Annotated in this window: 39 protein-coding genes and 2 pseudogenes; 36 read left to right on the forward strand and 5 right to left on the reverse strand. The window is 28.7% G+C overall.

Going from position 1 to position 46,501, the window contains the following annotated elements:
* From J7M87_RS06455 to J7M87_RS06550, 20 genes and pseudogenes are all read left to right on the forward strand, one after another.
* Nucleotides 1–120, forward strand: a pseudogene (locus J7M87_RS06455) (mannose-6-phosphate isomerase); the annotation flags it as partial.
* A 435-nt stretch (nt 121–555) separates the two neighbouring features.
* The gene (locus J7M87_RS06460) at nt 556–903 is read left to right on the forward strand and encodes a hypothetical protein (RefSeq protein ID WP_291649824.1); all 348 of its coding nucleotides are present in this window, start codon (nt 556–558) and stop codon (nt 901–903) included.
* Between the two features lie 59 nt (nt 904–962).
* Nucleotides 963–2,048, forward strand: coding sequence for an ABC transporter permease (locus tag J7M87_RS06465; RefSeq protein ID WP_291649826.1), 1,086 nt, complete (start codon nt 963–965; stop codon nt 2,046–2,048).
* An 8-nt stretch (nt 2,049–2,056) separates the two neighbouring features.
* Nucleotides 2,057–3,259, forward strand: coding sequence for an ABC transporter permease (locus J7M87_RS06470; RefSeq protein WP_291649829.1), 1,203 nt, complete (start codon nt 2,057–2,059; stop codon nt 3,257–3,259).
* Complete coding sequence (locus J7M87_RS06475) at nt 3,256–3,924, forward strand: ABC transporter ATP-binding protein (protein ID WP_291649831.1); 669 nt, start codon at nt 3,256–3,258, stop codon at nt 3,922–3,924. Before J7M87_RS06470 ends, J7M87_RS06475 begins: the two co-directional genes overlap by 4 nt.
* 272 nt (nt 3,925–4,196) lie before the next feature.
* Nucleotides 4,197–4,589: a hypothetical protein gene (locus J7M87_RS06480; protein WP_291649834.1), complete on the forward strand. Its 393-nt coding sequence runs from the start codon at nt 4,197–4,199 to the stop codon at nt 4,587–4,589.
* 181 nt (nt 4,590–4,770) lie between these two features.
* Nucleotides 4,771–5,385: a PH domain-containing protein gene (locus tag J7M87_RS06485; protein WP_291649836.1), complete on the forward strand. Its 615-nt coding sequence runs from the start codon at nt 4,771–4,773 to the stop codon at nt 5,383–5,385.
* 243 nt (nt 5,386–5,628) lie between these two features.
* On the forward strand, nt 5,629–6,702 hold the full coding sequence (ytvI, locus tag J7M87_RS06490) for a sporulation integral membrane protein YtvI (protein ID WP_291649838.1): 1,074 nt from the start codon (nt 5,629–5,631) through the stop codon (nt 6,700–6,702).
* A gap of 180 nt (nt 6,703–6,882) precedes the next feature.
* A complete protein-coding gene (locus tag J7M87_RS06495; protein WP_291649840.1) occupies nt 6,883–7,338 on the forward strand; it encodes an NUDIX domain-containing protein in 456 nt (151 codons plus the stop codon).
* 118 nt (nt 7,339–7,456) lie between these two features.
* Nucleotides 7,457–8,050: a zinc dependent phospholipase C family protein gene (locus J7M87_RS06500; RefSeq protein WP_291649841.1), complete on the forward strand. Its 594-nt coding sequence runs from the start codon at nt 7,457–7,459 to the stop codon at nt 8,048–8,050.
* A 209-nt stretch (nt 8,051–8,259) separates the two neighbouring features.
* Complete coding sequence (locus tag J7M87_RS06505; protein ID WP_291649843.1) at nt 8,260–8,619, forward strand: metalloregulator ArsR/SmtB family transcription factor; 360 nt, start codon at nt 8,260–8,262, stop codon at nt 8,617–8,619.
* 16 nt (nt 8,620–8,635) lie between these two features.
* Entirely contained in the window at nt 8,636–10,915 is a 2,280-nt protein-coding gene (locus tag J7M87_RS06510) for a heavy metal translocating P-type ATPase (protein ID WP_291649845.1), read from the forward strand.
* Between the two features lie 465 nt (nt 10,916–11,380).
* The gene (locus J7M87_RS06515; protein WP_291649847.1) at nt 11,381–12,022 is read left to right on the forward strand and encodes a redox-sensing transcriptional repressor Rex; all 642 of its coding nucleotides are present in this window, start codon (nt 11,381–11,383) and stop codon (nt 12,020–12,022) included.
* A gap of 254 nt (nt 12,023–12,276) precedes the next feature.
* Complete coding sequence (locus tag J7M87_RS06520; protein ID WP_291649849.1) at nt 12,277–13,059, forward strand: short-chain-enoyl-CoA hydratase; 783 nt, start codon at nt 12,277–12,279, stop codon at nt 13,057–13,059.
* Between the two features lie 89 nt (nt 13,060–13,148).
* On the forward strand, nt 13,149–14,288 hold the full coding sequence (locus J7M87_RS06525; protein ID WP_291649851.1) for an acyl-CoA dehydrogenase: 1,140 nt from the start codon (nt 13,149–13,151) through the stop codon (nt 14,286–14,288).
* A gap of 16 nt (nt 14,289–14,304) precedes the next feature.
* Nucleotides 14,305–15,084 (forward strand): electron transfer flavoprotein subunit beta/FixA family protein, encoded by a 780-nt coding sequence (locus tag J7M87_RS06530; RefSeq protein ID WP_291649853.1) that lies wholly within the window; start codon nt 14,305–14,307, stop codon nt 15,082–15,084.
* A gap of 21 nt (nt 15,085–15,105) precedes the next feature.
* A complete protein-coding gene (locus tag J7M87_RS06535; RefSeq protein ID WP_291649855.1) occupies nt 15,106–16,110 on the forward strand; it encodes an electron transfer flavoprotein subunit alpha/FixB family protein in 1,005 nt (334 codons plus the stop codon).
* Between the two features lie 271 nt (nt 16,111–16,381).
* Entirely contained in the window at nt 16,382–17,224 is an 843-nt protein-coding gene (locus J7M87_RS06540) for a 3-hydroxybutyryl-CoA dehydrogenase (protein ID WP_291649857.1), read from the forward strand.
* 266 nt (nt 17,225–17,490) lie between these two features.
* On the forward strand, nt 17,491–18,432 hold the full coding sequence (locus tag J7M87_RS06545) for a DNA glycosylase (RefSeq protein WP_291649859.1): 942 nt from the start codon (nt 17,491–17,493) through the stop codon (nt 18,430–18,432).
* A 170-nt stretch (nt 18,433–18,602) separates the two neighbouring features.
* Nucleotides 18,603–19,556: a BadF/BadG/BcrA/BcrD ATPase family protein gene (locus tag J7M87_RS06550; protein ID WP_291649862.1), complete on the forward strand. Its 954-nt coding sequence runs from the start codon at nt 18,603–18,605 to the stop codon at nt 19,554–19,556.
* 185 nt (nt 19,557–19,741) lie between these two features.
* Here the strand turns inward: J7M87_RS06550 and J7M87_RS06555 are convergent, their stop codons facing one another.
* From J7M87_RS06555 to agaV, 3 genes are read right to left on the reverse strand one after another with little or no spacing between them, the layout of a single operon-like run.
* Entirely contained in the window at nt 19,742–20,587 is an 846-nt protein-coding gene (locus J7M87_RS06555; protein WP_291649863.1) for a PTS system mannose/fructose/sorbose family transporter subunit IID, read from the reverse strand.
* Nucleotides 20,577–21,389, reverse strand: a complete 813-nt coding sequence (locus tag J7M87_RS06560; RefSeq protein ID WP_142419094.1) for a PTS sugar transporter subunit IIC — start codon at nt 21,387–21,389, stop codon at nt 20,577–20,579. Before J7M87_RS06560 ends, J7M87_RS06555 begins: the two co-directional genes overlap by 11 nt.
* Nucleotides 21,390–21,407: 18 nt before the next feature.
* Complete coding sequence (agaV, locus tag J7M87_RS06565; RefSeq protein WP_291649865.1) at nt 21,408–21,884, reverse strand: PTS N-acetylgalactosamine transporter subunit IIB; 477 nt, start codon at nt 21,882–21,884, stop codon at nt 21,408–21,410.
* A 374-nt stretch (nt 21,885–22,258) separates the two neighbouring features.
* On the opposite strand from agaV, the gene J7M87_RS06570 reads away from it, so the two are divergent.
* Nucleotides 22,259–23,428 (forward strand): helix-turn-helix transcriptional regulator, encoded by a 1,170-nt coding sequence (locus tag J7M87_RS06570; RefSeq protein WP_142419092.1) that lies wholly within the window; start codon nt 22,259–22,261, stop codon nt 23,426–23,428.
* A gap of 31 nt (nt 23,429–23,459) precedes the next feature.
* Here J7M87_RS06570 and yajC read toward each other — a convergent pair whose 3' ends face one another.
* The gene (yajC, locus tag J7M87_RS06575; RefSeq protein ID WP_291649868.1) at nt 23,460–23,738 is read right to left on the reverse strand and encodes a preprotein translocase subunit YajC; all 279 of its coding nucleotides are present in this window, start codon (nt 23,736–23,738) and stop codon (nt 23,460–23,462) included.
* A gap of 1 nt (nt 23,739) precedes the next feature.
* Entirely contained in the window at nt 23,740–24,171 is a 432-nt protein-coding gene (locus J7M87_RS06580) for a PTS sugar transporter subunit IIA (protein WP_291649870.1), read from the reverse strand.
* Nucleotides 24,172–24,371: 200 nt separating this feature from the next.
* Here J7M87_RS06580 and nagA point away from each other — a divergent pair, with 200 nt between their 5' ends.
* From nagA to J7M87_RS06655, 15 genes and pseudogenes are all read left to right on the forward strand, one after another.
* Nucleotides 24,372–25,511: an N-acetylglucosamine-6-phosphate deacetylase gene (gene nagA, locus J7M87_RS06585; protein ID WP_291649872.1), complete on the forward strand. Its 1,140-nt coding sequence runs from the start codon at nt 24,372–24,374 to the stop codon at nt 25,509–25,511.
* A complete protein-coding gene (locus J7M87_RS06590) occupies nt 25,511–26,032 on the forward strand; it encodes a hypothetical protein (RefSeq protein ID WP_291649875.1) in 522 nt (173 codons plus the stop codon). The genes nagA and J7M87_RS06590 overlap by 1 nt, the downstream gene beginning before the upstream one ends.
* Nucleotides 26,033–26,573: 541 nt before the next feature.
* A complete protein-coding gene (locus J7M87_RS06595) occupies nt 26,574–33,422 on the forward strand; it encodes a discoidin domain-containing protein (protein WP_291649876.1) in 6,849 nt (2,282 codons plus the stop codon).
* 164 nt (nt 33,423–33,586) lie between these two features.
* Entirely contained in the window at nt 33,587–34,318 is a 732-nt protein-coding gene (locus J7M87_RS06600; RefSeq protein ID WP_291649878.1) for a GntR family transcriptional regulator, read from the forward strand.
* 64 nt (nt 34,319–34,382) lie between these two features.
* Entirely contained in the window at nt 34,383–35,546 is a 1,164-nt protein-coding gene (locus J7M87_RS06605) for an SIS domain-containing protein (protein WP_291649880.1), read from the forward strand.
* A gap of 40 nt (nt 35,547–35,586) precedes the next feature.
* Nucleotides 35,587–35,739, forward strand: coding sequence for a hypothetical protein (locus tag J7M87_RS06610; RefSeq protein WP_291649883.1), 153 nt, complete (start codon nt 35,587–35,589; stop codon nt 35,737–35,739).
* Nucleotides 35,740–35,754: 15 nt separating this feature from the next.
* Nucleotides 35,755–36,612 carry a tagatose bisphosphate family class II aldolase gene (locus J7M87_RS06615; protein WP_291649898.1) on the forward strand — a complete coding sequence of 286 codons (858 nt, stop codon included), beginning with the start codon at nt 35,755–35,757 and terminating at the stop codon, nt 36,610–36,612.
* 144 nt (nt 36,613–36,756) lie between these two features.
* Nucleotides 36,757–38,097 carry a class II D-tagatose-bisphosphate aldolase, non-catalytic subunit gene (locus J7M87_RS06620; protein WP_291649884.1) on the forward strand — a complete coding sequence of 447 codons (1,341 nt, stop codon included), beginning with the start codon at nt 36,757–36,759 and terminating at the stop codon, nt 38,095–38,097.
* 148 nt (nt 38,098–38,245) lie between these two features.
* A complete protein-coding gene (locus J7M87_RS06625) occupies nt 38,246–39,736 on the forward strand; it encodes a 4Fe-4S dicluster domain-containing protein (protein WP_291649886.1) in 1,491 nt (496 codons plus the stop codon).
* A gap of 228 nt (nt 39,737–39,964) precedes the next feature.
* On the forward strand, nt 39,965–41,254 hold the full coding sequence (locus tag J7M87_RS06630; RefSeq protein WP_291649888.1) for an O-antigen ligase family protein: 1,290 nt from the start codon (nt 39,965–39,967) through the stop codon (nt 41,252–41,254).
* 223 nt (nt 41,255–41,477) lie between these two features.
* Nucleotides 41,478–41,762: a co-chaperone GroES gene (gene groES, locus J7M87_RS06635; protein ID WP_291649890.1), complete on the forward strand. Its 285-nt coding sequence runs from the start codon at nt 41,478–41,480 to the stop codon at nt 41,760–41,762.
* A gap of 14 nt (nt 41,763–41,776) precedes the next feature.
* The gene (groL, locus tag J7M87_RS06640) at nt 41,777–43,402 is read left to right on the forward strand and encodes a chaperonin GroEL (RefSeq protein ID WP_291649893.1); all 1,626 of its coding nucleotides are present in this window, start codon (nt 41,777–41,779) and stop codon (nt 43,400–43,402) included.
* 217 nt (nt 43,403–43,619) lie between these two features.
* The gene (locus tag J7M87_RS06645) at nt 43,620–44,030 is read left to right on the forward strand and encodes a type II secretion system protein (protein WP_291649894.1); all 411 of its coding nucleotides are present in this window, start codon (nt 43,620–43,622) and stop codon (nt 44,028–44,030) included.
* 313 nt (nt 44,031–44,343) lie between these two features.
* The gene (locus J7M87_RS06650) at nt 44,344–45,093 is read left to right on the forward strand and encodes an A24 family peptidase (RefSeq protein WP_291649896.1); all 750 of its coding nucleotides are present in this window, start codon (nt 44,344–44,346) and stop codon (nt 45,091–45,093) included.
* Between the two features lie 144 nt (nt 45,094–45,237).
* A pseudogene (locus J7M87_RS06655) lies at nt 45,238–46,386 on the forward strand (ATPase, T2SS/T4P/T4SS family); the annotation flags it as partial.
* Nucleotides 46,387–46,501: the final 115 nt, after the last annotated feature.

The following is a 46,501-nucleotide window of genomic DNA, read 5'->3' on the forward strand; positions in this document are numbered from 1 at the left end:
GATTTAGTTATAGTAGATGCTGGAGATGTTATTCTTATAATGGACAAGAGTAAGGATCAAGAAATAAAGCATTTATTAAATGATCTGACTAATAAACCTGAATATGAAGACTACATTTAGAGTGAAAGAGTTAAGAAGAAGATTTTATATAAAATTTACTAATTAATTATTCACTATGAATTAAAAAATAGGGAAGATTCCACTTCCCTATTTTTGTATTTTTAATGTCATTTAGATATGTATGATTATAAAGACATTTGAAATCAATAATAAATATGAAATAGGAAAGTAGTTTAGTCTTCTAGTAGCAACAATTTGAGCATATTGATGAAGATGAAAGAAATCTATTCATTTTACGTAGAAAGAGATTAATATTAAAAAATTACATAATATTAAAAAGTTAATAAAATAAGTACTAATATTTTACAAAAAAAGAGTTGTTTTACAAAAAGAACAGTAATATACTTTAACAGTAAGTCGACTACAAATAATAGAACGGAATAATAGAATGGGAGAGATAATAATTATGAGAAAGAATAAAAAAAGATAATTGCATTGACATTGGCTGCATTATGTATTTCATTAGTAACTGTTTTTGCAGCAACAGATAATAAAACTGATGGAAATGGAAATACAATATATGGATCTTTATATGGAGATACCAAACAAGGACAAGCTAAGACTGAATATGCTGGGTCTAATGATTCTTCATATGTATATATAGAAGGTATTTCATCAAATGGATATGTAATAAATGGATTAGTAGGCGAAGCAACAGGTGGAGTTACAGCATATAAAAGCATTACAGTTGGAACTAATGGAACACCTTATACTTGGCATAGTGCTCATGGATGCAAACATTTAAGCGGAACTAGTAAATTTGCACTTTGGATAACAGCATAAAATTGATAATATAAAGGGAATAAGTATATTCCATTTATATTTATAGGAGGAGAATTTACTTGAGGTATATAATTAAAAATATTTTAAGCAACAAATTAAGTAATATGTTTTTTATAATAATTAATTTTATAGTTTTATTATCAATTATATTAACTGGATCTCTAATTAGAGAAACTTTACAATTGAATAATGATTTAAATAAGAGAATTAATAATGGAACTCAAATAGAATTAGATTTTTCTAGTAGTATGAAGATAGATGATATGAATAATATTGTTAAAAACTTATTTTCTGACGAATTGTATGAAGCGGGTAAAATTGGTGCTATGATAGGCGAAAAAAGGGCGTTTATTATAGGGATAAATAAAGTGAATTCTAAAATTTTGAAATTATCCTCTGGAAGATATTTATCTCAAGAAGAAATATTAAATGGAGAGAATAAAGTCTTGATAGGGAAGTTTTTTGATGAATATACTTTTAATAAAAATGGTAGAAAGCTAATAAACATATTTGACAAAGAATATGAAGTAGTTGGGGTGCTAGGTTATAAGATTGGGAATTCATTTTATGATGATAGTATATATATGCCATTTACTTCACTTCCTAGTGATATTAAGAATTCAGAGGCAAATGCGATGTATATATATGGAAGTAAAGAACTTGAATTGAGAAATGTTAACAATAAAGACATTGAAAGTGTAAATAATATAAGTGGATATAATGAAATAAATATATCTAAAAGTTTAATATTTTCTAATATAGAGTATTATAAAGGTTTAATTATAAAAATAACTACTATGTCAATTTGTGTACTTATAAACTTTTATTTACTTATGTCAATGATAATAAAAAGAAGAAGTAAAGAAATAAGTATAAAAAAAGCTATTGGATTCACTAACAAAATAATAATGAAAGAGATATTTTTAGAGATAACTTCTTTATCAGTAATATCATTATTTTTTTCAATATTATTTTATAAATATTATCAATTAAAACTTGTAAATCAAATAGGTTCTTCAGTTTATATATCTTTATCTGTAATTTTATTTGTATTTATAGTATTAATAATAAATTGTTTAATACTTTCAGGTTTGCAATTAAGAAACATAGATAAATGTAGCTTATCTCAAGTAATGCAGGAATAGGTGAGAATATGAAAAAATTATCAAAAGTAGCGAATAAGGTATTGTTAAAGTTATTTTTATTATTTCAATTAACAATATCATTAATATTTCTTATGCAGTATATATCAATGACTTTTAAGCAGCATGAATTAGAAAGTAAAACTAATAATATATTAGGAACTAAAAATATTATTAATATACAAATAATGCCCGAACCTCTTAGAAAGAAGACAATTGATGAAGAATCTATAAGTAATTTTTATAATGCTTTATACACTGATAATGATATTAAAATTTCTTCATTTAATACAGGAGAAATAAATATTTCTAACGATAGCGAAAAAATAAGTTCTGATTCTATAAATTCTTATAATTCAGATTTATATAATCCAGTATTATTTGTAGATGAGAATTATTCAAGTATATATAATTTTAAAATATCTGAAGGCACAATTCTAGATTTTAATGATATAGATAAAAATATAATACCTGTTTTAGTAGGTAGTTATTACAAAGAAAATTATAAATTAAACGATTTAATAAAGAGTGATGATAAGAACTATAAAATAGTAGGTTTTTTAGAGCCAGAACAGTACATTATTGGTGATTATCAAACATTATTTTTAAACCATTTATTTTTAGATAATTATATTATAATTCCAAAGGTTTTTGAAGACTATGATGAGTTAGTATTTAGAACTCAATATATAAGCAATTGTTTTATAAAATATTCAAATTCTTCTGATACAGAAAGGATTAAATTAAAAATAGAAGAATATGCAAGTAAATATAATATAGAATGCACAGTAAGTAGTTATTATGATAAAAAAGAAATATATCTGTCTTCTTTAGGAATTCCTAGGCCATATGAGATGTCTATATATATAACCATAATTATTTGTAGTATATTAGGAATTAGTATTATGTTAATATTAAATATAGTATACAGAAAAAAGGAAATAGGCATAAAGCTATCAATAGGATATAGTAAATTAAAAATTTTCTATTCAATATTGAGAGAGTCAGGAATAATTATTATTATATCGTATATCATTACTTTAATATATTATAAATTATTTACCATAGAAGAAATATTCCAAGTAGATGTTAATTTAAAGAATTCTATTACATTATTTATTATATGTATAGTTCTTTTGGCAGGAACAAATATGATACCAGCTAGGATATTAATGAAATCTGAACCAAAGGATTTAATTGGAGGATTAAGATGAGTAATTTAATTAGTTTAAAAAAAATAAGTAAAGAGTATATTACTGATGAAGTGCATACAAGGGCTCTTATTGATATTGATTTAACTATAGACTCTGGTGAAATGGTTGCCATAATGGGACCATCGGGTTCAGGCAAAAGTACACTACTTAATATATTAGGACTATTAGATAAAGCTAATAGTGGTATGTACACTTACAATAATAAAGATATTTCAAAGATAAGTGATAAAGAAATTTACAAGTTTAGAAATGAAGAATTTAGCTTTATATTTCAATATTTCGCTTTAATAAAAGAATATACTATTCTAGATAATGTGATTTTACCACTTAATGTTAGGAAAATGAGTCATAGTGAACGAGTAGACATTGGAAAGAAATATCTTGAGAAAATGGGAATTTTAGATCAATTTAACAAAAAGCCGTCGCAATTATCTGGGGGACAACAACAAAGAGTAGCAATTGCTAGAGCTTTAGTTCAAGAAAGTAATGTTATATTAGCTGATGAACCTACTGGAGCTTTAGACCAAAAGACTGGCGAGGAAATAATGGATATTTTAAAACAGCTAAATAAAGAAGGAAAAACAATAATTATAATAACCCATGATTTAAAGATAGCTAGTATGTGCAATAGAATAATAACTATTAAAGATGGAAAAATAGTATAGTTTTACTATAAAAGATATTATATAGATAAATATATATGAAAATAAAGTTCTTATACAAAGTTTATTAGATATTTGTGTAAGAACTTTATTTATAATAACATAGTATTTATTAATTTTATATACTAATAAAAATAAATATAAATAATTTCTAGATAGTAGAGAGTGTAATTATATAAACAAGTACTATTATTAAAAATCTATTTAAATGTATTCTATTAATTTTATGATAAAATATACATATAATAATTATATTTAATTAAGGGGGATTGGATTTGGGTAAAGGAGTAAGCATTAAGTGTAAGAGGTGTGATTATAGTGCTACATTATTTGAAGGAGTTGGGTTTAGGACTCAAGACTTTAAAGTATTTAGACGAGAGCTTACTAAGAAAAGAAATGATAGTATAGACTTTATATTAAGTAATAAAAAGATTTATAATATAAGTTATTATAATGCATATGCCAAATGTAATAAGTGTGGAAATTTAGCAACAGTTCCTTACGTAGAAATTAATTATGATGACAATAAAATTTTCAAATTAGAGTATAGTTGTGAAATTTGTAAAAGTAAATATAAGTTAGTTAGTGAAGAAGAGATAGTTAGTAGTAGATGTCCAATCTGTAATTATGAGAACTTACAAAATTCCAGAAGCATATTTTGGGATTAATATAAAAAATATTGGTATTTTATATATACTTATGTAAATGTATTCAGTGGCTTGATTTTAAAAACTTTCAAAATTAAAAGAAAATAAGTTAACAATAAGTAGATAAATTATAATATTTATCTGTTATTATAAAATTACTATTATAAATAATAAAGAGTATAAAAATTGGGAGGGTTTGTATATGTTAAAAAAATTAGCTTCAGATGCATTAGGGCTAAGTGACATTGGTAAGATAATTGATAAAAAGGACTTTAATAAGGTTGATGCAGATGATTATATAATGCATGAAGATGGAGAACAAATATTTTTTCTTATAAAATCAAGAACAGATGAATATTGTTTTACTAATTTAGCTCTTATTCATGTAGATGGTACATCTGCTGTAAGCAAAAAGAGACTTGTAACTAGATATGATTACTATAAAAATACAATTAGAAACGTTGCTATAGAAACAGCAGGAACTATAGATTTAGATTGTGAAATTAAGTTTATTATTGGAGAAATTAGTTTTTCTATTGATGTAGATAGAAATCAAATAGAGCAGTTAAAGGATTTATATAAATCTTTAATTAGAATATCTCATATAGTACAAGAGAATAATATTATGCTTAGTAAATCAGAAGAGACATTAAAAATAGCTGCCAGTGCGTGTGCATCAAGCAAGGTTGTTGAAGGTAATGCAGCAGAAATATTCAAAGATATAAATGAGTATGCTTTCAATTGGACAAAGATAAGTAGAGAAAATTATATTAAAAAAGATTTTACAGATGTATTTAAGAATTATATAAATAATTAGTATAAATGACTATAAACATATTTTTAAAAAATAAGTTTATAGTTATTTTTTTATATATTTATTATGTAAGTCTATATATTATTAATGAAAGGTTCAAGTTAATTTAATAATACAGATATAATGCTAAAAAATATAAAATATTTTATATTAAATTCTGAATTTTAAATTAATATTGAAATTATAAATTTAAAATGCAAAATATTTATTGTATAATCAATATAAAAAAATAAGGAGATTAAACTTATGGGTGTAGAGAAAAAAAGAGAATTTATAATTAATACACTTTATTTATTAATTGTTAGTGCAATAATATATATAGCAATTAGATATGGACTTGGTTGGTTTTTACCATTTGTCATAGGATTTGGAATAGCATTTATATTAAAACCATTAATAAATTTAATATCAAAAAAATTTGGAATTAATAGAAGAGTTGTAGCAGGGATTACAGTTTTAATTTTTTATACAACTATTGGTGCATTAATTACGTTACTTATAGTTAAGTTGTTTGTTGTATTAAAAGATGTATTTATTAAACTACCGGATCTTTATACCACTACGATAGAGCCGGTAATATTACAATTATTAAGTGGGTTTGAAGATATATTAGTAGGATTAGATCCTAATTTAATGCAAGCTGTAAGAGATATGATATCATCATTAACAGAGTCATTAGGAAGTATAATTTCTAGTATATCATCAGGAGTTGTTGTATTTATATCATCAACAGTTACATCAGTTCCAACATTCTTCATTATAGTTATATTTTCTATTATTGCGTCTTTCTTTTTTGCGATGGATTATACAAGTATAACAAGTTTTATTACAAGGCAGTTTTCGGAAAGATCTTCTAGCATTATATTTGACATTAAAGATTATATAGTAGGGACTTTATTCAAATTTGTGAAAGCTTACTCAATAATAATATCAATAACTTTTATAGAGCTAGCAATAGGCCTTTCTATATTAAGAGTTGAAAGTGCAATAACGATAGCACTATTAATAGCTTGTGTAGATGTACTTCCTGTGCTTGGAACGGGTGGAATAGTTATACCTTGGATTATAATAGAATTAGTTAGAGGAGATATAGGTTTAGCAGTAGGATTAACTATAATTTATGTTGTTATAACAATAGTAAGAAATGTAATAGAACCAAAAGTTGTAGGGCAGCAAGTAGGATTACATCCAATAGTAATGCTAATGTGTATGTTTATAGGTGTTAAAATATTTGGATTCCTTGGACTATTTGTATTACCTATAATAGTTATAATATTAAAAAATTTAAATGACAGTGGAAAGATACATATATTTAAATAATAGATTAAAATAATAGATTAGTAGAACTACTGCAACGATAAACTTAAAAATTTTGATTAAAAAATAAAATAGTTTAGAGTTATTAAGATAATAATATATAAGTAATTATTGAATTATATAAATATAAAATAGTAACTATATTTTAAAAATTTAATAACTACTATATTTTGGAGAAAGATTATGAAAATTAAATTTTATGAAAAAAATATAATAGAAAATGAAAAGTTACTTTATGCAATAGTGGTATCAAGATATAAAGGTAAATGGATTTTTGTAAAGCATAAAGAAAGAAATACCTGGGAGATTCCAGCAGGACATAGAGAAATTAATGAAGATATAAATTTTACAGCTAAAAGAGAGTTGTTTGAAGAAACTGGAGCTAAGGAATTTGAAATATTATATATGAATGATTACTCTTTAGAAATTGATGGGAATAAAAGTTATGCAGCATTATTTTTTGCTGAAATATATTCTTTAGGAGATCTACCGGATTTTGAGATAGAGAAAATTAAAGAATTTGATGATATACCTACAAATTTAACATATCCAACTATACAACCTAAGTTATTTGAAAAAATTAAAAATGAAATTAAGGGAAATATTAACAAAAAACAAACAAAAGGTTATAATGGTTAAGAGAGAAGACCATTACTAATATGATAATAAGTGGGGTTATATACAAAAAAACATATTTGTTTTTTATCATCTGTAGTATTATCATATAGTTATAAAAGAAAAGCGAGGTGAGGAAATTATGATGATGAATACTCACAAAGCTTTAGCACAACAATTTATAAGCAATATAGAAGAGGATAAAGTCTTTATAATTAATGATGGACAATTCATATGGGGAAATTTAAAACCAGATTCTGTATCAAAATATAAGTTTAAAAAACATTATATAGATGAAAGTTTTGATATGATTGTTAAAAAGATAGAATTTTTATCCTCATTAACTCTAGATGATATCTATAGTAGATATTCATCTAAAAAATTTAATCAAGAGTTAGGTGTTGTTTGTCATTTTTTATGTGACTTTTTCTGTATTCCACATTTTCAAAGATGGGAATTTAAAAGTGCTAATGCTATGAAAGAACATGTATTATATGAAAATGAATTAAATAAATTTTCGAAGGATTATAATATAAAAAGAGACATGAATTTTCACCTTACATCAGAAGAAATAGGAAAGTATATAATTAAACTTCAAAAAGAATATGAAGGAATATCTTCATACGAAAAAGATTTACTTTTTGCTAGTCATGTTTGCAGTACTGTTATAAATCTGGTATTAAATGAAGTGGTTTTAAATCAAAAACTAAAAGAGCATATAGCTTTAGTAATATAGAGAGTCTATTGACTCTCTATTTTTATTTATAAGTAAAGTATAAAAGTATAAGATTTTGAAGATGTTATCATAATAAGCACATTAAAATTATAATATTTAAAAATAGTTTATAAAATATTTTATTTAAAGTTGACACATTTAATGGGAATAGCATATAATACTATTAAAGAAACATATGAACAATTATTCATATGTTATAGGAGGGAATTATGGAGGAGAATAAATTAGAAAGTTGTAATTGTACAATAATTCATAAGGATGTTGTTGAAAAAGTAAAAGAATCTATACCAGATGAGGAAAAATTATATGATTTAGCTGATTTATTTAAAGCTTTTAGTGATTCTACAAGAATAAAAATATTATGTGCATTATTTCAAGAAGAGTTATGTGTATGCGATTTAGCAGCATTATTAAATATGACTCAATCTGCAATTTCACATCAGCTTCGAGTATTAAAATCAAATAGATTAGTTAAGTTTAGAAGAGATGGAAAAGTTATATATTATTCATTAGCAGATGATCACATTAAGCATATATTTAATGAAGGATTCAAGCATATTATCGAATAAGAAAGTGGTGAAAAAAATGAGTAGTAATGAAATAAAATTAATTTTATCAGGGTTAACATGTGCTAATTGTGCAAATAAAATTGAAACTAGAGTTAATAATATTAAAGGTGTTAAGGAAGCTAATTTAAATTTTACAACATCTACTTTAATTATAGAATTAAATGGGGAAAGACAAAATGATGAGATTATAGCAGAAGCAAAATCTATAATAAACAAACTAGAGCCAGGGGTTAAAGTATTTAATAAAAATGAAAATAATATTATTCCTAAAGAGGTTAACAAGTGTACAAGTGATACTTGTTCTATAGAAAATAAAAGTGATAAAGAAAATCATGCTCATGATAAAAATCATTCCCATAGTAATTTAAGAGGAGATTCTCATGAACATTTAAGTGAAGAATCACATGAACACTCACACGATCATTCTCATGGGCACTCACATGATCATTCTCATGGAGACGCAGTTGGGTTAAAAGAAAATATGAAGTTAATAATAGGAGCAATAGTATATGCAATTGCTTTAATTTCAACTGAAGGATCAGTTCTATCTGTAGTATTATTTGCACTGAGCTATGTATTAGTTGGAGGAGAAGTTGTATTAACTGCTATTAAAAATATTTTAAGAGGAGAAGTTTTTGATGAAAACTTCTTAATGACAGTCGCTACTTTAGGAGCTTTCTTTATAGGTGAGTTTCCAGAAGGTGTAGCGGTTATGTTATTCTATCAAATAGGAGAAGTGTTCCAATCATATGCAGTAAATCGTTCAAGAAAATCAATTACTTCTCTTATGAATATAAGAGCTGATTATGCAAATATTCTAAAAGATGGAAAAGAAGAAAAAGTTAATCCAGAAATAGTTAATATAGAGGATGTAATAATAATAAAGCCAGGTGAAAGAGTACCTTTAGATGGTATAGTATTAGATGGAACAAGCTTTGTTGATACATCAGCACTTACTGGAGAATCTGTTCCAAGAGAAGTTTCAACAGGAGAAGATATTCTAGCTGGATTCATAAACACTAATGGTGTTTTAAAGGTAAAAGTAACGAAGAATTTTAAAGAATCAACAGTTTCTAGAATTTTAGAATTAGTAGAAAATGCTTCTAATAAAAAAGCACCAACTGAAAAATTTATAACTAGATTTGCAAGAATATATACTCCAATAGTTGTTTTCTCTGCATTAGCATTAGCAATAATACCACCTCTAGTTATTAAGGATGCAAGTTTCTATGATTGGATTTACAGGGCATTAATATTCTTAGTAGTATCTTGTCCATGTGCATTGGTAGTTTCAATTCCTCTTGGATTATTTGCTGGAATTGGTGGTGCATCTAGAAAAGGTATATTAGTTAAAGGCGGAAACTATTTAGAAGCACTTAAGGATGTTAATACAGTTGTTTTTGATAAAACAGGAACATTAACAAAAGGTGTCTTTAAGGTAACAGAAATAAATAATGTTGATATATCTAAAGATGAGTTAATAAAAGTTGCAGCTATTTCAGAAAGTTTATCAAATCACCCAATAGCACAATCTATTATAAAAGAATATGGAAAAGAAATAGATTCTAATGATTTAAGTGGTTATGAAGAAATATCTGGACATGGAATTAGGGTAACAATTAATAATTCACAAGTATTAATTGGTAATTATAAGCTTATGGAAAAGTTTGAAATAAAATATGACGATATAAATTCAATTGGAACAATAGTTCATGTAGCAGTAAACAATGAATATAAAGGTAATATAGTAATTTCAGATGAAATAAAAGAAGGTTCTAAATCAGCAATAGAAGGATTAAAGAATATAGGTGTATCTCAAACCGTTATGTTAACAGGAGATAACCAATCAGTAGGAGAAAAGGTAGCATCATTGGTTGGTGTAGATAAAGTATTTGCTGAATTATTACCAGGAGATAAGGTTGAAAAAGTAGAAGGTTTAATCAATAATAATTCAACAAAAGGTAAAGTTGTATTTGTGGGTGATGGAATAAATGATGCACCAGTTTTAGCAAGAGCAGACATTGGAGTTGCTATGGGTGGTATTGGATCAGATGCAGCTATAGAAGCAGCGGATGTAGTTTTAATGAAAGATGATCCTGAGGCATTAGTTACTGCTATTAAAGTAGCAAGAAAAACAAATAAAGTATTATGGCAAAATATAATATTATCATTAGGAGTAAAAGGTCTTGTATTGATTTTAAGTGCTTTTGGTATGGCGAATATGTGGGAAGCTGTATTTGCAGATGTTGGAGTTACCGTAATAGCAGTAATAAATTCAACAAGATGCTTGAAATAATTTCAAATGCTATTTTTATTGACAAATTTCATCATATTAAATATAATGAATTAGGTTGAGAACATTTCAGGCATAAGGGAAGCATACAAGATCATTATCTTGTTTACAGAGCACATTGAGGCTCTGTATAAATTTGAGACTTATGTATAACGGATCTGCTACGTTATACATAAGTCTTAATTTTTTTTATATAATATAACTAAATTAAAGTTTATTTAAAAATTAAATTTAAAAATGAACTTTAAAACTAATAAAAAAATATATAAAAATTATATTAATTGACAAAAATATTAGTAAGTAAACTTTTGTGATTGAGAAAAAATTAACTATTTAATATGCTTTTAGTTTGTTAAATAGATAACCTAAGTTGTTTTAAAATTATAATAAAAGTGGTAAAATATAAATATGAATATGAATAATATTGTTTTAATATATAAGATAAGAGAAAGTAGGAGAAAATATAGTATGGATAAGAAAAAGAATATTTCAATGGCCGTAATCAAGAGATTACCAAAATATCATAGATATTTACAAGAGTTATTAAGAAATGATGTAGATAGAATTTCTTCAAAAGAACTAGGAGAAAAAATAGGATTTACGGCATCACAAATAAGACAAGATTTAAATTGCTTTGGTGACTTTGGTCAACAAGGATATGGATACAATGTAAAGGACTTATACAATCAAATTAGCATTATATTAGGGTTAAATAGAGAATATAAGGGAGTAATCATTGGAGCTGGTAATATAGGGCAGGCAATAGCAAATTACAGCAGATTCTCACAAATCGGGTTAGATATAGAAGCTATATTTGATGCTAACCCAAAACTATTAGGAATGAGAATAAGAGATATAGAAATCCAAGATATAGATACACTAAAAAGTTATCTTGAAGATAATAGTATAGATATAGGTATAATTTGTGTTCCAAGAATTAATGCACAAAAGGTATGTGATATTTTAGTAGAAAATGGAGTAACAGGTATATGGAATTTTGCACCTGTTGATTTATCTGTACCTGAAGATATAACAGTAGAAAATGTTCATTTATCAGAAAGTTTATTAACATTAATATATTTATTACATGATAAAAATGAAAATAAATAGATAAATTGATAATTGGATTAAATTAGAAATAGTTATTGCAAAAGAAAATTTAAGAGTTTATAATAATAATTGAAGCATCTGCTTCAATTATTTTTGCTTATGATTGTTATAAGATTAACAAATTGTTGTTTTATGATACATATTAACATTAATATAATTATTAATATGTTTTGAATGCAATTATAAGATACTACATGGGTTATGTCTATTGAATAAAATTAATATAAGCATGGATAAAAGGGGAGGATTCTATAATGGAATTAAAAAATATAATTCTTGAAAAAGAAGAAAATCTAGCGATTGTTACAATTAATAGACCGAAAGCATTAAATGCATTAAACTCAGAAACATTAAAGGATTTAGACGTAGTATTAGAAGACTTAGAAAAAGATAATAATATTTATTGTGTTATATTAACAGGCTCTGGAGAAAAAGCTTTTGTTGCAGGAGCTGATATTTCGGAGATGAAAGATTTATCAGAAGAAGAAGGAAAAGAATTTGGACTTTTAGGAAACAGAGTTTTCAGAAGATTAGAAAAATTGAACAAGCCTGTTATTGCAGCAGTATCAGGATTTGCCCTTGGTGGTGGTTGTGAATTAGCTATGGCTTGTGATATAAGAATAGCTTCAGAAAGAGCAAGATTTGCTCAACCAGAAGTTGGCCTTGGAATAACACCTGGATTTGGTGGAACTCAAAGATTGCCTAGATTAGTTGGAGAAGGTAAGGCTAAAGAGCTTATTTATACATGTGCAACTGTAAAAGCTGAGGAAGCACTTAGAATTGGTTTAGTAAATAAAGTTGTATCTCTTGAAAATCTAATGGAAGAAGCAAAAGCTATGGCAAAGACAATAATTGCCAATGCTCCAATTGCAGTTAAATTATGTAAGGATGCAATAAATAGGGGAATGCAAGTTGATATAGATAGCGCTGTAGAAATCGAAGCTGAAGATTTTGGAAAATGTTTTTCGACAGAAGACCAAAAAGAAGGAATGACAGCTTTTATCGAAAAGAGAGATAAAAATTTTTATAATAAATAGTCAGAAAAAATAAAATATAAAGAATTATCGAAAAAATCAAATATATGTAGTTAAGTAAAAAAGTGTGCAATATCGAGGAGGTATAATAAATGAATTTTCAATTAACTAGAGAACAAGAATTAGTAAGACAAATGGTTAGAGAATTCGCTTTGAATGAAGTAAAACCAATTGCTGCTGAAATTGATGAAACAGAAAGATTTCCTATGGAAAATGTTGAAAAAATGGCCAAGCTTGGAATGTTAGGAATTCCATTTGCTAAGGAATATGGTGGAGCTGGTGGAGATACTCTTTCTTATATAATAGCAGTGGAAGAGTTATCAAAGGCTTGTGGAACTACAGGGGTTATAGTATCTGCTCATACTTCTCTTTGTGCTTCTTTAATAGAGCAATTTGGAACAAAAGAGCAAAAAGAAAAATATCTAGTAGACCTTGCAAGTGGTAAAAAGCTAGGAGCATTTGGGCTAACAGAACCAGGAGCAGGTACAGATGCAGCAGGACAACAAACTGTAGCTGTATTAGATGGAGATAATTATATATTAAATGGATCAAAGATATTTATAACAAATGGTGGAGTAGCTGATACATTTATTATTTTTGCTATGACTGATAGAAGTAAGGGAACAAGAGGAATTTCAGCATTTATAGTTGAAAAGAATTTTGAAGGATTCTCAATTGGAAAGAAAGAAGAAAAGCTTGGAATTAGAGCATCTTCAACAACAGAGTTAGTTATGAGCAATTGTATAGTTCCAAAGGAAAATTTAATAGGACAAGAAGGTAAAGGCTTTGGTATAGCTATGAAAACCCTAGATGGAGGAAGAATTGGTATAGCAGCTCAAGCTTTAGGAATTGCAGAAGGGGCATTTGACGAAGCTGTTGCTTACATGAAAGAAAGAAAACAATTTGGGAAATCATTATCTGCTTTCCAAGGACTTCAATGGATGATAGCAGAAATGGATACTAAAATTGAAGCTGCAAGGCATTTAGTTTATAAAGCTGCTTGGTTAAAGGATAATAAACTTCCATATTCAGTAGATGCCGCAAGAGCTAAACTTTATGCAGCAGAAGTTGCTATGGATGTAACAACTAAGGCAGTTCAAATATTTGGTGGATATGGATACACTAAAGAATATCCAGTTGAAAGAATGATGAGAGATGCAAAAATAACTGAAATATATGAAGGAACTTCAGAAGTTCAAAAGATGGTTATTTCAGGAAATGCTTTAAGATAATAGGGAGGATTTATAGATGAATATAGTAGTTTGTTTAAAACAAGTTCCAGATACAACAGCTGTTAAAATTGATCCAAAGACAGGGACTCTTATAAGAGATGGTGTTCCATCAATAATAAATCCAGAAGATAAGCATGCTTTAGAAGCTGCTTTAACTTTAAAGGATAATGTAGGTGGAAAGGTTACAGTAGTAAGTATGGGGCCTCCTCAAGCACAAAATGCATTAAGAGAAGCTTTATGTATGGGAGCTGATGAAGCTATACTTATAACTGATAGAGCTTTTGCAGGAGCTGATACACTAGCAACTTCAAAGACTTTAGCAGGAGCAATAAAAAGATTAGAATATGATGTGGTTTTCGCAGGAAGACAAGCTATAGACGGAGATACAGCACAAGTTGGACCGGAAATTGCAGAACATTTAAATATACCTCAAGTAACATATGTTCAAGGTGTTAAGGTAGAAGATGATGGGTTATTAGTAAATAGAGCATTAGAAGATGGATATGAATTGATAAAGGTTAATGGACCAGTTCTTTTAACAGCTATAAAAGAATTAAATGAACCAAGATATATGAATGTTAGATATATCTTTGATACTGCAAACACAGAAATAAAAATTTGGTCAGCTGCTGACTTAGAAGTGAACAAAGAAGAGCTAGGACTTAAAGGTTCACCAACAAAGGTTAAAAAGTCAATGACTAAAGAAGCTAAGGGAGCAGGAGAATTAATAAATGAAGTTCCAAGTGAAGCTGTAAAATATGTATTAGGTAAATTAAAAGAAAAACACTACATCTAGGAAATATGGGAGGTAAAAAAGATGAGTATAGCAGATTACAGAGGCGTATGGGTATTTGCTGAGCAAAGAGAAGGAGAACTTCAAAAGGTTTCTTTAGAATTACTTGGTGAAGGTAGAAAAATTGCTGATAAGTTAGGAGTAAAATTAACAGCTCTTTTATTAGGAGATAATATAAAAGGTTTAGCTGATATATTAGGAAGACATGGAGCAGATGAGGTTTTAGTAGCAGAAAATAAATTGTTAAAGCACTACACTACTGATGGATATACAAAGGTTATTTGTGATTTAGCAAATGAAAGAAAACCAGGAATATTATTTATAGGAGCTACTTTCATTGGAAGAGATCTAGGACCTAGAGTAGCTGCAAGATTATCTACAGGATTAACAGCAGACTGCACAGTTTTAGATGTTGACGTTGAAAAAGCAGATTTATTAGCTACAAGACCAGCATTTGGTGGTAACTTAATGGCTACAATTGCCTGTCCAGATCATAGACCACAAATGGCAACAGTAAGACCAGGAGTATTTTCAAAGCTTTCAGATGAAGATAGAAACTTTACTGTAGAAGAAGTAGAAGTAAAAATCGAAGATTCAGATATCAGAACTAAAATAGTTGAGATAGTAAAAGAAGCTAAGGATATCGTTGATATAAGCGAAGCTAACTTCATTGTTTCAGGCGGTAGGGGAGTAGGTTCAAAAGAAAACTTTAATATTTTAAAAGAATTAGCAGAAGCTTTAGGTGGAACAGTAGCAGGATCAAGAGCAGCTGTTGAAAATGGCTGGATAGATAGAGACTATCAAGTTGGACAAACGGGTAAGACAGTAAGACCAACTATATATATAGCTTGTGGTATTTCAGGGGCAATACAACACGTTGCAGGTATGCAAGATTCAGATTTAATAATAGCTATAAACAAAGATGCATCAGCTCCAATAATGCAAACAGCAGATTATGCTATAGTAGGAGACTTGTTAAAAGTTGTTCCAGAAATGACAGCACAAGCAAAAGCAATGAAAGAAAACTAGTGACAATGGAGAATGGAGAGTTTACAATTAAGAAAATAACTCAGACAAGCTGAGTTATGAAATTAGAGTAAATATTAATTAACAAATTAATAATGGACAATGCATAAGTATAATGGGAAATTGAAAGTGGACAATTCATAATTAAGGAAATAACTCAGTAAACTGAGTTGTGAAATTAGATAATTTAGCTTAGGATAAATTATTACCTAAATTATTAATATTAAATTGTGAATTGTAAATTGTGAATTGAAGAAATTGGAGGTTTTTGAATATGGAAAAGATTTTTGTTATAGGTGCAGGAACTATGGGAGCAGGTATAGTTCAAGCTTTTGCTCAAAAGGGTTATGAAGTAATAGTTAGAGATATAAAGGATGAATTTGTTGAAAGAGGTATATCTGGAATTAATAAAGGCTTAACTAAGCTAGTTGCTAAGGGGAAGATTAGTGAAGAAGATAAAGAAGCTATTCTTTCAAGAATAACTGGAACTACTGATTTATCTCTTGCAGAAGATTGTGATTTAGTAATTGAAGCTGCTGTTGAAAATATGGAAATTAAAAAGAGTATATTTGCTGAATTAGATGGGATTTGTAAAGAATCTACTATATTAGCTTCTAATACATCATCTTTATCAATAACAGAAGTTGCTTCAGCAACAAAGAGACCTGATAAAGTTATAGGAATGCATTTCTTTAATCCAGCTCCAGTAATGAAGCTAGTAGAAATTATAAGAGGGATGGCAACATCAAATGAAACTTTTGATGCTATAAAAGAATTATCAGTAGCAATTGGAAAGGAGCCAGTAGAAGTTGAAGAAGCTCCAGGATTTGTTGTTAATAGAATACTTATTCCAATGATTAATGAAGCATCATTTATTCTTCAAGAAGGAATAGCTTCAGTTGAAGATATAGATACTGCTATGAAATATGGTGCAAATCATCCAATGGGACCTTTAGCTTTAGGAGACCTTATAGGATTAGATGTATGCTTAGCTATTATGGACGTTTTATATAATGAAACAGGAGACACTAAGTACAGAGCAAGTAATCTTTTAAGAAAGTATGTTAGAGCTGGATATCTTGGAAGAAAGACTGGTAGAGGATTCTACAATTATTAAAAATTTATCCTTAATATGATTTGATTTGTTGAACTTTTTTAAGATAGAGAAACTTATTTGATTTCTCTATCTTTCTTTATATAAATTATTATTGAATACATATTATCCATTTTTATTAAGAATATGATATAATTTATAAAGATAAAAATTATTAATATTTAGTTTAATTCTTAGGGGGAAAGATGACTGAGTGAGAATAGTTTATTAATATCTCGGGGATAAATAATATATTAATGGTATATTAATTATATATAAGAGGTGAAGAAATGGATTTTAAAAATACTGTATTTGAAGATAATAAAGTGATAATAAAAGGTGTAAAGAATTTCAATATAAAACAAATATTGGAGTGTGGGCAATGCTTCAGATGGGATAAGATAGAAGATAATAATTATGTTGTAGTTGCTTATGGAAGAGTTATTGAAGTAATTCAAAATGATGATGAAGTTATTATATGTAATTCAAATGAAGAAGATTTTAATAATATATGGAAGGATTATTTTGATTTAGAAAGAAATTATGATGAAATAAAAGATGTTCTTGCAAAAGATGAAATACTTAGAAAAAGTGTTGAGTTTGGATATGGCATAAGAATATTAAATCAAGATCCATTTGAAATTCTTATAAGCTTTATAATATCTGCAAGAAATAGTATACCTTCAATAAAGAAAACAGTTAAAAAGATATGTGAGAGATGGGGAGAAAAAATAGAGTACAAGGGAAACGAGTATTATACATTTCCAACTCCGCAAGCAATTAAAGATGCTACATTAGAAGAAATTCAAGAAACAGGTGCATCTTTTAGAAGTAAGTACATAGTTGATACAATTAAAAAGGTAAATGAAGCTATAGAAGTTAATGAAGATTTTAGATTAAATCCAAGTAAGTATGATGAAAGACCAGAAATATTAGATTTTGATTTAGAATATATAAAGTCATTAAATGATGATGAGTGCCATATAGAACTGCAAAAATTTATGGGGGTAGGTGCTAAGGTAGCAGATTGTATAATGCTATTTTCAATGACAAAGCACTCAGCATTCCCTGTAGATGTATGGGTTAAGAGAGCTATGATTCATTTTTATGTAGCACCAGATGTATCACTAAACAAGATGAGAGTATTTGCAAGAGATAAATTTGGAGCTTTATCAGGAATGGCTCAGCAATATCTTTTTTACTATGCTAGGGAAAATAAAATAGAAGTATAGATTGTAATATTTTGATGTTGGAATTTGTTAATAATAAATATATAATTAAATTGATGGATTTTATTAAGTATATAAAGTAAAAAAGATAGATTATAGGCAATAAGGGGAATAGTAATACATGTAATATATCCAATCACATAATATAAACCTTGTAGGTAGGGGGAAAGAAAATGTATTATTTAGGAATTGATGGTGGAGGCACTAAAACAAAGTATCTATTAGTAGATGAAAAGTTACAAAAGGTATGTGAAAGAGAAGGAGCAACTATACACATTCATCAAGTTGGTGTAGAAGGAATTAAAAGTGAACTAAGAGAAAATATTTCTAAGATATGTGAAGAAACAAATATTTCTGTAAAGGATATCGATTATGCATTTGCAGGTGTACCAGGATATGGCGAAAGCTTAGATGATATGGTTAAAATAGATGAAGCTATAAAAGAAGTTATGGAAGTACCATATTCAATTGATAATGATGCTGTTAATGGATGGGCAGGAGGAACTGCTTGCAAGCCAGGAATAAATGTAGTAGCAGGTACAGGAAGTATAGCTTATGGTAGAAATGCAGAAGGAAAGCTAGCAAGATGTGGTGGATTTGGTCCAGGAATAGGTGATGATGGAAGTGCTTATTGGATTGCACTTAGAACGATTAATGAATATACAAAACAAAAAGATGGAAGAAGTGAAAAAACTGTTTTAGTTGATATACTAGAAAAAGAATATAATATAACATATAGATATGAAATTGTTGATATTGCATTTAATAGATTGAAATTTAATAGGACAGAATTAGCTAAGTTTTCAACAATATGCTTTTTAGCAGCAGAAGCGGGATGTCCAGCTTGCAAAAATATATTTAAGGATGCAGCAAAAGCTATATTTGAACACATATCTGCTATATCAAAAGAATTAAATTTCAAAGATGATTTTGTTGTTTCATACACTGGTGGTGTGTTTAAATCAGGTAAACATGTTTTAGAGCCACTTCAAGAAATGATAAATGAATCAGGATTAAAGTGCCATTTACAAGAACCTGCACTTGATCCTTGGAATGGATCTGTTTTATTAGCATATACTTTAGCTGGTAATACAGTACCTGATAATGTAAAAGAAATATTTAAGTAAATTATAAAAATGTATTTTTGAAATATATAAGATATAAATAAGTAAGTGGATTTTAAAGAAGAATTTGTTCTTTTTTATACTGAGATAGAAAAGTTTATATGTTTATAAAGTTGAGAATACTATGATTATATTAATAATTAAAAAGAGGACTGCTAATAAATAGCATGTCCTCTTTTTGAAGTAAATTATTTAGCCCACATTGTGAATCCAAATAAGTTACCGAATAAAGCACCAACTATTCCAAGTACAAGTAATAAACCTATACATGCAACAGGAGTCCATTTTCTTTTCTTGATTAAGTAGAATAGCATTAATGTTAAAGCTAGTGGAAGCATTTGAGGAAGAACACCATCTAATATATTTTGTATATTAATTGGAGCTTCTCCATTTGGTATTTCAATAGCTAATTTTGTTGCACCATAGTTTGAAGTAAGAGCACCAACTATGAATACACCTAGCATAGAAGCTGAACGTGTAAATTCTTTTGCATTTTTAGTTAAGACATCTATCGCTTTTGAACCTAAGTTATATGACCAGTACATTAACCAATATCTAAGTCCAAATTGAACACCATTAAATATTAACAAGAATAGTATTGGACCAATTAAGGATCCACCGATAGCCATGTTAGCAGTGATACCAGCAGTAATTGGAACTAATGTGAACCAGAAAATAGCATCTCCAATTCCACCTAAAGGACCCATTGCAGCCACACGGACAGCACGGATAGTATTAGTATCAGCCTTTTGTTGCTCTAATGACATAATTATACCCATAACAAAAGTTACAAGGAATGGGTGAGTATTAAAGAACTCTAAGTTGTGTTTCATAGATTTAGAAAGGTCTTCTTTATTAGTATGAATCTTCTCTAATCCAGGTAATATTCCATATAGCCATCCAGCAGCTTGCATTCTTTCATAGTTAAATGAAGCCTGTAAGAATAATGAACGCCAAACCATCTTGTTTAAAGTTTTCTTATCAAGTTGTTTGGCAGGAGTCAAATCTTTATATAATGTGTTATTAGATTCCATCTTCGTCATCTCCTCCCATTCCTATATTTGCTGTAGCAGATTTCATTTTTACATTAATTTGGAAGTCGTAAATGCATACTGCGATTCCAATAAATGCAATTATTAATAATGCTGATCCAGATAAGCCTTCTATTTTTCCTATAATAGTTGCAAGTGCAAAACCTGCAAAATAAACTCCCCATAATTCATTTGATAACATTATACGTAATAAAATTGCAAATCCAACATAACGCATCATATTACCAGCAGCACCAAGTCCGTCCATGAACCAAGCATATTTTGTTGAGAATTCTGATAACCACTCACCAGCAGCGCTACCACCTATTAAACCTATAACAACTACAATTGCAAAGAATAATCCTAAAGCAGCCATTGCGCCATAGTTAAGTCTTTCAATACCTTTTGGATTTGCATCTTCTGCATATTTATCAGCTTTTGACATTAATGGTGACATAACTGTGAATAATAATGTAACACAATATTGTCCTATTAATGCAAATGGAACTGCTAGTCCAACTGCAGCAGCTGGATCTAATTTAGAAGAAATGGCAAATACTACTGCCATTATTCCTCCGATAACAGCATTTGGAGGTTGAGCTCCTCCTACAGGCATGTTACCGATTGTCATTAATTGGTAAGTACCACCTACAATAAGTCCAGTTTGTAAATCTCCAAGAATTGCACCAATAACGGCTCCTGATACAATTGGTTGATACAATGATTCTAAGAAACTAAATTGGTCAATAGCTGCAATAAATGCAAATACTGCAACCAATAGAATTTGTATAATATTAAAATCGATTTAGTATTCCCCCCCGCATTATTTAAAAATCTTCTCAATATTTTCAGTACCTTCAGTAGGAACTCTTCTTATTTCAAGTTCCACACCTAATTCTCTCAGTTTTTTGAATGCTTCTACGTCTTTGTCATCTACTGCAACAGAACCAACAACTTGTCTTTTTCCTTCTGCCATATGCATATTTCCAATGTTAACTTTCTTTATTGGAACTCCACCTTCAACAAGTTTTAATACATCAGAAGGAGTTTCACAAACTATAAATATAAGCTGTTTAGCATTAGCCTTATGAATAGTGCTTATAGTTTTTTCTAATGTCCAATAACGAGTTGAAGCATAAGATGGTGCACACATATCCATTAGACCTTGTCTTAGTTTATCTCCAGCTACAACATCATTTGCAACTAGAATTAAGTTTGCACCAATGGACCCACACCATTGAGTTGCAACTTGTCCATGAATTAATCTATTATCTATTCTTGTTAATATAATATTTGGCATATTATCACCTCCCTTTTAATGAAAACATTTTGTTTCCACTGATATAAGAACATTATATAATTAATATAAATAACAATCTTTATACTTTTTGGTATTTAATTTATTCTTTTTAACAACGTTTACAAAATGGGATTAATTTGAAAAAATACAATTTTAGTGATATTATATAGTATATATTGGTAGCACAATTTAATATCTATTAGTGTTACTATAATTTGAACCTTACTTAGATTTTATTGAATAAAATTAATTATGTTGACATATTAATTAATATAATATAAAAATGTATAAAAAAAATAAACTTAATGCTTATAAAATAGTAGAAAAAGTCTTATTTAAAAACGATATTGTTAATTTATAGTGAGGTGATTTATATGTATGATAAAACGACCAGTGCTCAATTTAGAAAGTATGGTTTCATCTATGATGAAGCTAAGGATATAAATAAAGATGATTTAATATTAAAGCAAATCGTTACTAGTGATAAAGTTATTTCTAGCTTATACAAATTCTCAGAACCAGCATATATAGAAATTGTCAAAGGTATGGCATCCATATTAATAAGCGATTCAAATAGTGGTGATTTTAAACTATTTGCAGTTCATAGAAAATTACAGATTAAACCTAATATGTATTTTAATATTATTTCAATGACGGATCAAATTACTTTTAATTTAATAATACCATCTAGATATAACCTTAAACTTGAGTTTTTAAATCCACCATATGTATATAATAGAATACTGCCTACTATAAACATCCCTGAAATAATGGCCTATTATTATACAATTAAAAGTCCGAATTATAATTTTAAGGGAGAGAGACATAGTTTATTTGAGTTGACCTTTGTTGATAATGGAACTTTAAATACATCTATTGATGGTATTGATTACACATTAAACTCATCTGATCTAATTATATATGGTAAAAATCAATTTCATACACAATCTGTAAATAGTGATTCAGCCTGTTCATATTTAACAATTATGTTTGACATGGAATGTGATGATGAAAGATTAATATGTAACAAAGTATTTCATTGTAGAAAAGAATTGTATAAGGCTGTAAGAATTTTTGCGAAAAATATATCAAGTACAATACCATATTCAGAAAATCTTATTTTAAGTAATTTTCATGAAATTATAATTAGATTATTTCAATATGATTACTTGGGAGTTGATGATAGCAAGTTACCGAAAGAGTCATATCAACATTTTCAAGATGAATTATTAGAAGGAATACTAACATATATTTATGAAAAGGTTTCCTCTCCAATAAGTATAGAAGAGCTTTGTACTAAATTTTCAGTTTCAAGATCATCACTGCAAACTTTATTTAAAAATAATTTAAATACATCGCCAAAGAAATATATTAATGATTTAAAATTATCTAAGAGCAAACAATTAATTAAAGAAAATAAATATACTATTAGTGAAATAGCATTTATGTTGGGTTTTAACTCAATACATTACTTTTCAAGAGCCTTTACACAACATTATGAAATAAGCCCTAGTGAATATGCACAAACTTTATTTAAATCATAAAGAGCTGCCTTTTTGGACAGCTCTTTCTATTTTATAAAATATTTTGAATTGAATATCTAGAGATAGCTATTACTGTATTTTTAGCAATTTCAACTTCAACTTTTTCTTTTCCTACAGATACTACTTTACCATAAAGTCCACCACAAAACATTATTTTCATTCCAGGTTTCAATTCAACATGAACATCTTTAAGATCGGAGGTTCTTTTCTTTATGTTTTTAGCTGATATAAATATTAAAATCAAAGCTCCTATGCCCGCTAATACTGCAACAGTGATGCATGTCCATATAACTACTTCCCAATTTATCATATTAGATACCATCCTCGCTTTCGTCATCTTCATGGACTATAAACTCAAATTTCACAACTCCACTTTTACCTACCTCAATAGCTGATTCAGATAATGAGTGTAAATCATCTGCAATATCTTTAGTCATTGATATTTCAAGAATCATAGGTAGATTTGTACCACCTATTACTTCCATTGGTTTTTCTATGGATGTTTTAACTTCAACTAAGGTTTTAAATGGTGAGCCTCCAGCTAAATCACTAAGAGCCAAAATACTATCACAATTATCTAAATTTTTTAATGAAATATAATATTTTTTTCTTAAATCTTCTATTGAATCTGTCTCCTCAAAGTCAACATACTCTACATTGCAAGGTTCTCCTGCAATTAGCTTTAAAGATGAGCGTAATCCTGATGCAAAGTTACCATGTCCGCTAATTATTAATCCTATCATTCTATCATCTCCTAAAATAATATAAAGTGTATTATCAAGTATTTAATATTAAAAAATATATAACAATTATAATTATAATGGAGAGTAATTATAATTCAATAAAGGTGGTGAAATATATAATATATATGTTGAAAAGTGCAAATATTAGATGGATAAACTTATGTATAATTATAGATAAGTTGGATTTGGGGAGGGATTATATGTTAATACAAAGTAAAAGGATTTGGATTGCTGATCAATTCATTCCAGCTCAAATTGAAATTGATGATAATAAAATAGTTAATATCTATGCTTATAACGAGAAAGAAGATGCTTATGATTATGGTAGCAAGAGAATTGTACCAGGATTTATAGATATTCATTGTCATGGAGCTTATGGCTTTGATACAAATGATGCAAATGAACAAGGATTAAGAAATTGGACAAAGAAAATAGTAAGTGAAGGAGTTACTTCGATATTACCTACTACTATAACTCAAAGTAAACAAGTGCTTTTTAAGGCTTTAAATAATGTTGCGAAGGTAGTAGAAGATGGATATGATGGAGCGGAAATATTAGGAATTCACTTTGAAGGACCTTATCTTGATATGGAATATAAGGGAGCTCAACCTAGAGAATATATAGTTAAGCCTACTATTAAAGAATTTAAAAGTTATCAAAAAGCAGCAAAAGGGTTAATAAAATATGTAACTTTAGCAACTGAAACAGATGATGACTATTCGCTTACAGATTACTTATTTAATAATGATATAGTAGTAAGCATAGGGCATTCAGCATCCACATATGAAGATGCTATATTTGCTTTTGCTCATGGAGCTAGGTCGCAAACTCATGTATATAATGGAATGACTCCATTTAATCATAGAAAAAATGGATTAGTTGGAGTAGCACTAAGGGTTAAGGGGATGTATGGGGAAATAATTTGTGATGGAAATCACTCTACTACTACAGCTTTATATAATTTCTTTAATGCAAAGGGACCGGATTATGGGATTATGATTACAGATGCCTTAATGGCAAAGGGGGATGAGCCAGGTTCTAAATTTATGTTTGGAGGAAATGAAATAGAAATCTATGAAGATGGAAGTGCCCATTTAGTAGAAACAAAAGGATTAGCAGGGTCTACATTAAAGATGAATGATGGACTTAGGATATTAGTTGAAGATGCAATGGTACCGTTTAACTATGCTATTAATGCATGTACGATTAATCCAGCTAAGTGTTTAGGGGTTGATAAACGCAAGGGCAGGATAGGAGTGGGATATGATAGTGATTTAGTAATTTTGAATAATGACTATTCAGTGCATCAAACATATTGTTTAGGAAAGGCGATGTTATAGTGAAAAAGAATGTTATTAATTTAGCTGGAAATAACATATACTTGGATATGTACGGAGATACGGTATATTATAATGTTTTTGATAAAAATGGATATATTGTATCTAAGGAAATAGAACAAAAATTTAGGATATTTTATTATAGATACTCAATCATATTTATTGTTATGATTTTATTAGGAGATTATTTTAGATCTTTGCAAAATACGTTTTTAGTTGGAGTTGGAGCTATAGTTTTAGTAGAGTTATATTTTAGAATTTTCTTTTTAAAGAAGTTAAAGGTAATTAAGAACTTTAAAAGAGATCGCAAGACCTCAAAGTTAGATAGTATAATTAGTAGTAAAGAAAAAGAAAAAGCGATAATGAAAGCATGTGCATATGCTTTATTAAGTGTTCTTATTGTTATAAATGCAATACAACAAAATTTCAATGTATTATTTTTAATCTTAAGCATATTAGGTGGAGTATATAGCTTATATATAGGAATGATTAATATTATTGCTTTTAGTAAAATAAGAAAATAATGAATTAGTAGCCTGATAAAGTTAATTTAATAAAATGGAAGTTTTGGGTTTAGAAATTTCTGTTTTATTTACAGTTTTAACTTATAAATTATAGAGTGAATATATAAATACTACAAAATATGCATTAGATTTACAAATAGAAATGTTTACTTTTAATAATATAGATGTAATAGAGCATATTTTAAGTATATCAATTAGGAGAGATTTAATTATATATCAAGCTAAATAATATTAAAATAAAAAAATTAATCAAACTGGTAATGACAACATTATCAGTAGAGGCATTGACAATTAAGAGGGGGAGGGATTATTTGAAGTGAATTATAAAAATTAAGTAGCCATATGAAATTTATATTCCTGTAAAAATAATTCAATAAGTTATGGTTTCTATTAAAATAAAAATATTTGAAATCAATAAAACTCTAAAGATAAAAGCAGTTAATATATGTAGATATAAGTAATTACACTCATACTATAATTTATTTTATTTTTAAATCACGTAATGAAAATTAAAAAATAAGTAAAAATTTAGGGAGGTATTATGAAGAGAAAAATGATAATAGCAAGGCTAACTGTACTTGCTTTAACCACTGCTTTTACATCAAGTCTTACAATTCAAACAGCATCAGCTTATGCTTACTCAATAACGGCTAATTCTAATGAAGAAAATCAATCTATGCAAGCGGCAGTAAATGACTACAACGTAATTGGAGGAGTTGAAAGTTATAGTCAATCTGGAAATAAAGTTACTTTTGAAATGACTACTGGAGAAAAGGTTAGGATATCAATTTTAGAAAATGACGTATTTAGAATATATATGGATCCAGAGGGTAAGTTTCAAGAAGAACCAACTCCAAATTCAAAGGATCATATAACAAAAATTATAGATAAAACAGAGGATGAATATAGTAAGGTAGTTCCAACAATTGAAAATGGAAACGTTATAAAGGTTTCGACTGACAGCATTGAATTAAGAGTAGAAAAAGAAACAGGTAAAATGGAACTATTTAATAAGAAAGCTAATAAGGTAGTTTGGAGAGAAGCAGAACCGTTAAAATATAAATCTAATGAGACAATTCAAACTTTAGAAACTAGTGAAGAGGAATATTTCTATGGTGGTGGACAACAAAATGGACGATTCTCTCATAAGGGAAAAGTGATAAATATTAAAAATGAAAACAATTGGGTTGATGGAGGCGTTTCAAGTCCTACACCATTTTATTTTTCTACAAATGGATATGGAGTAATGCGTCATACCTTTAAACCAGGACAATATGATTTTGAATCAACTGAAGAAGGAAAAATAACTTCAAGGCATGATGAAAAACGTTTTGATGCATATTATTTCATAGATGAAAAGCCAACAAATATTATAAATAAGTTTACTGAATTGACAGGCAAACCTGTACTATTACCAGAATATGCATTTTATTTAGGACATGCAAATGCCTATGCTCGTGACTGGATTAATGATGAGACAGGCCAAGAATCTCAAACTCCAAAGCCTGGATTTGATCGTCAAGAAACATTAATGGTAGATGCTAAAAAAGTTGTTGATGAACATGTGGACAATGATATGCCTCTTGGATGGTTTTTACCTAATGATGGATATGGCGCAGGATATGGTCGTGCAGATACAATTGATGGTAATATAGCTCTTTTAAAAGAGTTCGTTGATTATACAAAAAGTAAAGGAATTCAAGTTGGGCTTTGGACACAAAGTGACTTAAAGCCAACAGGTGTTGGAGAGGTTTACCTGCAACGTGATATAGATAAAGAAGTTGGTGTTGCTGGAACAAATGCAGTTAAAACAGATGTTGCATGGGTAGGAGCAGGATACTCCTTTGCACTTAATGCTGTTAGACAAGCTGCTGAAGGGATTGAAGATAATTCAGTAGATAGAGCTAGACCTTTCGTTGTATCTTTAGATGGATGGGCAGGAACTCAACGTTATGCAGGTCTTTGGTCAGGAGATCAATATGGTGGTAACTGGGAGTATATTCGTTTCCATATACCAACATATATAGGATCTGGATTATCTGGACAACCTAATGTAGGTTCAGATATAGATGGAATATTTGGTGGAAATAAATTAATTCAAACTAGAGATATTCAATGGAAAGCATTTACTCCAATTGAAATAGATATGGATGGTTGGGGAAGTAATCCCAAAAAACCATATGTATTTGGTGAACCATATAATTCAATTAATCGTATGTATTTAAAATTAAAGGCAGAAATGATGCCATATAACTATACTATTGCTAATGAAGCTACTAATGATGGAGTACCTATGGTTCGTGCTATGATGTTAGAATATCCTGAAGCATATACTTATGGAACAAGCACTCAATATCAATATATGTGGGGACCAAACCTATTAGTAGCTCCTATATATCAAGATACGGCTTCTGATTCAGTAGGAAATGATATACGTAATGATATATATCTTCCAGATGAAGAGCAAATATGGATTGACTACTTCACAGGGCAACAATATAGAGGTGGTGGAGTATTAAATAATTTTGATGCACCTATGTGGAAACTTCCGCTATTTGTTAAGAATGGAGCTATAATTCCTATGGCTAATGAAAATAATACGCCAGAAGATATAGATGATTCACAAAGAAAATTTGAAGTATATCCAAGTGGAGATACTAGTTTTGAAATGTATGAAGATGATGGATTAACAACAGATTATAATGAAGGAAAATCAGCTACAACAATGATAACTTCATCAGCACCTAAGACTGGAAAAGGGAAAGCTATTATTAAGGCTAGCCTATTAACAGGAGATTATGAAGGTATTGTTAAAGAAAGATCAACTGAATTCATAGTAAATGTAAGTGAAAAGCCAACAGATTTATTATTAAAAGTTGGAAATGAAAATGTTGAATTGAAAGAAGCATCTTCTTTAGAAGAATTTGAGAAAGGAACAAACTTATATTTCTATGATGAAAGTCCAAATCTAAATAAATATTCTACTGAAGGATCAGAATTTGAAGATGTGGATATAATTACTACTCCTAAGCTTTATGTAAAGGTAGAAAAAACAGATGTAACAGTTAATGAAGTTGAATTAACTATTAATGATTTTATAAATGTTCAAGATATTTCTAAAAATGAAGCAAATAAAGATTTAAGTGCTCCTAAGAACTTCACTGCTCCGAAAGATTTAATAACTTCAAGTTCAATTGATTTAACTTGGGACAAAGTAGATGGAGCAGAGTCTTATGAAATTGAAATTGATGGAATAATACAAAAAAATATTATAGCAACAGAATATAGTCATAAAAACTTAGATTTTGATACTGAGTATAGCTATCGTATTCGTAGTGTAAATAAAGATGGATATTCAGAGTGGAGTAAAGAGATAACTGCTAAAACAGATTTAGACCCTTATAGAAATGTTCCTAAGGACATGACTGTTAAGTGGACAGAAGGGCAATATAGTAGTGATGTGCCAGCAAATGCTGTAGATGGAGATGATAACTCTCAATTCCACTCAAAAGGTAATGCGATTGATGTACCATTTATAATTGATATGAAAAAAGCTTATCAAATTGAAAAATTGGAGTTGCTATTTAGAAGTGCAGGAAATGGCTCTGTAAAGCGTGCTGAAATATACAGTAGTTTAGATGGGGTAAACTACCAAAAAATATTTAGTAATGCAAGTGATTCTGGAAAAGCAGCTTGGGCTACAGATGGACAAGTAAAAACTATAGGATTTGATGCTCCAATTAAAGCTCGTTACTTTAAGGTTGTAACAAAAGAATCAGTTGGTAATTTCTTGGCTATTAGAGAGTTTAGGCCATACATGGTTGATGGAAGTAAGGGCCAAATTGTTGGGGATTGGAACAATGGTGGAACAATTGAGGAAGGCGATTTAACATTCCTTCAAAATTACACTGGTTTATCATCTGTAGATGCAGATTGGAACTATGTATCAATGGCTGACTTAAACTTTAATAATATTATTGATGCTTATGATATAAGTTATGTAGCAAGTCAATTAGAAGGTGGAATTGTACCAACAGAAGGAGGAAATGTTGCTGGGGAACTTATGCTAGTTCCTAATAAAACAAGCATTTCAGCTGGTGAAACTTTTACCGTTGATGTTGTAGGTACTGGATTATCAGATATTAATGCATTTAGTGCAGAGATTCCTTTAGATTCAAGTAAGTATGAATTCGTAAAAACAGAAGGCGCAGTCTCAACAGTTTCTATGAAGAATCTATCAAAACTTAGAATTCATAGTGATAATTCACAAGATCTTTATGCGGTATTCACTAATACTGGAGAAAACGTTAGACTTAATGGAACAGATACACTTGCAACAATTACTTTAAAAGCAAAAAGTGATATCAATTTTGATTTAGCATTAAGTGATGCATTAGTAATTGATAGCAACCTAAATTCTAAAAATGCAATTGCTAATATTACTAATCCAGAAGAACCATTACCAGAAGGAAGCTCTTCACTAGTTAAGGTTGTGAAAGAAAATATTACTGTAATAGGTGATGAAAGTCAATTACAATCTGGAATGGGATTAAGCAGATTAATTGATGGAACTACAAGTAGTGATGATAGTTCTCGCATGGATTTAAAATGGGTGTATTCTGCTGATCAAGCAGATAAAGGGAAACTTCCGTTTGAAATGACATTTACATTTAATGAGGCAAAGAAGCTTAACAACTTTACTATATATAATCGTACTAACTCAAATGGTACAAATAATATTGCGGCATTAAAGAAGGTTAAGGCAGTAGGTTATTTAAATGGGGTTGCAACTGATTTAGGTGAAAAATCTAATATCACAACAGCAAAGACAATCTATGAATTAAATAACCAAACATTTGATAAAATTGTTATTACAGCACTTGAATCAAATAAGGATATTAATACTTTAGCAATAAATGAAATCGAGTTCTATGAAGAAAAAATGCAATTACCATCTTCAATAGAGTTTTTACAGGATACACCAAATAGCTTATATATTAATAAGCTAACTCCAATATTTGCAAAGGTATTACCTGAAAATGCAAACAATCTACATTATAAGATTACTTCATCCGATGAAGAAGTTATAAGAGTTATACGTGTAGATAATGATGATACAATAAACTATTATTTAAGAGGTATTAAACCTGGTACAGCTACAATACAGGCTACAACTGCAGATGGCAAAATAACTGTTGAGCATGAAGTTACAGTACTTGATGGGTTTGACAAATCAAAGTTAACTGAAGCGATTGAATTAGGAAAGTCTTATGAGAAACTTAGTGAAATTTATTCAGAAGAGACTTACTCAGTTTTAGTTAATGCTATTAAAAATGCAGAAGAAGTACTGGAAAATGCGAAGACAGAAGCTGAATTAAGTGCTCCAATTATATCAATAAGAACAGCTATAAACGGATTGAAAGAGCGTGAAACAGTTGATGCGGATAGAATAGATTTTAATAAATTGGAAGCAATATTTGCTACTACTGAAGCAGATAATGATTTTAAAGAAAATGCTGTAGATGGTGATGAAAATACAATATGGCATTCAGGCTATCAAGGTAGTGATAAGTTGCCTGTTTCAATAGTAATTAAGCTTGATAAGGCTTATGATCTTAATCAAATTGATTATTTACCAAGACAAAGTAGTAGAAATGGGCATGTAATAGAATATTTAATTGAAACAAGTATGGATAATGAGAATTGGACAGCAGTTAGAACTGGTACTTTAAAAGAAGCAAGTAATGGTTCTGGCTTAGAGAATAAGGGATATAATCCAATACGTTTCAATGCTACTAAAGCTCAATACGTTAAATTTACTGCATTAAAAACTTTGGGGGATACCCGTGATAAATATGCTAGTGTAGCTGAATTAAGATTTTATGGTCAATTATCACCTGTAGAAGCAGAAAATATTACTTTAGAAAAGTCTGAATTAAATCTTAAGGCAAATACTACTGAAAAGTTAGTTCCTATTTTAGACCCTATTGATAGTACAAACAATATAGTTTGGACTTCTGCAGATGAGGCTATTGCAAAAGTTGATGAAAATGGTAATGTTACTGCAGTTGAAGTAGGTACAACTACGATTACAGCTACTATACCAAATGGTAAAAAGGCTGTAGCTACTGTAACTGTTGAAATTAATAAAGATGAATTAAATAAAGAAATTGTAGAGTCAGAGAAGATTATTAATGAAGAGGGTTCATCAGATAAATACTCTAAAGCTACTTGGGAAAGATTTAAGAAAGCTTATGATGCTGCATTAGCATTAGGAGAAGACTTAACACAAAAAGAAGTTAATGAAGCTAAGGAAAACTTAAAAGCAGCAAGAGAAACTTTAGCTTTAAAGACAAATAAAGAACAATTAGAAGCTAAATTAGAAGAAGCAAAAGCTTTAATATTAGAAGGAAATAAATATTCAAAAGCATCACTTAAGAAATTACAAGGTGAAATTGAAGAAGTAAATTCTATATTAGGTAATGAAGCTTCTACTGAAGAGGAATTTGCAGTTGCAAATAAAGCTCTTACAGATGCAATTGAAGGTTTAGTTGATATAACTGAAATATATAATGTATTAGGCAGTGCAAATAAGGTAATAGAATCTGAATATACTAAGAATTCTTATAATAACTTCTTAAATGCGAAACTTGAGCTTGAAGAGTTATTGTTAAAAGACGATGCAACGGCTGAAGCTTTAGAAACTGCTAAAGTAAATCTTCAAAATAAAATGAACCAATTAGTTGGGGTTGCAGATAAATCAAAATTAGAAAGTAAAGTTAATGAAGCAGAACAATTAGTTGAAGCTGATTATACTGTTGAAAGCTTTAAAGCATTTAAGGAAGCGCTTAATGCAGCTAATGAAATATTGATAGATGAAGAAGCAACTCAAGAGCAGGTTGATTCAGCTCTTACTATATTAGATGAGACTATAAGAGGATTAGATGAGGTTAATAAAGAAAATCCAAATGAACAAGAAAGAGTAGATAAGTCTGATTTAGAGGAGATAATAAATAAAGCTAATGGATTAAATAAGGAAAAATACACAAAAGCTACTTGGGATAAGCTGGTAGATGCTTTAAATAAGGCGAAGGAAGTATTAGGTGATGAGGAGGCTACGCAGGAAGAAGTAAACTCAGCTATAAAAAATGTGGATGATGCTATTAATGGACTGAAAGAAATGCAAAGTAATAATAACGGAAATAATAACAACAATGGAGGAAATAACAATAATAATAGCAACAATGGAGGAAATAACAATAATAGTGGAAATAATAATGGTAATAAATTACCTAGTACAGGAGGCACACCAGCTAGTGCAATAGTATTACTTGGAACATTAACTTCATTAGCAGGCGCTTATATGATAAGAAAAAGAAAAATAAAATAATTTAAAATAATAGATGGGTTATTATTATATAGCCTATCTATTATTTTGTAATAGTAATATAAGAATACATTGACATAAAAAAATATATAATTTATTATTAAAATATAATAAGTAATTTTTTTTATATTATGATATAATTATAATAAGATTAAGAGGTGACATTAATGAGTTCAATAATAGATAAAAACTCTAGGACGCCCCTATACTTACAACTTATGGATATATTAATAGATATGATAGAAAATAAGTGGTCTGAAAATGAACAAATACTTTCTGAAAGAGAAATTTGTGAAATTTATGATGTGAGTAGAACAACTGTAAGACAGGCTATGGATGAACTTGAGAAAGAAGGATATATATATAAAATACATGGTAAGGGCACATTTGTATCTTCTAAAAGAGTGAATCAAGATTTAATTTCTTTTTATTCTTTTACTGAAGAAATGAAGAAGTTAGGAAAAGTTCCGAGTTCAGAAGTTACAGGCTTTGAAATAGTTCAGGCAGGTGAAAAAATAGGCGAGATATTTAATATAGATAATGAAGAACTATTATATAAGATATCTAGAGTTAGAAAAGCTGATGGATTGCCGATGATGTATGAAATTACTTATCTTCCTTTTAATAGATTTAAAGGATTGTTAAGGGAACAATTAGAGGAAAAGCCAATGTATGAGGTTTTAACTAAGGAGTTTGAAACCAAAATAACATTCGCTGAAGAGTATTTTATGCCTATTCTAACTAATAAATTGGAAAGTGTATATTTGGATATTAAAGAAGGATTGCCTAGTTTAAAAATAGAGAGATTCACTTATGAAAATTCAAATATAATGGAATATACAGTAAGTGTAGCTAGGGGAGACAAATTTAAGTATAAAGTAAAGTTAAATAATAATTAAAATAAAAAAATTTTTTTTGAGACAACTGGTAATGATGACATTAACAGATGCAGGAGGTATTAAAATGTTTTTTGGAATGGATAATGAAAAACTTAAGGAATTGGGGGCAACTTATACTGCTACAGAAATAAGACAACAGCCTAAATTATGGGGAGAAACATACAATATAATAAAGGAAAATGAAGAGAAAATTAAAAACTTTTTAAGTAGAAGATTAAAAGATAATACTAGAATAATTTTAACTGGAGCAGGAACGTCAGATTACGTTGGAGATACAATTTATCTATATTTAGCAAAAAAGCTGAACTTAAGAGTAGAAGCTATTGCCACAACTGATTTAGTATCAAATCCTTACGAATTTATCGAAGAAAACGTGCCAACAATTTTAGTTTCATATGCAAGATCAGGAAATAGTCCTGAAAGTGTTGGTGCTTTTGATTTATTTAAAGAGAATGTAAAAGACATATCACAACTGGTAATTACATGTAATTCTGAAGGAGAACTTGCTAAGAAGGCTTCTATAAGTGATAGTGATCTTTGCATATTAATGCCAGAAGATTCAAATGATAAGAGTTTTGCTATGACTAGTTCCTTTAGTTGTATGTTATTAGCATCATTATTGATTTTTGATATTGATAATTTAGAAGAAAATAAAAAGTATTTAGATACAGTGATTAATCAAGGTAATTTAATTTTAGATAATAACTGGAAAGATATAAAAGAATTAGTTGATTTAAATGCATCAAGAGTAGTTTATTTAGGCTCAGGTATTTTAAAAGGATTATGCCAAGAAATGGCTTTAAAAAATCTAGAACTAACTAGTGGTAAAGTAATTACAGTTTGTGAATCAGTATTAGGATTTAGACATGGTCCAAAATCAATAATTAATGACGATACATTAGTAATATTTATGAATTCTAATAATAAATATACTAACCTTTATGATATGGACCTTATAAGAGAAATAAATGGTGATACAGGAAATCATAAACTAGCTGTAATAAGTTATGAAAAGAATGAAGAATTAAATAGTGTATGTGATAAGTATATAGAAATAGATGGACAAACAATTCCTGAAGTTTATACAGTATTTAATTATATGCTATTTGGACAAATGTTTGGATTATTTAGTTCACTTAAATTAGGAATTTCACCTGATAATCCAAGACCTGATGGAACTGTTAATAGAGTTGTTAAGGGTGTAGTAATTCATAAGTATAATAAATAGATTTTTTATTGAATGGAGTATTCTTATTTTAAGAGTGTTAGTGGAAGTTTCCTTATGTAGATTAGGTGCGGCTTTAGAGCAGTTAGTTAGATTTGCAACTGATTTATATAAAGATGTAATAAAGACTTTTGTTATAAAAATAAAAATTGAAGATAAAATTGATGAAGAACATGCAATACAAAGATTATATTAAGGGGAGTTGAAGCAAATTATGAAAATATTATCAACAAGAGAAATGTTAAAAAAAGCGCAAAGAGAAGGATATGCTGTACCAGCATTTAATATTCATAACTTAGAAACTTTACAAGTAGTTGTAGATACAGCAGCTGAATTGAAATCACCAGTTATCTTAGCAGGAACACCTTCAACAATACTTTACGCAGGTGGAGAATATATAGTGTCTATGGCTGAAGTAGCAGCAAAAAAATACAATATTCCAATAGCTATACACCTAGATCATTTTGAAGATATTGAGGAAATAAAGCATTATGTAGATTTAGGATTTAAATCAACAATGATAGATGCATCTCATTCAGATTATGAATCTAATATAAAGACTGTTAAAGAGGTAGTTGAATATGCTCATAAGTTTGATGCTACTGTAGAAGCTGAGCTTGGAAGGTTAGGAGGTCAAGAAGATGACCTAGTAGTAGATGAAAAGGATGCTATGTACACTAATCCAGAGCAAGCAAAGGATTTCGTTGAAAGAACAGGAATAGATTCACTAGCAATTGCTATAGGAACAGCACATGGATTATATAAAGGTGAAGCAAAGCTTGATTTTGATAGATTAAAGGAAATAAGAGATATTGTAGATGTTCCATTAGTTTTACATGGAGCATCAGATGTACCAGATGAGTTAGTGAAGAAAGCAATTTCTCTTGGAATATGTAAGGTAAATGTAGCTACAGATTTGAAGATACCATTTTCTGATGCAGTAAAGAAATTCTTTAATGATCATCCAGATGCTAATGATCCTAGAAAATATATGACACCTGGAAAAGAAGCTATGAAAAATATAGTTGCTCATAAAATAATGGTTTGTGGAAGCAATGGAAAAGCTTAATTAAATCACGTTTTAGATAAAATACAATAATGAGTTTGAGAGAAAATAATATTAAAGCACTTGCTAGAATATTATTTTCTTTCATATATAATTTGTTTTTAAAAGAGATTTTTTATATATAAAAGAGTTTAAGAGGTGAGAGAAATGATACATCCAATGGAAGATATAGTTAAAAGATATAAAAATGGTGAAAATGTAGGTATATTCTCTGTATGTTGTTCTAATCAATATGTAATTGAATCAGCTATGCAAAAGCTTTTAAATAAGAATATACCACTTTTAGTGGAAGCAACTGCAAATCAAGTTGATCAATTTGGTGGATATACAGGAATGAAACCAAAAGACTATGTAGAGTATATTTATAAAATAGCTGATAACGTAGGATTTCCAAAAGAAAGAATAATTTTAGGGGGAGATCATTTAGGGCCATTAACATGGAGAACAATAAACCCAAGAGAAGCCATGGAGAATGCGAAAAATCTGATAAGAGAATATGTTTTAGCAGGATTTACTAAAATTCATATAGATACAAGTATGCCATTAAATGGTGATATTGAAAATGGAATATTTGATGATAGCTTAATAGCTAATAGAGCATCTGTATTATGTAAAGTTGCAGAAGAAGCATATTTAGAGGTTAAAGAAAAAGATGATGAAGCCGTGCATCCAGTTTATATTATAGGTAGTGAAGTTCCTATACCTGGTGGGGCTCAAGTAGAAGAGGAAGAAGCAGGTCCTAAAGTAACTAGTGTAGAAGGATTTAAAAATACAGTAGAAACATTTAGAAAAGCATTTGAAAGCTTTGGAGTAGAGGATGCTTGGCAATATGTAATAGGTGTAGTAGTACAGCCAGGGGTTGAATTTAGTAGTGATTATGTTTGGGAATATAATAGAGAAGAAGCGAAAGATTTAATAGATGAATTAAAAAATTATCCTCAATTAATATTTGAAGCGCATTCAACAGATTATCAAACACCAAAAGCTTTAAAACAGATGGTAGAGGACGGATTTATAATCTTAAAAGTTGGTCCAGCTTTAACATTTGGATTTAGGGAAGGTATATTTGCATTAAATCATATGGAAAACGAACTATTAAAATATGATGAAAATATAGAATTATCTAATTTTATAGAAGTATTAGACTTTAGTATGGTAAAAAACCCTAAGGATTGGGAACATCATTATTCAGGAACTGGTGAAAAGATAAAGTTAGAAAGAAAATATAGTTTGTCTGATAGAGCAAGATATTATATGCCTAAAGATGAAGTGAATTTTGCATTAGAGAAACTTATGAGCAATTTAGAGGGGATTGAAATTCCTATGACAATTATAAGCCAATTTATGCATGAACAATACAAGAAGGTTAGAGAAGGATTATTAAAACCTATAGCTAAAGAGTTATTGAAAGATAGAATTGGTGAGTATTTAGATGATTATATATATGCTGTTGAAAATGTAGAGGAAAAGATATTACAAATTAATTAAAAGATAAAGTGGACATGCGGAAAGTGTGTCCTTATTCTTTGAAAACTAATTTTCTGAATATTTAGAATTTAATAAACTGGCACAAATTAACTGGTATAATAATAATGGGGATTATTGGTTTAATTTTATTAAATAGGAGGATTTTGGTATGTTTCAATTTGAGACTCAGTTAAAGAAACTTAAGCATGAGGTGCTAACAGAAGTTGCCAAGTTAGCTAAAGATGGTAACTTAACCACAGAATCAATAGAAAAGATTCCTTATGAAATTATTAAGGGTGATAAAGCTATGTATAGATGCTGTGTGTATAAGGAAAGAGCTATTGTTTTAGAAAGAGCAAAGCTAGCAGCTGGATATCTAGCTAATGGAGATAATATAGATGATGAATTTGTTGATATCAAAGAAGATGATCAAATAATATATGTTATTGAAGCAGCATGTGATAGATGTCCAATAAATAAGTATAGTGTTACAGATTCTTGTAGGAATTGCTTGGCTCATAAATGCCATGAAGCTTGTAATTTTGGTGCAATAACTTATGTTGCTGGACGAGCATACATAAACCAAGAACTTTGCAAGGAATGTGGAATGTGTAAAAAAGCATGTCCTTACGATGCAATTGCAGAGGTTATGAGACCTTGTAAAAGAGTATGTCCAACAGGTGCTTTAGATATAAACCAAGATGACAGAAGAGCAATGATTAAGGAAGAAACATGTGTTAATTGTGGAAGCTGTATGAGTGCATGTCCTTTCGGAGCAATTTCAGATAAGAGCTTAATTGTTCCTATAGCAAAGAGACTTGCAAGAGGAAGAAAGATGTATGCTGTAGTAGCACCTGCTATAACTGGCCAATTTGGAGCAAAAACTCCGTATGGAAAAATTAAAAATGCAATTAAGAAATTAGGTTTTGAAGATATGATTGAAGCAGCATGTGGAGCAGATGCTGTAACTGTTCATGAGAGTGGAGAGTTTCTAGAGAGATTGGAAAATGGACAAAACTATATGACAAATTCTTGTTGTCCAGGTTTCTTAAGTTATGTAGAGAAAATGTTCCCATCAGAAGTTGAAAAGGTATCAGGGACGGTTTCTCCGATGATAGCAACAGCAAGATTTATAAAGCATAACGATCCAGATGCAAAGGTTGTATTTATTGGACCATGTACTGCTAAGAAGAGTGAAGCTGTTAGAGAGTCTATAAAGGATGCAGTAGATTATGTTATAACATTTGAAGAGTTACTAGCATTATTTGATGCTTTTGAAGTAGATGTAGATACTTGCAATGAAGATGTAGTTGATGATGCTTCTATATATGGAAGAGGATTTGGAGCACATGGAGGATTAACAGCAGCTATAGAAAATTATATAAGAAGTCAAGGATTAGAAGTAAACTTTAATCCTGTAAAAGTATCAGGTGGAATAGAAATAAAGAAAACAATGACTATGGCTAAAATAGGTAAATTACAAGGGAACTTTATTGAAGGTATGATGTGTGAAGGTGGATGTATAAATGGGGCTGGAGCGCTAGTAACTCCATTTAAGGCAAAAGGTGTCTTCAACAAGATAAATGCTCAAGCTACAAAGAAAGCTGTAATAGATAATGAAGAACTTGAAGAATATAAGAATGTGAACTTAGAAAGATAGTAGGATTTTGCAAAGCAAAATAGTGAAGAAGTGAAAGAATGAAAAAGTGAAAGAGTTTATGAGGTTTTGCTCTGCAAAACTTAAATTTATTGGGGGTATGAGTATTTTATTCAAAAATCCCTTAAGAATTTTTAACCTTAATTTTTTCATTATTTCATTTCTTAATTGTTTAATTTGTAATAAATTGCTTCGCAATTTACAGTTATTAATCTACTAGTTGGTGTTAAGGTGCAGAGTATAAATAAGAAAATAAAAGGAACTTTTACAAAGGAAATTGATTTTAGAATTTTAGTAAATATAATTTTATATTCTGTAATAATCATAATGCCATTCATAGTTGTAAACGTATCATACCCTAGATATGTAATGGGGAAGGTAATCTTTCTTTATATAATTGGTATAATATCTATTATAATATTGATTAGATTAAGGGTAACAGAATTTGTTTTTGAGCATAAGATGTCATTAGTGTTTCTGTTAACTATGTTAATACCAAGTATATTATCTCCACAAAAATATGTAGCTTTCATTGGGAATATTCAAAGAAATGAAGGCTTCATAATGTATTGTATTTACATTTTACTTTTTATACTATCTTCTAAATATATTATTATAAATAAAAAGCTTTTAGATTTAGTATTAATTTCTTCATGTATTATGAGTGGATATGGAGTGCTACAGTTTTACGGGTTTGATCCTATACAAATTTGGATGTTTGGTTATATACCAGTAAGTGATTCAGTTGGAATGATAGGAAATAGAAATTTTTTTTCATCATATTTATGTATATTTCTATTTATAAGCATGGCAATTTATATTTTTAATGGTGGAAAAAGATATTTAATATATTCAATTATATTATTTACATCATTAATTTGTACATTAACTCGTAGTGGGTGGTTAGCCTTTTTAATTTATTCAATAATTGGGCTGATATTTATAATAAATGATAAAAATAGATTGAAAAAATCAGGTGTTGTATTTATATTATTTTTAAGTATTTTTATATTTTTAAATTTAACTACTAATGGTAAGGTTCTTGGACGTGCAAGTAATACCATTGTAATTGATGAAAAAGGCATAACAAAGGTTGAAGACAGTGGTAGAATTGAAATATTAAATATTTCATGGAGTGCGTTTAAAGATAATCCATTTATAGGGTGGGGCCCTGATACATTAAAGTATAGATTAGATTTACAGTATAGTGAAAATCATCAAGAATATATAAATAAACATGGCGTTTATATTGATAAGTCGCATAATGAATTTTTAGAATATGCAGTTAGCAATGGAATATTTAATTTAATATCATATGTATTATTAATTGGAGTAATAATATACAAGCTAATTAAAAATATTAGAAGTAATTTATCGAAGATACTATTATTAACATTAGTAGGATATTTAATTCAAGCATTTTTTAATATTAGTGTAATAATGGTAGCACCAATTTTTTGGATATTTTTAGGCTTTTGTGTCAAAGAAAAAGAAGGTAAAATTCAACAAAATATAATATAAATAAACATAAGTATAAAATGAAGAAAATAAATAAAAGCGTGAGAAAATGGAAAATAATTAATGAAAAGTGGTAATATTTATAATATATAAGGTAATAATATATTAGGTAACATTTGAAAATTACAGAACAAAAGATTATCATAAAATTATTAGCACTTAATGATGATGAGTGCTAATATAAAAGGGTAATTAAATTTATAGATATAAATAGGAGGGATTTTTTATGAACATTAAGCCACTAGCAGATAGGGTAGTAATAAAAAAATTAGAAGCAGAAGAAACAACTAAAAGTGGAATAGTTTTAACAGGAACTGCAAAGGAAAGACCACAAGAAGCAGAAGTTGTAGCTGTTGGACCAGGAGCTATAGTTGATGGAAATAGAATAGCAATGGAAGTTAGAGTTGGAGATAAAGTACTTTATTCAAAATATGCAGGTACAGAAGTTAAGGTTGAGGGTGAAGAATATACTATTTTAAAACAAGATGATATTTTAGCAATAGTTGAATAAGGGAGGAAAGAATTATGGCAAAAATGATTAAATTTAGTGAAGATGCAAGAAGAGCAATGCAAGTTGGTGTTGACACATTAGCAGATACAGTTAAAGTTACATTAGGACCAAAAGGAAGAAATGTAGTTTTAGATAAAAAGTTTGGATCACCACTTATTACTAATGATGGTGTTACTATAGCAAGAGAAATTGAATTAGAAGATCCATATGAAAATATGGGAGCACAATTAGTTAAAGAAGTTGCAACTAAGACTAATGATGTTGCAGGGGATGGTACTACTACAGCAACACTTTTAGCGCAAGCAATTATAAGAGAGGGCCTAAAGAATGTTACTGCTGGAGCAAATCCAATACTAATTAGAAATGGTATTAAGATGGCTGTAGATAAGGCTGTTGAAGAAATAAAGAAGATTTCTAAACCAGTTAACGGTAAAGAAGATATAGCTAGAGTTGCAGCTAATTCAGCAGGAGATCAAGAAGTAGGTAAGTTAATATCTGATGCTATGGAAAAGGTAGGTAACGAAGGCGTTATAACTATTGAAGAATCAAAATCAATGGGAACTGAATTAGATGTAGTTGAAGGTATGCAATTTGATAGAGGATATGTATCAGCTTATATGGTAACTGATACAGAAAAAATGGAAGCTGTTTTAGATAGTCCATTAATTCTTATAGCAGATAAAAAGATTACAAATATTCAAGAATTACTTCCAATACTTGAACAAATAGTTCAACAAGGGAAGAAATTACTTATTATAGCTGAAGATGTTGAAGGCGATGCTATGACTACATTAGTAGTAAACAAGTTAAGAGGAACTTTCACATGCGTAGCTGTAAAGGCTCCAGGATTTGGAGATAGAAGAAAGGAAATGCTTCAAGATATAGCAGTATTAACAGGTGGTACAGTAATATCAGAAGAACTTGGAATAGATATAAAAGAAGTAACTTTAGATATGCTTGGACAATGTGATAGCATTAAGGTCACAAAAGAAACTACTACAATAGTTAATGGAAAAGGAAATAGTGAAGCTATTAAGGAAAGAGTATCACAAATAAGAGCTCAAATTGAAGAAACTACTTCAGAATTTGATAAAGAGAAATTAACTGAAAGATTAGCTAAGTTAGCTGGTGGAGTTGCAGTAATTAAAGTTGGTGCTGCAACAGAAACAGAATTAAAAGAAAAAAAATTAAGAATTGAAGATGCTTTAGCAGCTACAAAAGCAGCTGTTGAAGAAGGTATAGTACCTGGTGGTGGATCTGCTTATGTTAATATAATTAACGAAGTAGCAACAGTAACTTCAGATGTTGCAGATACTCAAGTTGGTATTAATATAATTGTAAGATCATTAGAAGAACCAATGAGACAAATAGCAACTAACGCAGGAGTTGAAGGTTCTGTCATTATTGAACGTGTTAAGAATTGTGAGCCAGGAGTAGGTTATGATGCATTAAATGAGACTTATACTGATATGATTAAAGCTGGTATAGTAGATCCAACTAAGGTTACAAGATCAGCACTTCAAAATGCTGCATCAGTAGCATCAACATTCTTAACAACAGAAGCTGCAGTTGTTGAAATTCCTCAAAAAGAAGCTCCAATGCCAGGAGCACCAGGAATGGGAATGGACGGAATGTATTAATAAATTTTAAATTTAGGAACTTAGAAATTCTAAGTTCCTTTTTTATGTTTAAGAAAGTATAAAGTTTAAAATTTTGAATTTAATTAAAGAAGGATTTAAGATATAATAAAGATTAATAATATAAACCTTTGTATTGATTTTAAGTGCATTACAATATTATAATTTAGAATGTATAATAAGCAAAAAGAAGAGTGAATAGAAGACTTTGGAGGTATATATGGAGAGGAATTTTAATAGAAGGAAAAAAAATAAGTTTACTATATTTGATTTAATTGCAGTAGTAATGATAATAGGAATAGTAGGAGCTGTATTAGTATCTAGTTTTAAAAAGTATTCTATTGATTCAAAGAAGATAGAAGTAAAATCTATTGTTAGGGAATTTATTATAGCGGTGGAAACAGCTAAAATTAGTGATAAAGTTGAATTTTCTAATACAGAATCTATAAAGACTATGGAAGCTGATAATGGAGATAAAATATCTTCAATAAATAAGTATATAAAGGATTTGGAAGATTTAAATAAAATAAAAGAGATAACTATAGAGGAAGCAAATCAAATTGTAAATAATGAATTGGACTTTGAATTAAATAAAGAAGGACAAATTTTAAGAGTAGTTAAAGATAGGTAAAGTAAAACTAAAATTATATAGAATATAGGAATATCGGATATTAAAGTTTAATATTATACTTTTATCCGATTTTTTTGTTGTATAATTTCAAATAAATATATTTTTTTGATTAAAAAATACAATTAATGGATAATTATTAAAATAAGACAAGTATTTAGCTAGTTACATCTTATTTAATAAGTAAGAAATTATCTAATAACAGACATTTTAATTAACAGATTTTAATTAAAACACTTATATGTAAAAATCATGAAGGAAAATGTTTATACTATATAGAATTAATACCGTAGTTTATAACTTTGAGGAGGTTATTATGGAAATTTTAATATTAATAATAGGGTTGTGTATAGGAAGTTTTTTAAATGTATGCATCTATAGAATACCTAGGGAAGAATCAATTGCTTTTCCACCATCGCATTGCACAAATTGTGGATATGAACTAAAAGCAATAGACCTTATTCCAATAGTAAGTTATTCATTTTTAAGAGGAAAATGTAGAAAGTGTGGGACAAAGATATCTATAAGATATCCGTTGGTTGAACTACTAAATGGAGTCTTATATTTATTAATATTTTTAAAGTTTGGATTAAGTTTAAACTTTATATTTTATAGTCTTTTAACTTCTTTATTAATTGTTATATCTTATATAGATTTAGAGTGTAAATATATATATTCATCTACGACCATTTTAGGAGTAATACTTGCTACTATCTATATATTAATAGGATTATACACTAAAGATACAAGCATAGTTAATAATATTCTAGGTGGAGCTATAGGATATGGAATTATATATCTAATAGTAGTAATTACAAAAGGAATGGGACAGGGTGACGCAGAAATTGCAGGTGTTTGTGGATTGTTTATAGGAGTTGAAGGAATTTTAGTTTGCCTATTTATAGCTGTGGTTTTAGGAGGATTAGTAGCAGCAATAATATTGTTATTTAAAATAAAAGGAAGAAAATCAGAAATTGCTTTTGGACCATATATAGCTATTGGCGCGATTGTGTATATTTTTATAGGAAAGGAACTATTGTCGTTATATCTAAATTTTTTACTATAAAATGTGAATTAAATTCAAATTTATATTATGATTGCAAAAGAATTATGGCTATATTAATATTAAAATAAGTAGAATAAATGGTCAAAAAAGGAAAATTTTTAACAAATAGAATTAAAGTTAAAATTAAACATAGGAGGGGAGTTTATGGCTATAGTTCAAAAGAAAAGGCTTGGAGATATCTTGGTAATGGCAGAAAAAATAACTCCTTTTCAACTTCAAAATGCATTAAAAACACAAAAGCTTTTAGGTAAAAAATTAGGAGAAGTTCTAATTGAAAGTGGAATTGTTTCAGAAGAAGATATTATAGATGCTATAGAAACTCAAACTGGAATAAAAAAAATAGATTTAAATAATGTTAATTTTGATAAAAAGGCCATTAAAATAGTACCTCAAAATCTTTGTAGTAAATATAATTTAATAGCATTTGGATTTGAAGAAGAAAAAATAATGGTTGCGCTTGCAGATCCATTAAATATTTTTGCAATAGATGATATTTCTATATCAACAGGTTTAAGCGTTAAGACATTTATTGCACCTAAAAAAGACATTCATAAGTTTGTTCAAATAAATTACAGTAGTGAAGAAGTTAACAAAGCAGCAGAAGAACTCCTAAAGGAAGCTTTAGAATCAAAAAGTATATCTTTAGATGTTGAAGAAATTGATGATGTAAAAAACGCTCCAGTTGTAAAAATGATAGAACACTTATTTAGGAACTCAGTTGAAATGAGAGCGTCAGATATACATATAGAACCATATGAAAAAGAAATAAGAATAAGATATAGAATTGATGGGGAGCTTACAACTGTAAATACCCTTGGTATAGAAAGTTTAGCACCATTAATAACTAGAATAAAAATACTTGCAAATTTAAATATAGCTGAAAAAAGAGTACCTCAAGATGGAAGAATTATAACTAAAGTTGGGAATACTGATGTAGACCTCAGAGTATCTATTTTACCAACTGTAAATGGTGAAAAGGTAGTTGTAAGAATTCTAAATAGAGATAATTATAAATTAGGAAAAGAGAGGCTTGGATTAAGTAAGGATAATCTAAAAAAACTAGACAATATAGTATCTAGCCCTCATGGAATAGTACTTGTTACTGGTCCTACAGGAAGTGGAAAATCAACAACTCTTTATACGATTTTAAGTGAACTTAATTCTAATAATGTAAATATAGTTACAATAGAAGATCCTGTTGAGTACACTCTAAATGGTATTAATCAAGTTAATGTAAATATTAAGGCTGGATTAACCTTTGCAAGTGGACTTAGAAGTATTTTAAGGCAAGATACATACTATCCTTAATAAATGGCTATTTTAAAGGATTTATAGAATTTCGTCAAAAATTTCGTCAAAAATTATTTTGAAAAAATTTTAGCTATAGTTCTACTTGCATTTTCCATCA

The organism is Clostridium sp. (genome assembly GCF_017888565.1).
Classification (GTDB): domain Bacteria; phylum Bacillota; class Clostridia; order Clostridiales; family Clostridiaceae; genus Clostridium.

What these genes read in the sequence shown, in the direction of transcription:
- J7M87_RS06470 (WP_291649829.1), top strand. Translation starts at nt 2,057, where the DNA reads ATGAAAAAATTATCAAAAGTAGCGAATAAGGTATTGTTAAAGTTATTT.
- J7M87_RS06475 (WP_291649831.1), top strand. Translation starts at nt 3,256, where the DNA reads ATGAGTAATTTAATTAGTTTAAAAAAAATAAGTAAAGAGTATATTACT.
- J7M87_RS06485 (WP_291649836.1), top strand. Translation starts at nt 4,771, where the DNA reads ATGTTAAAAAAATTAGCTTCAGATGCATTAGGGCTAAGTGACATTGGT.
- ytvI (WP_291649838.1), top strand. Translation starts at nt 5,629, where the DNA reads ATGGGTGTAGAGAAAAAAAGAGAATTTATAATTAATACACTTTATTTA.
- J7M87_RS06495 (WP_291649840.1), top strand. Translation starts at nt 6,883, where the DNA reads ATGAAAATTAAATTTTATGAAAAAAATATAATAGAAAATGAAAAGTTA.
- J7M87_RS06500 (WP_291649841.1), top strand. Translation starts at nt 7,457, where the DNA reads ATGATGATGAATACTCACAAAGCTTTAGCACAACAATTTATAAGCAAT.
- J7M87_RS06505 (WP_291649843.1), top strand. Translation starts at nt 8,260, where the DNA reads ATGGAGGAGAATAAATTAGAAAGTTGTAATTGTACAATAATTCATAAG.
- J7M87_RS06510 (WP_291649845.1), top strand. Translation starts at nt 8,636, where the DNA reads ATGAGTAGTAATGAAATAAAATTAATTTTATCAGGGTTAACATGTGCT.
- J7M87_RS06515 (WP_291649847.1), top strand. Translation starts at nt 11,381, where the DNA reads ATGGATAAGAAAAAGAATATTTCAATGGCCGTAATCAAGAGATTACCA.
- J7M87_RS06520 (WP_291649849.1), top strand. Translation starts at nt 12,277, where the DNA reads ATGGAATTAAAAAATATAATTCTTGAAAAAGAAGAAAATCTAGCGATT.
- J7M87_RS06525 (WP_291649851.1), top strand. Translation starts at nt 13,149, where the DNA reads ATGAATTTTCAATTAACTAGAGAACAAGAATTAGTAAGACAAATGGTT.
- J7M87_RS06530 (WP_291649853.1), top strand. Translation starts at nt 14,305, where the DNA reads ATGAATATAGTAGTTTGTTTAAAACAAGTTCCAGATACAACAGCTGTT.
- J7M87_RS06535 (WP_291649855.1), top strand. Translation starts at nt 15,106, where the DNA reads ATGAGTATAGCAGATTACAGAGGCGTATGGGTATTTGCTGAGCAAAGA.
- J7M87_RS06540 (WP_291649857.1), top strand. Translation starts at nt 16,382, where the DNA reads ATGGAAAAGATTTTTGTTATAGGTGCAGGAACTATGGGAGCAGGTATA.
- J7M87_RS06545 (WP_291649859.1), top strand. Translation starts at nt 17,491, where the DNA reads ATGGATTTTAAAAATACTGTATTTGAAGATAATAAAGTGATAATAAAA.
- J7M87_RS06550 (WP_291649862.1), top strand. Translation starts at nt 18,603, where the DNA reads ATGTATTATTTAGGAATTGATGGTGGAGGCACTAAAACAAAGTATCTA.
- J7M87_RS06555 (WP_291649863.1), bottom strand. Translation starts at nt 20,587, where the DNA reads ATGGAATCTAATAACACATTATATAAAGATTTGACTCCTGCCAAACAA.
- agaV (WP_291649865.1), bottom strand. Translation starts at nt 21,884, where the DNA reads ATGCCAAATATTATATTAACAAGAATAGATAATAGATTAATTCATGGA.
- J7M87_RS06570 (WP_142419092.1), top strand. Translation starts at nt 22,259, where the DNA reads ATGTATGATAAAACGACCAGTGCTCAATTTAGAAAGTATGGTTTCATC.
- yajC (WP_291649868.1), bottom strand. Translation starts at nt 23,738, where the DNA reads ATGATAAATTGGGAAGTAGTTATATGGACATGCATCACTGTTGCAGTA.
- J7M87_RS06580 (WP_291649870.1), bottom strand. Translation starts at nt 24,171, where the DNA reads ATGATAGGATTAATAATTAGCGGACATGGTAACTTTGCATCAGGATTA.
- nagA (WP_291649872.1), top strand. Translation starts at nt 24,372, where the DNA reads ATGTTAATACAAAGTAAAAGGATTTGGATTGCTGATCAATTCATTCCA.
- J7M87_RS06595 (WP_291649876.1), top strand. Translation starts at nt 26,574, where the DNA reads ATGAAGAGAAAAATGATAATAGCAAGGCTAACTGTACTTGCTTTAACC.
- J7M87_RS06600 (WP_291649878.1), top strand. Translation starts at nt 33,587, where the DNA reads ATGAGTTCAATAATAGATAAAAACTCTAGGACGCCCCTATACTTACAA.
- J7M87_RS06605 (WP_291649880.1), top strand. Translation starts at nt 34,383, where the DNA reads ATGTTTTTTGGAATGGATAATGAAAAACTTAAGGAATTGGGGGCAACT.
- J7M87_RS06620 (WP_291649884.1), top strand. Translation starts at nt 36,757, where the DNA reads ATGATACATCCAATGGAAGATATAGTTAAAAGATATAAAAATGGTGAA.
- J7M87_RS06625 (WP_291649886.1), top strand. Translation starts at nt 38,246, where the DNA reads ATGTTTCAATTTGAGACTCAGTTAAAGAAACTTAAGCATGAGGTGCTA.
- groES (WP_291649890.1), top strand. Translation starts at nt 41,478, where the DNA reads ATGAACATTAAGCCACTAGCAGATAGGGTAGTAATAAAAAAATTAGAA.
- groL (WP_291649893.1), top strand. Translation starts at nt 41,777, where the DNA reads ATGGCAAAAATGATTAAATTTAGTGAAGATGCAAGAAGAGCAATGCAA.
- J7M87_RS06645 (WP_291649894.1), top strand. Translation starts at nt 43,620, where the DNA reads ATGGAGAGGAATTTTAATAGAAGGAAAAAAAATAAGTTTACTATATTT.
- J7M87_RS06650 (WP_291649896.1), top strand. Translation starts at nt 44,344, where the DNA reads ATGGAAATTTTAATATTAATAATAGGGTTGTGTATAGGAAGTTTTTTA.